Annotated in this window: 59 protein-coding genes, 1 tRNA gene and 1 pseudogene (2 of these 61 running past the window's edge); 24 read left to right on the top strand and 37 right to left on the bottom strand. The window is 67.2% G+C overall.

Annotation, left to right across the window (positions count from 1 at the left end; all coding sequences use genetic code 11):
- The 11 genes and pseudogenes from BMX37_RS04305 to BMX37_RS19420 all read right to left on the bottom strand — a co-directional run.
- A protein-coding gene (locus BMX37_RS04305; RefSeq protein WP_093664297.1) for a DUF2190 family protein crosses the window boundary here: on the bottom strand, nucleotides 1-176 show its 5' portion. The gene continues 163 nt to the left of window position 1, outside the view; only the first 176 of its 339 coding nucleotides appear in the window; its start codon is at nucleotides 174-176; the stop codon falls past the left edge of the window.
- 83 nt (nucleotides 177-259) lie between these two features.
- On the bottom strand, nucleotides 260-2554 hold the full coding sequence (locus BMX37_RS18675; protein WP_170841775.1) for a phage major capsid protein: 2295 nt from the start codon (nucleotides 2552-2554) through the stop codon (nucleotides 260-262).
- Between the two features lie 5 nt (nucleotides 2555-2559).
- Complete coding sequence (locus tag BMX37_RS04290; RefSeq protein ID WP_093664165.1) at nucleotides 2560-4071, bottom strand: phage portal protein; 1512 nt, start codon at nucleotides 4069-4071, stop codon at nucleotides 2560-2562.
- Complete coding sequence (locus tag BMX37_RS04285) at nucleotides 4071-4280, bottom strand: phage head-tail joining protein (protein ID WP_093664164.1); 210 nt, start codon at nucleotides 4278-4280, stop codon at nucleotides 4071-4073. Before BMX37_RS04285 ends, BMX37_RS04290 begins: the two co-directional genes overlap by 1 nt.
- Complete coding sequence (locus BMX37_RS04280; RefSeq protein WP_093664163.1) at nucleotides 4277-6391, bottom strand: phage terminase large subunit family protein; 2115 nt, start codon at nucleotides 6389-6391, stop codon at nucleotides 4277-4279. Before BMX37_RS04280 ends, BMX37_RS04285 begins: the two co-directional genes overlap by 4 nt.
- Nucleotides 6391-6978, bottom strand: coding sequence for a hypothetical protein (locus BMX37_RS04275; RefSeq protein ID WP_093664162.1), 588 nt, complete (start codon nucleotides 6976-6978; stop codon nucleotides 6391-6393). Before BMX37_RS04275 ends, BMX37_RS04280 begins: the two co-directional genes overlap by 1 nt.
- Before the next feature lie 312 nt (nucleotides 6979-7290).
- Nucleotides 7291-7731 carry a hypothetical protein gene (locus BMX37_RS04270; RefSeq protein WP_244501369.1) on the bottom strand — a complete coding sequence of 147 codons (441 nt, stop codon included), beginning with the start codon at nucleotides 7729-7731 and terminating at the stop codon, nucleotides 7291-7293.
- Between the two features lie 361 nt (nucleotides 7732-8092).
- Entirely contained in the window at nucleotides 8093-9679 is a 1587-nt protein-coding gene (locus BMX37_RS04265) for a DNA primase family protein (RefSeq protein WP_139197992.1), read from the bottom strand.
- Between the two features lie 9 nt (nucleotides 9680-9688).
- Nucleotides 9689-10390, bottom strand: a complete 702-nt coding sequence (locus BMX37_RS19080; protein ID WP_342027843.1) for a DUF2312 domain-containing protein — start codon at nucleotides 10388-10390, stop codon at nucleotides 9689-9691.
- Nucleotides 10370-10579, bottom strand: a pseudogene (locus BMX37_RS19075) (DNA translocase FtsK); the annotation flags it as partial. The gene BMX37_RS19080 and the pseudogene BMX37_RS19075, both read right to left, overlap by 21 nt.
- Nucleotides 10570-11316 carry a DUF7146 domain-containing protein gene (locus BMX37_RS19420; RefSeq protein ID WP_425288431.1) on the bottom strand — a complete coding sequence of 249 codons (747 nt, stop codon included), beginning with the start codon at nucleotides 11314-11316 and terminating at the stop codon, nucleotides 10570-10572. The gene BMX37_RS19420 and the pseudogene BMX37_RS19075, both read right to left, overlap by 10 nt.
- Between BMX37_RS19420 and BMX37_RS04250 the strand changes: the two genes are divergently transcribed.
- Nucleotides 11254-11709: a hypothetical protein gene (locus BMX37_RS04250; protein ID WP_139197991.1), complete on the top strand. Its 456-nt coding sequence runs from the start codon at nucleotides 11254-11256 to the stop codon at nucleotides 11707-11709. The two genes, BMX37_RS19420 and BMX37_RS04250, sit on opposite strands and share 63 nt — an antisense overlap.
- A 30-nt stretch (nucleotides 11710-11739) precedes the next feature.
- Here BMX37_RS04250 and BMX37_RS04245 read toward each other — a convergent pair whose 3' ends face one another.
- The 6 genes from BMX37_RS04245 to BMX37_RS04220 are packed head-to-tail and all read right to left on the bottom strand — an operon-like array spanning nucleotide 11740 to nucleotide 14476.
- Complete coding sequence (locus tag BMX37_RS04245; RefSeq protein ID WP_093664157.1) at nucleotides 11740-12339, bottom strand: hypothetical protein; 600 nt, start codon at nucleotides 12337-12339, stop codon at nucleotides 11740-11742.
- On the bottom strand, nucleotides 12339-12953 hold the full coding sequence (locus BMX37_RS04240) for a hypothetical protein (protein WP_093664156.1): 615 nt from the start codon (nucleotides 12951-12953) through the stop codon (nucleotides 12339-12341). Before BMX37_RS04240 ends, BMX37_RS04245 begins: the two co-directional genes overlap by 1 nt.
- Nucleotides 12950-13513: a hypothetical protein gene (locus BMX37_RS04235; RefSeq protein WP_139197989.1), complete on the bottom strand. Its 564-nt coding sequence runs from the start codon at nucleotides 13511-13513 to the stop codon at nucleotides 12950-12952. The genes BMX37_RS04240 and BMX37_RS04235 overlap by 4 nt, the downstream gene beginning before the upstream one ends.
- Nucleotides 13510-13707, bottom strand: a complete 198-nt coding sequence (locus tag BMX37_RS04230) for a hypothetical protein (RefSeq protein ID WP_093664154.1) — start codon at nucleotides 13705-13707, stop codon at nucleotides 13510-13512. Before BMX37_RS04230 ends, BMX37_RS04235 begins: the two co-directional genes overlap by 4 nt.
- On the bottom strand, nucleotides 13704-14000 hold the full coding sequence (locus BMX37_RS04225; protein WP_093664153.1) for a hypothetical protein: 297 nt from the start codon (nucleotides 13998-14000) through the stop codon (nucleotides 13704-13706). The genes BMX37_RS04230 and BMX37_RS04225 overlap by 4 nt, the downstream gene beginning before the upstream one ends.
- On the bottom strand, nucleotides 13997-14476 hold the full coding sequence (locus BMX37_RS04220; RefSeq protein ID WP_093664152.1) for a phage regulatory CII family protein: 480 nt from the start codon (nucleotides 14474-14476) through the stop codon (nucleotides 13997-13999). The genes BMX37_RS04225 and BMX37_RS04220 overlap by 4 nt, the downstream gene beginning before the upstream one ends.
- A gap of 83 nt (nucleotides 14477-14559) precedes the next feature.
- Between BMX37_RS04220 and BMX37_RS04215 the strand changes: the two genes are divergently transcribed.
- Nucleotides 14560-14865, top strand: a complete 306-nt coding sequence (locus tag BMX37_RS04215; protein WP_093664151.1) for a hypothetical protein — start codon at nucleotides 14560-14562, stop codon at nucleotides 14863-14865.
- Nucleotides 14866-14879: 14 nt separating this feature from the next.
- Here the strand turns inward: BMX37_RS04215 and BMX37_RS18430 are convergent, their stop codons facing one another.
- Nucleotides 14880-15224 carry a hypothetical protein gene (locus BMX37_RS18430; protein WP_139197987.1) on the bottom strand — a complete coding sequence of 115 codons (345 nt, stop codon included), beginning with the start codon at nucleotides 15222-15224 and terminating at the stop codon, nucleotides 14880-14882.
- 107 nt (nucleotides 15225-15331) lie between these two features.
- Between BMX37_RS18430 and BMX37_RS04210 the strand changes: the two genes are divergently transcribed.
- The 7 genes from BMX37_RS04210 (at nucleotide 15332) to BMX37_RS04175 (ending at nucleotide 22293) form a co-directional block, all read left to right on the top strand.
- A complete protein-coding gene (locus BMX37_RS04210; RefSeq protein ID WP_170841819.1) occupies nucleotides 15332-16048 on the top strand; it encodes a S24 family peptidase in 717 nt (238 codons plus the stop codon).
- An 89-nt stretch (nucleotides 16049-16137) separates the two neighbouring features.
- A complete protein-coding gene (locus BMX37_RS04205) occupies nucleotides 16138-16605 on the top strand; it encodes a hypothetical protein (RefSeq protein WP_093664149.1) in 468 nt (155 codons plus the stop codon).
- Entirely contained in the window at nucleotides 16605-17375 is a 771-nt protein-coding gene (locus BMX37_RS04200) for a hypothetical protein (protein ID WP_093664148.1), read from the top strand. Before BMX37_RS04205 ends, BMX37_RS04200 begins: the two co-directional genes overlap by 1 nt.
- On the top strand, nucleotides 17375-19348 hold the full coding sequence (locus BMX37_RS04195; RefSeq protein ID WP_244501368.1) for a DNA cytosine methyltransferase: 1974 nt from the start codon (nucleotides 17375-17377) through the stop codon (nucleotides 19346-19348). The genes BMX37_RS04200 and BMX37_RS04195 overlap by 1 nt, the downstream gene beginning before the upstream one ends.
- Entirely contained in the window at nucleotides 19345-20559 is a 1215-nt protein-coding gene (locus tag BMX37_RS04190; protein ID WP_244501367.1) for a phosphoadenosine phosphosulfate reductase domain-containing protein, read from the top strand. Before BMX37_RS04195 ends, BMX37_RS04190 begins: the two co-directional genes overlap by 4 nt.
- Nucleotides 20556-21032: a hypothetical protein gene (locus BMX37_RS04185; protein ID WP_093664146.1), complete on the top strand. Its 477-nt coding sequence runs from the start codon at nucleotides 20556-20558 to the stop codon at nucleotides 21030-21032. The genes BMX37_RS04190 and BMX37_RS04185 overlap by 4 nt, the downstream gene beginning before the upstream one ends.
- 187 nt (nucleotides 21033-21219) lie before the next feature.
- Nucleotides 21220-22293 carry a tyrosine-type recombinase/integrase gene (locus BMX37_RS04175; protein WP_093664144.1) on the top strand — a complete coding sequence of 358 codons (1074 nt, stop codon included), beginning with the start codon at nucleotides 21220-21222 and terminating at the stop codon, nucleotides 22291-22293.
- A gap of 76 nt (nucleotides 22294-22369) precedes the next feature.
- Here the strand turns inward: BMX37_RS04175 and BMX37_RS04170 are convergent.
- The 4 genes from BMX37_RS04170 to BMX37_RS04155 form a co-directional block, all read right to left on the bottom strand.
- Nucleotides 22370-22445: transfer RNA gene (locus tag BMX37_RS04170), tRNA-Ile, on the bottom strand.
- Nucleotides 22446-22554: 109 nt separating this feature from the next.
- Nucleotides 22555-22821 carry a hypothetical protein gene (locus tag BMX37_RS04165; protein WP_093664295.1) on the bottom strand — a complete coding sequence of 89 codons (267 nt, stop codon included), beginning with the start codon at nucleotides 22819-22821 and terminating at the stop codon, nucleotides 22555-22557.
- A gap of 47 nt (nucleotides 22822-22868) precedes the next feature.
- Nucleotides 22869-23114, bottom strand: coding sequence for a hypothetical protein (locus BMX37_RS04160; RefSeq protein WP_093664143.1), 246 nt, complete (start codon nucleotides 23112-23114; stop codon nucleotides 22869-22871).
- A 143-nt stretch (nucleotides 23115-23257) separates the two neighbouring features.
- Entirely contained in the window at nucleotides 23258-24640 is a 1383-nt protein-coding gene (locus BMX37_RS04155) for a M20/M25/M40 family metallo-hydrolase (RefSeq protein ID WP_093664294.1), read from the bottom strand.
- 199 nt (nucleotides 24641-24839) lie between these two features.
- Here BMX37_RS04155 and ettA point away from each other — a divergent pair, with 199 nt between their 5' ends.
- On the top strand, nucleotides 24840-26519 hold the full coding sequence (gene ettA, locus BMX37_RS04150) for an energy-dependent translational throttle protein EttA (protein ID WP_093664142.1): 1680 nt from the start codon (nucleotides 24840-24842) through the stop codon (nucleotides 26517-26519).
- A gap of 72 nt (nucleotides 26520-26591) precedes the next feature.
- Here the strand turns inward: ettA and BMX37_RS04145 are convergent, their stop codons facing one another.
- The 5 genes from BMX37_RS04145 to BMX37_RS04125 all read right to left on the bottom strand — a co-directional run bounded on the left by BMX37_RS04145 (nucleotide 26592) and on the right by BMX37_RS04125 (nucleotide 31455).
- Nucleotides 26592-27644: an NAD(P)-dependent alcohol dehydrogenase gene (locus BMX37_RS04145; protein ID WP_093664141.1), complete on the bottom strand. Its 1053-nt coding sequence runs from the start codon at nucleotides 27642-27644 to the stop codon at nucleotides 26592-26594.
- A 112-nt stretch (nucleotides 27645-27756) separates the two neighbouring features.
- Nucleotides 27757-28584 (bottom strand): NYN domain-containing protein, encoded by an 828-nt coding sequence (locus BMX37_RS04140; RefSeq protein ID WP_093664140.1) that lies wholly within the window; start codon nucleotides 28582-28584, stop codon nucleotides 27757-27759.
- A 62-nt stretch (nucleotides 28585-28646) separates the two neighbouring features.
- The gene (locus BMX37_RS04135) at nucleotides 28647-28898 is read right to left on the bottom strand and encodes a hypothetical protein (RefSeq protein ID WP_093664139.1); all 252 of its coding nucleotides are present in this window, start codon (nucleotides 28896-28898) and stop codon (nucleotides 28647-28649) included.
- A gap of 49 nt (nucleotides 28899-28947) precedes the next feature.
- Nucleotides 28948-29430, bottom strand: coding sequence for a transcription elongation factor GreB (gene greB, locus BMX37_RS04130; RefSeq protein WP_093664138.1), 483 nt, complete (start codon nucleotides 29428-29430; stop codon nucleotides 28948-28950).
- A gap of 33 nt (nucleotides 29431-29463) precedes the next feature.
- Nucleotides 29464-31455 (bottom strand): lytic transglycosylase domain-containing protein, encoded by a 1992-nt coding sequence (locus tag BMX37_RS04125; RefSeq protein ID WP_093664137.1) that lies wholly within the window; start codon nucleotides 31453-31455, stop codon nucleotides 29464-29466.
- A gap of 89 nt (nucleotides 31456-31544) precedes the next feature.
- Between BMX37_RS04125 and dapA the strand changes: the two genes are divergently transcribed.
- From dapA to BMX37_RS04080, 9 genes are all read left to right on the top strand, one after another.
- Complete coding sequence (gene dapA, locus BMX37_RS04120; RefSeq protein ID WP_093664136.1) at nucleotides 31545-32429, top strand: 4-hydroxy-tetrahydrodipicolinate synthase; 885 nt, start codon at nucleotides 31545-31547, stop codon at nucleotides 32427-32429.
- Between the two features lie 29 nt (nucleotides 32430-32458).
- Complete coding sequence (gene smpB / locus BMX37_RS04115; RefSeq protein ID WP_093664135.1) at nucleotides 32459-32938, top strand: SsrA-binding protein SmpB; 480 nt, start codon at nucleotides 32459-32461, stop codon at nucleotides 32936-32938.
- Nucleotides 32931-33503: a DUF2062 domain-containing protein gene (locus tag BMX37_RS04110; RefSeq protein ID WP_342027840.1), complete on the top strand. Its 573-nt coding sequence runs from the start codon at nucleotides 32931-32933 to the stop codon at nucleotides 33501-33503. The genes smpB and BMX37_RS04110 overlap by 8 nt, the downstream gene beginning before the upstream one ends.
- A gap of 177 nt (nucleotides 33504-33680) precedes the next feature.
- The gene (locus BMX37_RS04105; RefSeq protein WP_093664133.1) at nucleotides 33681-35738 is read left to right on the top strand and encodes a M13 family metallopeptidase; all 2058 of its coding nucleotides are present in this window, start codon (nucleotides 33681-33683) and stop codon (nucleotides 35736-35738) included.
- 106 nt (nucleotides 35739-35844) lie between these two features.
- The gene (locus BMX37_RS04100; RefSeq protein ID WP_093664132.1) at nucleotides 35845-38226 is read left to right on the top strand and encodes a hybrid sensor histidine kinase/response regulator; all 2382 of its coding nucleotides are present in this window, start codon (nucleotides 35845-35847) and stop codon (nucleotides 38224-38226) included.
- 75 nt (nucleotides 38227-38301) lie between these two features.
- On the top strand, nucleotides 38302-38652 hold the full coding sequence (locus BMX37_RS04095) for a response regulator (RefSeq protein ID WP_093664131.1): 351 nt from the start codon (nucleotides 38302-38304) through the stop codon (nucleotides 38650-38652).
- A gap of 51 nt (nucleotides 38653-38703) precedes the next feature.
- On the top strand, nucleotides 38704-40428 hold the full coding sequence (ilvD, locus tag BMX37_RS04090) for a dihydroxy-acid dehydratase (protein WP_093664130.1): 1725 nt from the start codon (nucleotides 38704-38706) through the stop codon (nucleotides 40426-40428).
- A gap of 30 nt (nucleotides 40429-40458) precedes the next feature.
- A complete protein-coding gene (locus BMX37_RS04085; protein ID WP_093664129.1) occupies nucleotides 40459-41838 on the top strand; it encodes an NAD(P)H-hydrate dehydratase in 1380 nt (459 codons plus the stop codon).
- Complete coding sequence (locus BMX37_RS04080) at nucleotides 41835-43022, top strand: class I SAM-dependent RNA methyltransferase (protein ID WP_093664128.1); 1188 nt, start codon at nucleotides 41835-41837, stop codon at nucleotides 43020-43022. The genes BMX37_RS04085 and BMX37_RS04080 overlap by 4 nt, the downstream gene beginning before the upstream one ends.
- Here the strand turns inward: BMX37_RS04080 and truA are convergent.
- Together truA and fmt are read right to left on the bottom strand one after the other, a co-directional pair.
- Nucleotides 43016-43753, bottom strand: coding sequence for a tRNA pseudouridine(38-40) synthase TruA (gene truA / locus BMX37_RS04075; RefSeq protein WP_093664127.1), 738 nt, complete (start codon nucleotides 43751-43753; stop codon nucleotides 43016-43018). The two genes, BMX37_RS04080 and truA, sit on opposite strands and share 7 nt — an antisense overlap.
- Nucleotides 43750-44658 (bottom strand): methionyl-tRNA formyltransferase, encoded by a 909-nt coding sequence (gene fmt / locus BMX37_RS04070; protein WP_093664126.1) that lies wholly within the window; start codon nucleotides 44656-44658, stop codon nucleotides 43750-43752. The genes truA and fmt overlap by 4 nt, the downstream gene beginning before the upstream one ends.
- Before the next feature lie 53 nt (nucleotides 44659-44711).
- Between fmt and recR the strand changes: the two genes are divergently transcribed.
- Nucleotides 44712-45308 carry a recombination mediator RecR gene (gene recR / locus BMX37_RS04065; RefSeq protein WP_093664125.1) on the top strand — a complete coding sequence of 199 codons (597 nt, stop codon included), beginning with the start codon at nucleotides 44712-44714 and terminating at the stop codon, nucleotides 45306-45308.
- 36 nt (nucleotides 45309-45344) lie between these two features.
- Here recR and BMX37_RS04060 read toward each other — a convergent pair whose 3' ends face one another.
- The gene (locus tag BMX37_RS04060; RefSeq protein WP_093664124.1) at nucleotides 45345-46139 is read right to left on the bottom strand and encodes a hypothetical protein; all 795 of its coding nucleotides are present in this window, start codon (nucleotides 46137-46139) and stop codon (nucleotides 45345-45347) included.
- Between the two features lie 97 nt (nucleotides 46140-46236).
- On the opposite strand from BMX37_RS04060, the gene def reads away from it, so the two are divergent.
- The 3 genes from def (at nucleotide 46237) to BMX37_RS04045 (ending at nucleotide 48630) form a co-directional block, all read left to right on the top strand.
- Nucleotides 46237-46761 (top strand): peptide deformylase, encoded by a 525-nt coding sequence (gene def, locus BMX37_RS04055; RefSeq protein WP_093664123.1) that lies wholly within the window; start codon nucleotides 46237-46239, stop codon nucleotides 46759-46761.
- Between the two features lie 151 nt (nucleotides 46762-46912).
- On the top strand, nucleotides 46913-48415 hold the full coding sequence (locus BMX37_RS04050) for a DNA recombination protein RmuC (protein ID WP_093664122.1): 1503 nt from the start codon (nucleotides 46913-46915) through the stop codon (nucleotides 48413-48415).
- Complete coding sequence (locus BMX37_RS04045; RefSeq protein ID WP_093664121.1) at nucleotides 48412-48630, top strand: hypothetical protein; 219 nt, start codon at nucleotides 48412-48414, stop codon at nucleotides 48628-48630. Before BMX37_RS04050 ends, BMX37_RS04045 begins: the two co-directional genes overlap by 4 nt.
- Before the next feature lie 129 nt (nucleotides 48631-48759).
- Here BMX37_RS04045 and BMX37_RS04040 read toward each other — a convergent pair whose 3' ends face one another.
- Genes BMX37_RS04040 through BMX37_RS04010 form a run of 7 tightly spaced genes read right to left on the bottom strand, consistent with a single transcriptional unit; the run spans nucleotide 48760 to nucleotide 53883 of the window.
- Complete coding sequence (locus BMX37_RS04040) at nucleotides 48760-49563, bottom strand: TrmH family RNA methyltransferase (protein WP_093664120.1); 804 nt, start codon at nucleotides 49561-49563, stop codon at nucleotides 48760-48762.
- A gap of 28 nt (nucleotides 49564-49591) precedes the next feature.
- Complete coding sequence (locus BMX37_RS04035; protein ID WP_093664119.1) at nucleotides 49592-49864, bottom strand: HPr family phosphocarrier protein; 273 nt, start codon at nucleotides 49862-49864, stop codon at nucleotides 49592-49594.
- Entirely contained in the window at nucleotides 49861-50268 is a 408-nt protein-coding gene (locus BMX37_RS04030) for a PTS sugar transporter subunit IIA (protein ID WP_093664118.1), read from the bottom strand. Before BMX37_RS04030 ends, BMX37_RS04035 begins: the two co-directional genes overlap by 4 nt.
- Nucleotides 50269-50284: 16 nt before the next feature.
- On the bottom strand, nucleotides 50285-51190 hold the full coding sequence (gene rapZ / locus BMX37_RS04025; protein ID WP_093664117.1) for an RNase adapter RapZ: 906 nt from the start codon (nucleotides 51188-51190) through the stop codon (nucleotides 50285-50287).
- A complete protein-coding gene (locus BMX37_RS04020; RefSeq protein WP_212611390.1) occupies nucleotides 51190-51624 on the bottom strand; it encodes an HPr kinase/phosphorylase in 435 nt (144 codons plus the stop codon). The genes rapZ and BMX37_RS04020 overlap by 1 nt, the downstream gene beginning before the upstream one ends.
- Nucleotides 51625-51626: 2 nt before the next feature.
- Nucleotides 51627-53213: a sensor histidine kinase gene (locus tag BMX37_RS04015; protein ID WP_093664115.1), complete on the bottom strand. Its 1587-nt coding sequence runs from the start codon at nucleotides 53211-53213 to the stop codon at nucleotides 51627-51629.
- The gene (locus BMX37_RS04010) at nucleotides 53182-53883 is read right to left on the bottom strand and encodes a response regulator transcription factor (protein WP_093664114.1); all 702 of its coding nucleotides are present in this window, start codon (nucleotides 53881-53883) and stop codon (nucleotides 53182-53184) included. The genes BMX37_RS04015 and BMX37_RS04010 overlap by 32 nt, the downstream gene beginning before the upstream one ends.
- A gap of 172 nt (nucleotides 53884-54055) precedes the next feature.
- On the opposite strand from BMX37_RS04010, the gene guaB reads away from it, so the two are divergent.
- Nucleotides 54056-54718, top strand: partial view of an IMP dehydrogenase gene (gene guaB, locus BMX37_RS04005; protein WP_093664113.1) — the start only. The gene runs 795 nt beyond the window's last position; the window shows 663 of its 1458 coding nt (coding positions 1-663); its start codon is at nucleotides 54056-54058; its stop codon lies off the right edge, out of view.

Raw genomic sequence — 54718 nt, 5'->3', positions numbered from 1 at the left:
CCGGTCGCCTTGGGCAGGTCGACCACGCCAATCTGAAGCCCTTCGACCTCACCGCCCTGCGCGGCGGGACCGGTCGCGACGGCAAAGTCGCTGCCGACGATGAAGCCGTCGCCGGAGGCGAGGGCGCGGGGGGCAACAAAGGTATTGACGTTGCCCGGATGGATGAAACCACGCATGTGCATGCTCCTCTTCGCCGGCATGGGCCGACGCGTTCGATGTTCTCGGGGGCGGGGGCGGCGCAGGACCGCCCCCAACCGGCTCACTTGCCGGCGTCGGTGACGGTCGGGCGCCAGTCAATCGCGCCGACGCCATAGTCGAACATGACGCGCCACTCGGTGCCGTCCGTCCGCCAGCCATCGCGGGTCTCGACCTTGGGCTCCTGATTGCCGTTCAGGAACACCACCTTCAGCGCGGGCGCGATCGTCGGGTCGGCGAAGCCGTACCGGCGGGTGCCCTTCAGACGCTTGCCGCCAACGATCTTGTCGAACGTGCCCTTGACCCGGTTCGGGATGAGCAGCTTGCCGGTGGGGTCGAGCGCCTGATCCACGGTGTTCAGCGCGGTCACGATGCCCTTGAAGGCATATGGCACCAACTCGACCGCCAGCTTCAGGTCGAGAACCTCGTTGCCCGACAGGTCGGTCTGCTGGGCAAACAGCACGTCCATGGCTTCGACCTGGTCGATCGACGGCGCGCCGCCCACGTCGACGATGTTCGCGTGGTCAGGGTGGAACAGCGTCTTGCCGTCGCCCATCACGGGACCGAGGCCGTTGTTCAGCGCCAGCAGCTTGTACACGTCGAGTTCGATCGAGAGCTTGCCGGCACGGCCGAGTGCAACCGCCAGATCGTTGAACGCGCCCAGATCGTCGTTGACGATCGCCTGTCGGGTCAGGGCGATGATGTTGGCGCGGGTCGATGCCTGGATGGTGGCCTTCGCGCCATCGGGGATCGGCTTGTTCTTGACCTCGCCATTCTCGTTCAGCCGGTCGAGCGCGCCGAAGGTGCCCAGCAGCAGCTGCGCCGTCGGCTTGAAGTCGCTGACCGAACCGACACCGCAGAACTCGCGCCACGTGTCGGGCGTGGTCGCATAAGCCGCCTGAAGGACGCGGTTGACGACGTTCTCCAGGATGTTCGGGAAGTCGCCCGTGCCCTGATACGGCCCCATGCGGATCGCCAGCGCCTGACCGACGACGAAGTCGCGATCGTAGCTGTCGACCCGCTGACCGGCCCGCTCCAGCGACATGCGCGCCAGTTCGGCGTTGCGGATGCCGCGATACTGACCGGGATCGAGGTCCGGCGCCTGCTGGCCGCGCGCTCGCGCGCCGTCGGTGATCAGCTGGCCCAGTCCTGCGCGCTGGATGATCGAGTTTTCCGCGCCCCGGCGAAATCGGTCGCGCTCGTCGTCGGTCACCTCGATCGCGCGGCCGCCCGTGGTGATGTTGCCGGTCTGACCGCGCTGTGCATCGGCTGCGGCGGTCAGCAGCGCGGCGCGGGCGCCCTCGATGCTCATCCGGCCGGCTTCGTTTTCGGCGATCAGCTCCTGCGCACGGGTCACGACGGCGTCCCCGAAGCTGCGGGCCTGCTCGACCAGCGCAAGCGCGGACGAGGCGGTGAACCGGACCATGCCGTTCGACGCGGGATCCGCCGCTCGCGTGCCTTCGACGACCGGAGCCGGGGCGGGTGCCGGTGCAGGCGCGGGAGCCGCAACGGGAGCCGCGGCCGGGGCCGGAGCGGGAGCCGGGGCCGGAGCGGGCGTCGGGGCCGGTGCGCCGGTGGGCGCGGGCTGCTGCGGCGCCGGGCCGCGCGTTCCGATCACCTCGGGAAAGCTGCGCGCGCCTGTGGCGACGGCAACGGCGGGAGCGAGGCCGGCCGCAATCGGCAGGCCGGACGATGGCAACGTCATACGGGTTTCCTCTTGAAGAGCAGGGGACGAAACAGGCTGCGCCGATCGGACCCCCGCATTGGGATCGGCAGCAATCGAGACCAGCGACACTTCGGTCAGAGTCCAGCTGGTGACACGGTAGATCGGGATCTCTTCGTGCATCCCGGCCAAAAGCATCTGGTTGCGACGGTAGCCGACGCTCACCTTGGGCGGCGTGCCGCCGGCGAACTCGGCTTCCGCCGCGCGCGCCTCGGCCGACTGGCCGAACGCGCAGACGGTGACCACGTCGGCCGCGTCACCGAAGCGGGCCTGCCGGATCACGCCGAGACGGCTGGCAAGCTCCCAGCGGTCATGCGTGTCGAGCAATGGCGCATTGCCTGCCTCGACCTGGCTGAGGTCGACCGCTGCCGGCGAACAATCCAGCACCTCGTAATAATAGTCGACATCGTACAGGCCGACCATGAAGCCGGGCATCAGGACGGGCGTTTCGGTAGCGGCGGTCAACTCGACGGTGCGGGCGGTCGCGTCGTAGCCGCTGGTGCTGGCAAGACGCGTACCGGACACCGCCGGCTCCATGATCGGCAGGATCAGCGGCGGGGTTCGGACACCCTCGCCGAACGCGCGCAGGTCCAGGCTCCCCACCGCCACCGGCAGGGCACCAGCCAACTTCACCATGTCTGCTACTCCTTGGGTGCCAGGAAGCCGGTGGCCATCTGCAACACGCCCGAATCCGTCACACGGCGCGGATCGGTGTCGAGGGCGAGGCCCAGCTTGTCGATCACGTCGTTCATGGCCTTGATGCCGGCCATATGCTCTTCGGTGTTGGCGCCCCGCTCGGCGAGGCTGGTGCCGAGCAGCTTCAGGCCCGCACGGATCTCCATGATCTCGCCCATCAGATCCTTGACGGGATCGACCAATCGGCGAACCGGAAGGGCGAAGGTCATGCCGACCTGAAGGAACCGGGGATCGCCCGTTTCCAAAACCAGCCGCTGCATGCGCCGTTGCACCGCCGGCTTGACCAGCAGCGGAATGACCTCGTTCTGCTGCCAGTCGTCGACCAGCGCATAGGAGCCGTTCATGGCCGCACGCAGGCCCGAATAGTTGGCTTGGCTCACGTCACCCGTCATCAGGTGATACGGGATCATGTTCGCCGACACCGCGGCGATCTGCTGACGGATGAACTCCACCGTGCTCGACGAAGGGGTGGGGTTCACCACCGTGGCGGTTTCGCCCGCTTTCAGGCGGGCGATCATGCCCGGCCGCAGCGTCTCTTCCAGCGGCTTGCCGCCAGTGTCACCCTGCGGGGCGGCCTGCGCTCCTAGCGGGGAGGTGGCCTGACCTTCACCCGGCTGTACGACCAGCGCGAGACAGGCCTGCACCTTCTCCTGTAACCGCTTGGCGTCCTCGATGTCGCCGACATCGCGCAGCGTCATGGCGACGGCGCCGAGCCACGATACGCCCCGTGTCTGGCGATGCCGCAGCCGCTCGAACAGATGGTCAACCTGATCGACAGAGATGAACGACGAGACGACACTCGCCGAGCCGCGCACCGGGTCGTTCGGATGCTCAGGATAGAGCCAGTAACCGGTGCGGATGCCCACACGGTTGAACTGGACGCCCTGAACCACCCGCCCGCCATCGTTCAGCAGGTAGTTGCGGCTCATGTCCAGCTGCGGGCCTTCCAGGCCGACGACGATCCCGTTCGGGCCGCTATCGTCCGGGTGCCAGACAGTCAGGCTTTCCCCGCCCACGATCATTTCGCGGACCGACAGCTTGCCGTGGCCGTACCAGTCGCCCAGGCCGTCCACCCGGCCATGCGACCAGCGATCCCACTCCGCCTGCGCGCGCTCCCGCACGCGCTTGACCGGGTGGGTCAGCTGGACGCCGATGCCGTCGCCCCAGATCGTGGCGACCAGCTGGCGCACCGCCGCAGCGGCGTATTTGTTGTTGCGTACGAGATCGTGACCGGCCCAGCCAAGCATGTGCCGGGCGGACGCATTCTCGCCGTCGGCGGAACTGGCGGCGCGGTTCCACCCGTTTGTCCGCCGGTCACGCGCAGCCGCGTCATATTGCCGAATGCCATCGCGCGCCGACACGGCCGCGTCCAGCCGCGCCCGCGCTGATACCCGCCGTGCCGCCCATTCCGGCGCGATCGGCGCGATGGCGCCGTCGATCCAGTCCGAGAAGGCCATCAGCGTGGATCGAACACGGCGACGGTCGACGCGGGGCGGCTGATCGTCGGGGTGCCGCTTGCCTGCTGGTTGCGGAAATACGCCAGCGCGGCGAGCAGGTCCGACATGCTCCGGTAGGTCTGACGATCGCCTTCCGACTCGATCGTCAGCAGGCCGGAGGCGGCAGCCGCCTCAAGCGCCGCGATCTTGTCCGAATGGTCGATCGTCATAGGTAGCTGTCTCCGACATCGAAATAGGTGTCAGCCTGGGGCGCCGGGTCGGGCGCGACGGGCACGGGTGCCGGAGTGACCGGCGATATGGTCAGGGCGGGCGCGAGCAGATCGCCCTGCCGCGCGTCACGCGGGGCGTACCGGTCGACGCGGAGCGCCGCCCAATCCATCTCCGTCAACGTGTCCAGCATCAGCTTTTCGGCTGCCGCTTCATTATAGACGCGGCAGTCGAGGTAGTGGTTCTGCCGGCCGGGCATCATGATCCACCGCCGGTCCGGAAACCCGTGGATCATGCGAACTTCGATCGTCTCGGCCGTCGCCTGCTCGAACCAGTCGTTCGGCGTGTCCCGCGACAGGTGGACGCGCCCGACCGGGACCACCTCCGGAGTGGCGCTCTCGATCGCCGCGGCTACCGCCTTCATGGTTTCGCGCAGGAAGCCGTACCAACTCAGCTTCGCGTTGTTGACGCCGACGATGTACGCCTTGTCGTCTTGTCCTGCCCTTGCCCGACCCGCACGTCGGCCCTGCTGCTCGTAGGCGATAGCTTCGCCGCGACCGAGCAGCGGAAGCGCCCAGCCAGCCCGCCCGTACACCGCCAGACGGCGCGGCCGGCGCGCGCAATACGCATGGGCGGCCGGGGTATGGTAGCCAGCGTCAACGCATTCCCAGTCGATCGGCAGCACCTTGCCACCGGGGAACGCGGTCCCGCGCTGGCTGTACTCGTCGAGGGCCTTCCACGCCCCTTCGCCGGGGACATCCGTCGCGCCGGGGATGAAGCGGGCATCCAGCTGCCAGCTTTCCTTGCGGGGACCCCAACCGACCTTCTCGACGTAGATCCCGTCGCCCTGCACGTCGCAGCCAAGCGTCACGACCAGCGGGCCGATCGGCATGCGGCCGACGCCCCAATCCTGTTCGCGCAGCGTCATCAGCTGCTCGTAATCCGGCGTGTTGCTGGCGACCTCGAACACAATGCCGCGCTTAAGGTTCGTCCAGGTCTTCAACTTGGCGACATCGCCCTGCGCATCGCGGAAGCCGACTGCCATCTCGCCCCATGACTGGAACGTCGAGATCTCGCCCAACAGCGCAAAGCCGCGCTTCCGACTGGCTGGCATCTTGGCCCGGAACGCCTGGAACGTCTCCTCGTCCAGCACGCGTGAGACCGGCTGCCCATCGATCTGGTCCGACAACCAGCCGTCGGCCAGCTTCATCTCACCCTTGCGCCAATGCTCTACCGGCACACCGCAGCAGGGTGGCACGAGATAGGCATTCTCGTGATCGTCGTCGGCCCACTGGATGTCGCTCCAGTCGGGCACGAACCGGCTGCCGCACTCAGGACACTTGAAGTGATAGCGACGGCGATCCGACTTCTGGTACGCCGCCTCGATCTTGCTCGACCCCTTGATCGTCGGGGTCGAGATCTTGAGCCGCTTCGACAAGCCGCGTGAGCGCCAGACCTTCAGGCGCTCGTCCACCATGCCTTCCGGCGAACCCTGCCCGTCCAGATCGGAGGGGAACTGGTCCAGATCGTCTTCGATCGCATAGCGCACAGTGCGCTGCCGCAGATCGGCCGCGGAGTTGGCACCCGTCAGCAGGATGTACCCGCTCGACCGGCTGAACAGCACCTTCTGCGTCGTCGAGCCGTCGCCGTTCGCCAGACCCTGCGCGCGGATCGTGCCACGCCGGTCGGGGTTCAGCTTGGGCGATGCGCCGACCATGGGCCAGAACTTCTCCGCCGCCCATGCCGTCGCGGCCTTGAAGGTCGCCTGGATGAACAGGACCGGGCCCGGCGCCAGGTCGGATATGAAGCCGAGCCAGTTTTCCGCCGAAGCCGAGCCGCCCGACTGGGCGCATTTGATCAGCGACACCTCTTCGCACGGATCATGCGGGGAGAGTGCGTCCATGATCTCGACCAGTTCGGGCGCGGTCTCATGGTTCCAGTCACCGGGGATGGGGGCATCCTCCGGAAACTTCCGGTTGATCGCCGCCCATTCCGAGACGGTGAGCCGGGGCGGAGGCCTGAGACCGTCCGCCAGCGCCTTGTCTAGCCGCTTCGCATTACGTGTCAGCACGCCACCCGCGACGCTGCCGAACCGGTCATACTCGAACCGCATCAGGCAGCCTCCGCAATCACCTCCTCATCTTCGCTCACATCCGCCGCCCCGTTCAGGATCGCCGCTGCCAGGGCGTGGAACGCCTTGTCGGTCGCCTCGTCCAGCAATGCCATGATCGCGCGGGGTTCGCGCTCGGCCGCAAGCCGTTCCGCTCTGGCGCGCAGTTCCGACTGAACCCGCTCCCGCGCCATCCGGCCCAGCTGGCCGAGGCGGCGTTCCGCATCCATAGCCGGGACCAGTTCGCGGGCGAGCTCCGCGTTCTTCATCCGTTTGCCGACCAGGTCTTCCTCGGCGACGTCGGCACGGACCCGTGCAAGGTTGCGCTGCTGGAGCGCCGATCCTTCGTCCGCCTCGCCGTCGATCGGCAGTTCCGGCACGGAGCCATCCTGCATGCCGGCGGTCGGCCGGCCCCGCGTGGGATCAAGGCGGGCGTTGAGCTTCGCCTCGGTCCGCGTCACGTCAACGAGCAGGGCGCCGGTGCCATCATCGGCGAATACGAGCAGGCCAGCTTTTTTCCAGTTGCTGACCGCCGACTTACCTACGCCGCGATGCTTGGCGAAGGCGGTCTGTGTCAGCAGCGTGGCCACATGCTCCTCGCGTTCACGCCCAATGAACAGTTCAGTTCACCGGGTTCAAAATCCTAAACCGCCTCTGAACCCCAAATCCCCGCACTCAGCCCCACCGCATCGGGCGGCGCCCCCCGGAAAGGACCCGAAGGGGGTGGGGGAGCCTCAAACGGCGACGGGCGGCGAGACCGAAGTCGCGCCGCCCGTCGAGGCTTAGGGGTTGCACCGTGGCGTACCCGAAGGCCCGTCCAAGTGTGGCAAGCTATAGCCTGTTTTCAGGCGATAGGCGGACATGGAAAATGTTCGCCGCTGCACTTTCAGGCCATTGACACGTCAGTTGGCAGGATTTCTGCGACTGTTCGCGGCAGCGATGGCCGTGATCGCACGGCTGTACCGCTTACGCAGCCCCTCTGCGCCATGGCTCAGCCCCATCCGGGCGAGCAGCCCCACCCAGGAGACCTCGCGCTTGCCCCTCGCCAGTTCGGCGACGGCGAGCCCGATGAGCTTGCGATCGGCAGGGTCGATGGCGTCCAGCCAACCAAAGGCCTCCTCCATCTCGGCGATGTCGGCACGGGTCTGCGATGCCAGCCGCAGAACCGCATCGATCCGCTGCTCGCCGGCATCCTTTCCGCCATCGTAATCGCTGGCCCGAGCCTCTGCCGCGACTTCCGGCCACGCCGACCGCAGCTGCTGCCAGCCCCGCTCGCGATCTGGACAGCGCCAGCACGTCAGCAGCGCTTCCACCAGGCGGTCCTCCACATCGGTGAAGGTCATAGCGAAGGACGCCGCTCCCTCTTTCCCAATCATCAATCTGGTCTCTCTTCTAAGAACGGACAGTCGGATAGTTGATGCATTGTCGCGCATGGGCGCACACAGGCATGGAAAGGTCTTGCGAAAGCTGTCCGTACTGTCCGGACTGTCCGTTAGCCGCGCGTTTCTGCGGGTTTCGAGGACGGACGGTTAACGGACAGACGGACAGTCCGATGTGCGCCCGCTGACTACATACCATTGCATTTTCGTCGCCTTCCGCCGCTCGCCGGACGCCGCGCCCCAAAAGCACGGACAGTCCGCCCAAACTGTCCGTCCACTGTCCGTCCGACACAGCAAGAGTGCGGAACCTGGGATGCGTGCCCGATCACAGCGTCATGCCATCATCGAAGTCCGCCCAGTCAGCCCCGCCGCTCGCTTCCTGCTCCGCCACAGGCGGGTTCGTGAAGCCGCTGCGCAGCCTTGCACCCCGACGTCGCTTCAGGCCGCGCCTATCCTTGGGCCCGAGCATGATTTGCCTGTCGCCCAGCGCGCGACCGAAGGCGGTGCTGTTCAGCAGGTCGCGGTCGCCGACGCCCTCCGCTTCGCACCATTCCTTGTAATCAGCGTAGAGCTCGCTCGATAAGGTCAGGGCAACCGGATCGGACGTGTCGACACGCGCCGCCATCCATTCGCCAAAAGGGTTTGCCGAACGGCGGTACTCCTCGACGGCTTCCGAGACAGCGGTAGGCTGCACCAGGCGCCCGGCCTCCAGCCACTGGCGCAGGCCCTCAAGCATCCAGTTGAGGATGCCGGGCCCCTCGGCCATCAATCGCGCTTCCGCGCCCTTGTCGATCGCCGTTCCTTTAAACTGATGCGGGAAGAGGATGATCACGATGCGTCGCCATATGCCATCGTCATCACCGGAAATGCGCGGACGGCTGTTGCACTCCATGAACAGCTTGCCTCGCGCCTTGAACTCGAAGGGATCGCCATAGTTGGCGCGCGCCTGGATCGGAGAACCACCTGTGAATTGCTTGATCCGCTGCTCGTCGATGGCTGAGCCCCGCTTCGGCTCCTGCGTACAGACCAGCCTCGTGTCTCCCGCGAGACGCACCAGGTCGGGCGTCGCGTCCGCGCCGGATCGCTGGCCGGCTGCCATGAAGGTCTGCACGTCGGCCGCGACGCCGTAGCCGCCCATCAGCTCGCGAAGCACGTTCATCGTCGTCGACTTGCCGTCACCGCCCTTGCCCTGGAGCATGAACATGCACTGTTCGACGGTGAGGCCAGACAGTGCGTAGCCGATCACCTGCTGGAAGTAGGCGCGCACCGCAGGGTCGGGAAGCACGGTAGCGAGGTGCTGATCCCATGCCGGTGCGGTCGCCCTGGGATCCCAGTCGCACGTCATGGCGCGCGTCAGATGATCGGCCGGATCGTGCGGCGCCTCTGTCAATCGCCAACGCTTCCCCGCCTCAGCCGCCGGGTCTTTGACGAACCGCAGCGTCCGGTTCGCTGCGTTGACGACCAGCAGGTTGGTGTCGAACTCCTCCATGCGCCTGTTCAGGTCATCGAGCGTCGCCGCCTGAGCCAGCATCGCCGTGGCCTTGCTCGCATTGCCGGTCTGCACCGCATGTTTGTGGAGGTTGATCACCCGATCCTGACGACGCTCCGTCGTGCACCACTCCCCGAAGCGCTTCTTCAGTTCGTCATCCGCGATCTCCGCCAGAGCGGCGATCTCGTCACGAATGCCCCGCGCGACCTCATGCGTCTTCAGCATGGCAAGGCGCTGGCCATCCTCGGCCGACCACCGCCGCCCATCATAGGCGACCCAGCCCCATTCGCGAACATGCACCAGCTTGCCACCGGCATGTGCGACCAGCCGCTCCGCATTGCCGAGATCGGACAGTTCGCGCCAGCACAGGGCCAGCGGGTCGACCGTCACCATCATCACCGCACGTTGAACCACGTCCCCCACGCTATTTCCTCACTGAAGCAGGATGACACGGCTCGCGGCGACCGACGCGAGTGTCTCCTGATAGGCTTTTTCCTTGGCGGTCAGCTTGCGTGCCTTCACGGGTGGCGGGATCGACGGCGCGGGTAGCTCCAGCGCGAAATCGGGATCCTCGATGCCGAGGGCGTGCCGATAGACGGTGTAGATGGCCTCGGCGGTGAACCGCTTGTCCCGGTCCATTTCACGATCCTTCACGACGCGACGGATCGCGGGCGGATCGAACCCTATGTCCTTTGCGAATTTGAGGACCTCGTTGATCTCTGCCGTGATCGCATCGCGCTCGCCGACCAGGTGCTCGACCCGTTCCACGATCGCCCGCAGATGATCGCTCTTTCCCTTCGGCCGACGAAAAGCCTCCGTCTCGCCGGACGCTTCCGCAGCCGCACGAACGGCGCGCCGCGCGCCTTCCAGCCCGAGAAGCTGGACGAGGTCGACGGCGACCTGCACCAGTGGCGGTGCCTCCGCCATGGGCGTGTCAGGTTCGCTCTCCGGCTTCTCAGGGCTCGACACAGCTGCAAATTCGAGCGGAACGGCGGTTGGCGCGGACGCATCGTCCGGTGCGGGCGTGCCACTGGTCGCCTGATCGAATTTGCCGGCGTTGCGCTCCCAAGGGTTCGGCTCCGCATCGACCGCAGCCTCGTAGAACGGCAGCGTGCCCGACGGCGGGCGAAGCACCTCGCGCCGCCCGACATGATCGGGCTGGCCGACATAGCCCTCCCTCTCCATGCGCTCGATCATCCTGGCCGCGCTGTTATACCCGACGCGCAGCTGCCGTTGCAGCCACGATGTGGACGCTTTCTGATGCTCCAGCACAAGTGCGGCAGCGCGGCAGTACAGGGCCTCCTCGTCGGCGCTCACCGCGCCCTCCCAAGATCGTTGAAGTCCATCCCGGCCGGCGCGCGAAAGGCTTTGACCGGGCCAGCACCGGCGCGTCGCCATGCCTGGGTCGCTAGCGCGGCACAGATCTCCGACCTCTTCAGCCCATCGATCCGCACCCGCTCGCGCCGGCCCCGCCGCACAAGCTGGCAACGGATCTCGATCGGTCGCATGTCGGCATCGACGAGGATGTGCACTTCGCCGGCTTCGCTAACGGTGATGGGCGGCGAGTCCGGATCAGCCCGCAGCCGCCAGAGTGGCACCACGCCCTCTTCGTCGCGCAGTGCGCGACCCTGAAGATTGTCGAGGCTGAGCGCGGCCACAGGCCGGCTCGGACCATCGAGCGCCGCAACGTAGCTCAGCACCGTCTCGACCCCTTCGCCGACAGCCATCGGTCCCGGTCCGGCAACATCGCCCAGGAAACAGGCAGCACCGCGTGCCCGACCCCACATCTTGCGGGCAGGTCGGGGCCTGCCGTCCGGCAGGCATCCTAGATCGGCCTTCCGCCTGCCATCGCTGGTCAGGTAAGTGGCATGGACGCCTACTATCGCCCCGTTTGACGCTTCACGGAGAGGTGCAATCATCGCCGGGCAATGCATGATGCTGGGCGGCCCGCGATCTTCCCGCCATGGGGCGATCGGACACCGGGCGGCAAAGGCGAGGTGGCGAAGAGCAGCGCTGACGCGATCGACCGGAATACCCCGCGCGGCCAGCCACGCTTCCACGATCGTACCGGTCGCCGGAACGACCCTTTCGACGATATAGGCGGCAACGGTCGCACTATCGACGATCGGCCGTTCATGCACTGTGCGGACACGGCGCTCGCGCTGGAGAACGACCCGCTCGGCATCACCAGCGAGCACGCGGGCGGCTGCGGTACGGTCTGGATGCCCGCCGAGCTCCTTTTCGAGCGCGACCGCGTCGCCGGTCTCACCACAGGAGAAGCAATGCCAGATCGGGCCCTGTTCGTCCGCCAGGAACGCGTCGGCAGACTCGCACAGCGGGCAACCTCCGCGCGACCGCTTCGTCCCGGCCCGACGCAGCCGCGCGCCATGTGCTCGCGCTACATCTGCCGGTGCGACCTTGCGCGCGCGATCGAACAGGCTTTCGCCCGTTGAAATGCCTACTGCCATGATCCTGCCGTCAGGTCAGGCCAGAACCGCGGCGATGCGCGCCGTCAGGTCTACCAGCTTCGCCTCGGCCTCCTCGGCACGCTGCCGCTCGGTCGCGACCTCTGCCGACCGATCCGGCCTGTCGAGGATCTCCGACACCAGCCCGGCCATGCCGTCCAGCAACTGCACCATGCGCTGGCGGGGTGTCTGGACCGCCTCGAATTCCGGCTCGGCTGTGGAAGCCTGATCCGGGGCTGGCGTCGATGCCAGCACCAGCCCGGCTTCGATCATGTCGATTGCGGCGCGATTGTACGTTGCGCCATCTGCGACCCGCCGCTTGAGCTCGTCGAGAATGGCACCCGATGCCACGAAGGTGACCGACTTGCTTGCTGGTGTATTGCCCACAGGATCTTCCTTTTCGACATCGAGAGAGGGACGGGGATGCGGTTCCCAGTCGGCTGGCGGTTGCCGGCCGTCTCGGCAGAACCCGCACAGCCCATCGACGAGGCGGGGGAACCACCATTCGCACCCGTCGCAATCGCCCGCAGTCCCGCTCTCGATCGGAGCGCGGGACGCTATCGCCAGCGCGACGGTCTCGGCCTCGATCTGGCTGGCCATGTCGACGGCATCGACCATCAGCAACCCTTCCAATCGAGCCAGCCGATCTGCGGCGCTCCAACGTGGCCGTGCTCCCACACGAACCAGGCGAAGGCGATCACGCCCGCGCCTTCGCCGCTGACCGAGTCGACCAGTCGGCCACGCTGGATGGGCACGCGACGCGACATGACCCAAACGCGGGCCAGGGGTGTCGTGGCGAACCAGCGCTGTCGCTCGATCCCCTCAAGGAAGGCGAGGCGGAGAAACAGGCAGACCTTCCCGCCCGGCGCCCGGCTCAACAGCAGCGCGCGATCGGCAAACTCCCTCGCCCAGCGGAACGGTGGATTGGTGACGACGTGCGGTGCGCGAGGCGCCCACTCCATCAGGAAGTCGCGCCCTCCTTCACCATAGCCGCGATCGATCAGGTCCGTGCTGACGACATCATGACCGGCCGCCTGCATGACCCTCGACATGGCACCATCGCCACAAGCCGGTTCCCATATCGGCCCGTCAAAAGCCTCCACCGAAAGCAGCGCGCGCGTTGCACCCGGATGCGTGGGGTAGAAGTCGTGCGTTTCGCGATTGACCGGGTCATCGGTCTGTGCCCGCGAAAACGCGCTGCCGGCTGCGGCGGAGAGCGGCGTCAGGCTCATCGGACGAGGCCGGTGATGGCGCCGGTCGACAAGATCAGGATCCGGCGCCCCGTCGGGCCTGGCGCGGGAAGCACGCGGATCATGTGTGCGGCCTCGGCAGCCTTCAGGATAGGCTTGATCAGGTCCACCGACAGATCGGCACGTTGTGCGAGTTGATGATCGGTGGGGCACGGCCGACCGGCACGCGCGAACCGTTCCAGCACCGGCAGGAGGCTGTTGACCGCTTCGACTTCGTCGATGTCGATCGGCAGCGTCACGACCTTCAGCTTTTCCCGATCCGGCTTGGTCAGCGGACTGGGCTTGCTCGACCGAGTCGCCGTGTAGTTGAACACCGTCGGATCGATCGTGGAGCGGGGCCGGGTGAGCAGAACCAGCTCGCGCTTCGCCAGATCGCGCATCCGCTTGGCGCCGGCGCTGGCGACCGGCAACGTCAGTCGGCTGGCATAGACAAAGCGGTCGCCGGCCTTGGCGAGCTCCATCCATGCGTCGATCCGCGCGACGCTGGCCACGACGCCGCAGGCCTCGTCGCCGATCTGTTCCAGCGGCAGCGCCGCCATCATCGGCCCAGCCCGATAGCTCCCGGCGAGGGGACGGCCGTCGCCACCCCCTCGCCGGCACGCGCGTGGCGACAGGGGGGCACCCCGCGCGTGATCTCGTTGGTCTGCGACGCCAGTGCCGGCGTATGCGCGATCGCCGTTGCCCAGGCGCCGGGCGCACTGCCGCCAGCGGCGGGATCGTCGATCGTGACCGTCATGCGGCCCGCCGCTGTGGCTGCGCAGCCGCAGGCGCGTCGAACCAACCGCCACGTGGTGCACGCTGCCAGTCCAGGCGCGCGACACGGCCGTGCGTGCGCTCCGCAATCGGGCCGACCAGCGACGCGCCCGGCGTGATCTCGCCGTCCAGCAGCCGCTGCAACGTCGGCATGCCGACGCACAGCTTCAGGTTCGCCACGCCCAGCGCGCCATGGCACTCGCGCGCGATCCATTGCGCCAGCAGGCGCGCGCCTTCGTTCGGCACGCGCGCGGGCAGGTGCATCTTGTTCTTCATTGCCCCTCCAGGATGGATGTCACCGCGGCGCGCATCGTCGCCAGCACGCGGAAATTATCGTCGATCTCGGCCAGCACGCGCTCCGCCTCGACCGTGTCGAGGTGGCCGTCGGCCAGGCTGGCGCAGAGCTTCTGCGTCAGGTCGCTATGTTCCTTGGCGGCATCGGCCAGCATCGACAGCAGGTCGCCGCGCCGCGCCGGGGCGGTCGGCTGGGGCAGGAAGATGCCCTCGGCCATGGCGACCAGCACCCGCGTGACCATCGGCTCGCCAACCAACGCCTCCAGATCGCGCACCACGTCGACGGGGGCGAAGCACTCCTCGTCCGTTGGCCCGAGCGCGTAGTAGCGGGCCAGCGTGCTCTTGCCGACGCGGCAGAAACCGGCGGCTGCCTCTACGCCGCCCGCGCGTGCAACCAGTTCGCCGAACGCGATCTTGAGCATGCGGCCCTTCACGGCCGTGGCGATCAGCGCGTTCACGACAGCTTGCCTTCGCAAGCCGGGGTTGCGGCCCCGCCCGGCGCGGATACGGTGGTGATCACATCGGCGAGAGGAGAGGGCGAATGGAAGCTGGACGACGCGTGGATGCCCTCGGCATTGCGTGGTACAAGCGCGCGGATTACTCCCGTATTCTCGAAGTCATGGAGGACAGTGACAAGCTGCCCATCACATTCGACCGCTGGCAAAGTCAGGCCGAGGGCTTGGAAACCGGCTTCAAGAAGCGCGGCGTTCCCACTTTCCGCGCTCACATTGATCCTGAGCACTTCGTCGCCTGGTGCGCCGACCGTGGCCTGAACGTCGATGCTGAGGCAAGACAGCGCTGGGGCAGCGAATTGGCCCACCAACGGCTTACAGGTGGCCAGCACTGACAGGGCAGTCCGCGTCATGCCGTCACCGCCTGCCGGGAAATGTCGGCGCACTCTCCCGATGCCGCGAGGGGATGATCTACGTTATCGGAAGACGAATGAAGCATCACCCCAGCAACGCCGAGGTTCACACCATCCAACAAGTCGCTCACGATTGTCGGTACACCGGCCGGCCAGTTACCTTCGGTACGGAAAAACGCGAAAAATCGCTCAGCCTTATCGGCAGTGCATTGTCCGCCAGCCGAAAGTCGCTCCAGAAACTTGCCGTCACGAGCCACACGGGAAGCGAGCGTCGCGGTACTGCGGTTGTTAGCCGCCGCCCAGGTTTCTGCCAGTGCGAGAAGGCGTTCAATCAGCGTCACCAGGCACTCCAATGCTAGCCGAGGCGCTAAATGCGGGCAACTGCCCGCCTTTGTCAACGGGCAAGTGCCCGAATGACCAAAAACCATTAATGCGGGATAATGCCCGTATGACGGACCTGATCGAACGCCTTGAAGAACGCCTCACCGCGCTGGGCAAATCTGACCGGGAAGTCTCACTGCTGGCGACAGAAGGGCGATCGTCTGACCTCATCCGTGACCTGCGTCGAGGACGGGGGAAACGTATGGGCATCGAGGCATATCAGCGGCTCGCCGAAGCGCTTGAAACCACGGTGTCTTATTTACGCGATGGAGTTCACGCTGCCGAGGCGTCCCCCAATCGCCGAACTGGATACGAGTCTCACGCAGCAGATCGCTCCTTCGACGAAGCGCTGCCACGCACTATCCCCGTCTATGGAACTGCTTTAGGAGCCGAACTGGATTTGAACGGCGATGAACTCGTTGAAAGCCACATCGTCGAGTTGACCGAAGCGATAGATTGGGTCCGCCGGCCCCCGCTACTTGCACGTAGGTCTGACGTTTACGCGGTCTACATTACCGGCTCATCCATGGAGCCTCGGTTCGAGCCAGGAGACCCGGTTATTGTTGACCCAAAGCGGCCGCCGCGCCCCGGTGACGACGTGATCGTGCAGCTGGCGGATCGACACACTGAGGGGGCCAAGGCTGCGTTGATCAAACGTCTGGTCCGTCGATCCGCCAAGGCGCTGACGCTCCGTCAGTACAATCCGCCAATGGATTTTGAGGTGGCGGCCGACGAGGTCTTAGCCGTGCATCGCGTCGTCATGATGAGAGACCTGCTGGGCTAGACGGGCAGTTGCCCGCATAATTGCTTGACGCGGGCAACTGCCCGTAGTTATGGAGCGCTTCACGGGCATGCTGCCCGCTGGAGCGCATCATGCCCGCACCATCCTTTGATCTGTCCGCGCCGGCCGCGATCATCCCACAGCCCGCGCTAAGCCTCCTTCCTGCGTCATACGATCCGCTAGACCTCGTCACCTATCCTGAGGTTCTGCCGATCAGCATGCCTTGCGCGGCTCACGCTCGCACCGCGCCTCGTTTCAAACAGCGCTCCTTCCTGCCGTCGCGACCGCATCGGCTCAGCTTTCTGCCGTTACTTCCCGGACACGGTGGAACCCGCCTCGGCGAGCTCTCCGCCACCGTCGCCCGCCTCCGCGCCCGCGACGCACAGGTGCTGGCGTTCAGCCAGCCGACGGGCGGGGAGGGCGGTCCCGACCCGCTGGAACCCGATCACGAGCGCCCGATCGGCTACTACGCCCGCCGGATCGAGGTCGCGTTCCTCGGCCTCGCCGCCCTCGGCATCGCTGCACAGTTCCTGCGCGCCTACATCGCGGGGGTGCTGTGATGAGCAGGGCTGATCCAAGCGGCCCCGAGCCGGTGACACAAGACGATGTGACCGAAGCCGATAAGGCCGCTGTCACCCGCTTTCATGCCATCCAGATCAAGCGCATCATGGCGGGTGACAGCACGCTCGGCGAGGACGGCCGACAGACAATAGAGCAGGCGTTTGCGGAACGTCGCTTGGCTGGCATCGCAGAAGGTCGCCGCCTCTCGGCAGGCAGCGATGTCGTTACCGCCCCATCATGTGCGCCGGTGGAAGTGGAGCCGTACTTTACACTGCCGTTTGCGCTGCATGAGGCAGAAGGCAACGGAGCCGCGTATATCCGCGACGCAAAGGGGCAGTCCGTCGCCATGCTGATGTGGCCCGCGCACGCGCCGAATGACGAAGATGCTGCTGTCGCCACGCTCTATGCGATCGGCCGTGCTTTTGCCGCCGCGTTCGCCGCGTCAGGCAGCGATGTCGTTACCGTGCCGAGCGAGCGTGAAATCGACATGATGATCGTGCTGGAGCGCATTGCAGAATTGCTCGGTTCGGCTTGGCTAAACTGGGATCGTACAAAAATAATTGAAGAGTTGGGTGACGAGATCACCCCCTTCTTTGAAGGCCTCGGAATGAGCGAGGGCGAGGGGCCAGATGGGCAGGATTGCTATGGCTTTGACTGGACGGCGGAACAGGAAAGGGTCGTGCGCGACCTAGGCGGTCGAAAGGCAATTATCCATCGGCTGGCCCTCGCCACCGCCCCTACACCCACGGGAGAGGGGGAAGGCGACTGATGCGCCCGCTCGTCATCGACAACTTCGCCGGGGGCGGCGGGGCTTCGACAGGCATCGCACGCGCGATCGGCCGCGAACCGGACGTGGCGATCAACCATGATCCGGAGGCGGTGGCGATGCACGTCGCCAACCATCCGACCACGCGCCACTATTGCCAGTCGATCCTTGCCGTCGATCCGCTCGACGCCACGGGCGGCGCGCCGGTCGCGCTCGCCTGGTTCTCCCCCGACTGCAAGCATCACAGCAAGGCGAAGGGCGGGAAGCCGCGTGAGAAAAACATCCGCGACCTCGCCTGGGTGGTGGTCCACTGGGCCGAGCGCCTGCTGAAGGCGACGCCCGACGGTCGCGGCGCGCCGCAGGTCATTATGCTGGAGAACGTCGAGGAGTTCCGTCGTTGGGGTCCGCTCGATGCCGAGGGCATGCCGATCAAGGAACGCCAGGGCGAGGAGTTCGACTTGTGGGTGCGGCGCCTGCGCCGGCTGGGCTACAAGGTCCAGTACCGCGAACTGCGCGCCTGCGACTATGGCGCGCCGACCAGCCGCAAGCGCCTCTACCTGATCGCCCGTCGCGATGGCCTGCCGATCGTCTGGCCGACGCCGACTCACGGCAAGCCGGACAGCGTCGAGGTGCGGAAGGGCAAGCTGCTCTCGTACCGCACCGCGGCCGAATGCATCGACTGGTCGATCCCGTGCCCGTCGATCTTCGACCGCACCCGGCCACTGAAGCCGGCGACCAATCGCCGCATCGCGCACGGCGTCATGCGCTACGTCGTCAACGCGGCGAAGCCGTTCATCGTCGGCACGGCGTTCACGAACACCCGCGCCGCGCGCGTGTTCGATCCGCAGGATCCGCTACGCACTGCGACCAGCCAGCCGGAGCATGGCGTGGTCGATGCCGCGATCGTGCCGATCACGCATACGCAGAACAGCGCCCGGTCGCATGACCCGGCAGAGCCGCTGCGCACGATCACGACCGCCAATGGCGGCGAATTCGCCCGCGCCACGGCCACGATCGCGCCCATCGACGCGGCCTTCATCGGCCAGCAAAACTTCGACCGCGTCGGCCGGCCGGCGGACGAACCGCTGACCACCGCCACCGTGCGCGGCACGCAGCAGCGTTTGACCATTGCGGCCATGGCACCTCTTCAGAACGGGGAGCGTCGGCCAGGCGAAAAGCCGCGCGAGCAGGACATAAATGCACCTGTGTCGACGATCGCGACAGGCGGCAAGCATTCGGTCGTCGTTGCGCATCTGGAGAAGTTCAGCGAGAACAGCCGGGGTCGGCCGGCGAGCGAACCGATGGACACTGTCATGGCTGGCGCCCCGCGTCACGCGGCTGTGACGGCGTTCCTGTCACACTTCTACACGTCGAACACGAACGGCGGGCAGGGCGATCCGACCCACCCGGCGAAGACGATCACCGCCGGTGGCCAGCACCATGGCGTCGTCTGCGCCCATATGGAGCAGGCGAACACCGGCGGAATGCTGGGACGTGTGGCGGACAAGCCCCTGACCACCGTCACCACTACAGGCGCGCAACAGCGCCTGGTCGAAACGGTCATGGTGGACGCCGACGCGCTGCCGCCCGAACAGCTGGCCCGCGCCGTCCAGGTCGCCGCGTTCCTGGTGAAATATTACGGATCGGATCGGCACGGGCAGGCGGTCGACGTTCCGCTCCACACCATCCCGACGCGCGAGCGCTTCGCAGTCGTCACCGTCACGATCGACGCCACGACCTACGTCATCGTCGACATCGGCATGCGGATGCTCACCCCGCGTGAACTGGCCAACGCGCAGGGGTTCCCCGCCGACTACATCCTCGCCGCGATCGGCCCCAACGACAAACCGCTGACCAAGAGCAGCCAGATCGCGAAGATCGGCAACAGCGTCTGCCCCGACGTGGCCGAGGCTCTGGTCAGGGCCAACCTGCCGGCGCTGTGCGCCAACGATACGGCGGAAGAGGTGGCGGCGTGACGGCCATCGACAACCTGTTCGCAAACGGCGCGAACGGCGACTTCATGGTGCTGGATGAGGCGATCGATCTCACCTGCCAGTCGCTACACGCCTACTGGTCGCGGCATAGCCGTCACGCGATCGCTTGGTCCGGAGGGAAGGACAGCACGGCGCTGCTGACCGTGGTTATCCATCTGATTGACACCGGCCGCCTGCCACAGCCGGAACGATTGCACGTCTTCTACGCCGACACGCGACAGGAACTGCCGCCAATCCAGCAGGCCGCCGAGGCGGTGATCGCAAGGCTGCGTCAACGCAATTGGATCGAGGTGCACGTCGTGCGAGCGCCGCTTGATAAGCGCTTCATGGTTTATATCCTCGGCAGAGGCGTGCCTCCGCCGAACAACAACACCCTTCGTTGGTGCACCCGCCAGATCAAGGTCGAACCGATGGCTGAGGCGCTGATCTCCGCACTCGCCGACCTCGACGAGACTGCGCTGATGCTCACCGGCGTTCGTCAGGGCGAGAGCGCAATCCGAGACGACCGGATCGTCATGTCCTGCTCAAAGGACGGCGCCGAATGCGGGCAGGGCTGGTATCAGCAGGTCCTGCCGGACGCGAAAGGCATCCGTGGCCGCATCGCGACCCTCGCTCCGATCCTGCACTGGCGCGTCTGCCACGTATGGGACTGGATCGGACGCGTCTCCTACGCGCCCGGCTACGGCGAGTGGCCGGTGTCGATCATGGCCGACGCCTACGGCGGTGACGACGCGGCAGACATCGCAGCCCGGACCGGCTGCATCGGCTGCCCACTCACCGAAAAGGACACGGCGCTGGAGATCGTGTCGGCCATGCAGCACTGGTCGCACCTGTCCGCACTGTTGGAACTGAAGCCGCTCTATCGCTGGATGCGAATGCCAAAACAGCGTCACCGGAAGCGCGGTGTGGAGAGGCTGAAGGACGGTTCCATCGCGAAGAACCCACAGCGCATGGGGCCTTTGACCTTGGAGGCGCGTGCCGAGGCGCTGGAGCGGGTGTTGGACATCCAACATCGCGCGCGGGTCGACCTGATCAATGAGGAAGAAGAAGCCCGGATCCGCGAACTGATCGCCGCTCGGACCTTCCCTGACAAATGGGACGGAGACGAACCCAGGGCCGACGCGTGGCTCGATAGCGTGCTCCCCAGCGGCGCAGTTCAGCCAATCCTATTTCGCGACTTGGTGGGCCAATGACCATGCCCCGCCTCGCCGACTATCGCTTCCGCGACTACTGCGCCGACGCAGCAGCGCACCTGCTGCGCGGACGCGAGGCCAACTTTCCCGCTCACGTCAAGGCCGGCAGGCTGACGGCCGAGGCTGCGGAAGAAGGGCTGGCGCTCTCGCGCGCGGTGGCGGCGCAGTGGCGTTGGATCATCGACCCGGCCGCGCCGGCCTGTCCCGAATGGGATGACCGCACCGGTTACTTCGGCCGCTACAATCACCTGATGGTCGCGGAGCTCGCCACGATCGCGGCCAAGGCGCGTGCCCAGGCCGATCGCGATCCGACCAGCGATGAACGTCGCATCATGGCGGACCTTTGCGATGCGCTGGCCTGGCACCAGCGCCCCTACCGCGGGCGATCAGGCGAGGCAGCGATCGTCGTCATGGTCAGCGCCGAGCGCACTGTGAAGGCCCGGATGGTAGGACATAGGAGGCTGGCGGCATGACTGTCGCGGCACGCTTCAAGCAAGAGGACATCGCGCGAGCGATGAAGGGCGCTCGCAAGGCAGGGTATACCCGCGTGCGGGTCGGGATTGACGTAGCGGGCAACATTGTCGTGGAAGCTAGCGACGACCCTGCGCCCGCAGCCGAATCGGTCGCGGCCAACCCGCTGGACAGGATCCTGCCGAGGCGATGAAGACCCGCTACGCCAACGTCACCGTCGACCCCGATCGCCATGGCAAGCTCCGCGCGCGGTTCCGTAAGGCGGGGTGTGCCCCCAAGTACATGGCGACATTGCCGGATCAGCCGGGCTTCGAGGCTGAGTACAAGGCCCTGATCGCCGGTTCTCGGATCATTGAGAGCCGCGCCATCCCGCGCAGCGTCAGCGATCTAGCTACCCGCTACTACCAGTGTGGGGACTTCGCAGGGAAGGGAAGCGACAACGATCGCGCGAGGCGTCGCGGTTTGGTCGAGAGCTTCCGCTCCGAGTTCGAGAACGACCTGGTTGCCAATTTCGGCTTCGAACATATCGAGGCGATCCTGCTGGCGCGCACTGAGAAGCGCACCAACGAAAAGGGTCGGCCGGTGGGTGGACAGGTGGCAGCGCGCAACCTTCGCAAGGAACTGCGCCGCATGTTCGCCTATGCCAAGCGGCTCAAATGGATTGCCGCCAACCCCGTGGATGACGCCGACAAGATCGGAAAGGCGCGACTCACCGGCTTCTACAGCTGGACCGAGGAAGACATCGCGAAGTACCAGGCGCGACACGCTGTCGGTACGAAAGCGCGGCTCGCGCTGGAGATCATCCTCTGGACTGGCCAACGGCGTGGCGATGCACGGGCGTTCGGCCCCAAGCACATCGTCCGGGGCAAGATCAACTTCACGGCTGCGAAGAACGGAGCCGACCTATGGTTGCCGATCGCCCCTGACCTTCGTCGGGCACTGGCGGCGATGCCCAGCGTCGGCCTGCAATCCTTCCTTGTGACCGAATATGGGAAGCCGTTCACAAAAGAGGGTTTCGGCAACAAGATGCGGGAGTGGTGCGACCAGGCCGATCTGCCCCAGTGCACCGCGCACGGGCTTAGAAAGGCAATCGCGCGGCGGATGGCGGAGAGCTCGGCCACGCAGTTGGGTATCAAGGCGGTGGCCGGCTGGCGCGGTGACAGCGAGGTCACCCTCTACACCGCAGCGGCAGAGCAGGAGCAGCTTGCGGAGGTAGCGCTTGGCGCCACCATCACACGATTCTCGAACGAGAATGACGCGTAGTTTGCCTAACCGCTCTAGCGCAAGTTTGTCTAACCGGTAGAGAAGTCTGGCGTTTGCAGGCGCTTAGCGCATCCGTTGGTGGGCCCGGCAGGACTCGAACCCGCAACCTAGCCGTTATGAGCGGCCAGCTCTAACCATTGAGCTACAGGCCCCGCCAACAGGTGCGCGGTAGCGCAGCGCGCGGCAAAGAAAAAGGGGCGCCTCCGGTCCGGAAAGCGCCCCTTTGCAATTCGTCGGTCGGACACGTGGGTCCGACGCGGCTTACTGCATGTTGTCGGCCTTGTCCTCGGCGGCGTCACGCACGTTGTCGGCGGTCGCGTTGAGGTTGTCGGCAGCGTTCTCGATCGCGTCGGCGGTCGCGGCGTTGGACGTGTTGTCCGCCATCGCGTCCATGTTGTCGGCCTGCGCCTCGAGGTTGTCGGCCAGCATGTCGGCGTTGTTCTCGACGGCAGCGGCCTCAGGCGACTTGCTGCAAGCGCCCAGCGACATCAGGCCGGCGGCAACAGCGACGAAAGCGATCTTCTTCATGATGATTTTCCCCATTTCCTTGTTGTGGTGACGACGTTCGCGTCAGATCACATGGAGGTGTTTTCGACGTGATCCTCGACCGCGTCGGCCTGGTTCTCGACGTTCTCCGACGCGTTGGTCAGCGCGGCGGCCTCGTTCGCGGTCGTGGCGTTGTCGGCCTGCGCCTGGAGGTTGTCGGCCTGCGCCTCGAGGTTGTCGGACACGTTGTCGGCTGCGGCCTCGGTCGGGGTGCGGTTGCACGCGGCGACGGCAAACAGGCCGGTGGCCGCGAGAACCAAAGCGATCTTCTTCATTCGAATGCTCCCAAGCATAGCAAAACTCGCGCCCGAACGACCGCCGTCGCGACGCTTCTGATTACCCTACCAGCTTAGTAGGTCAATCCGCCTTTTGCGAGGGGAAAGAAGATCGAGCCCCTCGGGCAACAGCTTTGTGCCCGCTACCGCTTCTGCACCGGGCCGATGGTTTCCGGCGCGTCGGCCACCACCGCCAGCATGGTCGCCCATGCCGCGACGTTCTGGCGAAGCTGTTCCGGATCGACCTTGTCCAGCGTGTCCTCCGGCGTGTGGTGCCAGTCGAAATAGCGCAGGCCGGACTGGTTCAGGTCGATGGCCGCGACACCCAGGTCGAATACGGGTTCGACATCCGTGCCGTCGCCGCCGACACCCTTGCCGCGCCCGATGCCGAGCGGTTGCAGCGCCACCGCCAGGCGATCCCCCACCGCCTTCGCGCTGTCGGGCAGGTTCGTCTCGAACCGCCAGACCCGGTCGGCGCCGAAATCGGACTCTCCCGCAATCGCGTGCCGCTCCGCCTTGTGCGCCTCCGCATAGGCGCGTCCACCCCAGCCGCCGGTTTCCTCGTCACCGAACCAGACCACGCGGATCGTGCGACGCGGGGCGCGGCCGCGATCCAGGATCAGCTTGGCGGCGGCGGTGGTGATGGCGACCCCGCTGGCATCGTCGATCGCGCCGGTACCCAGATCCCAGCTGTCCAGGTGGCCGCCGATCAGCACGATGCCGGCGTCCTTGTCGCGGCCCGGCACCTCCGCCACCACGTTCCCCGACATGCGCGTGCCGACGAAACGGGGCGTCAAGGTCAGGTGCAGCGACACGGGGCGACCCGTTTTCGCCAGCCGCTCCAGCGTTTCCGCGTCGGCGACCGACAGGGCGGCCGCGGGGATCGGCGCCACGCCGGACTCGAAATCCGTCACGCCGGCATGGGGTCCGCGGCCATGATCGGTGCCGATGGAGCGGATCACGATCGCGGCGGCGCCCTTTCGCGCGGCGATGTCGGGCCCGACGAAGCGCGCCGCGCCCTCGCTGCCATAGCTGGACCCGTCCTGCGTCGCATGCATGGCGTTGGATACGAAGACGATCCGGCCGCGCACCATGGCGTCCGGCGCGAGCAGCAGGTCGTTCAGCGAAGGAAAGAAGACGACCGGCGCGGTCATGCCGGCCGCCGGAGTCGCGCCGGAATTGCCGAGCGCGGTGACGCGGAGCGACTGGGCGTTGGCCCCGACCAGCTCGGCCCGTTCCTCACCGCGTTCCCAGACATTGTGCAGCTCGTACGGCTCGATCCGGACGTTGCGGAACCCCAGGGCGTTCAGCCGTGTCACCGCCCATTGCCGCGAGCGCGCCTGCGCATCCGACCCATCCGGGCGCGGCCCGATCTCCGTCGTCAGGGCTTCCACGATGGAATAGGCGACCGTGTCGGTCAGCGCCTTGTCGCGCACGGCGGCGATGGCGGGATCAATCGCGACGCCCAGCGGGATGGCACGGCCGTGGCCGATCACGGGCACCACCGGCGGCGCGGTCTGCGCCATCAGCGGGGCGGTGGCGCCCAACGCCGCGCCGGCGAGAAGCGCCCCGGAGGATCGGATCAGGAGGGTGCGGGCGGCGGCGGATCGTGCGCTGGTCATGACACGGGCGTACCGACCGCCCGCCGGTTTGCCAATCCGCCCGCGAAGCCTTATCTGACCCTCAGTTTCCCGCTTCTGCCGCATCAAACCGAGAAGGCGACCCATGGCCGTCCAGTACACCTACGTCATGAAGGGTCTGACCAAGACCTTTCCGGGCGCGAACAAGCCCGTTCTGAACAACATCCACCTGCAATTCATCCACGGCGCGAAGATCGCGATCATCGGGCCGAACGGCGCCGGCAAGTCGACGCTGATGAAGGTCATGGCCGGCATGGACCCGGACTTCACCGGAGAGGCCTGGGCGGCGGAAGGCATCCGCGTCGGCTATCTGGCGCAGGAGCCGCAGCTCGATCCGGACAAGGACGTGATGGGCAACGTCAAGGACGGCGTGCGTCCGGTGGCTGACCTGGTCGACCGGTTCAACGCCATCTCCGCCGAAATGGGTGATCCGCAGGACGACACCGACTTCGACGCGCTGATGGAGGAGATGGGCGAGCTTCAGGCGAAGATCGATGCGGTCGACGGCTGGAGCCTGGATTCCCAACTGGAACAGGCGATGGAGGCCCTGCGCTGCCCGCCGGGCGACGCCGACGTGTCGAAGCTGTCGGGCGGTGAAAAGCGCCGCGTGGCGCTGTGCAAGCTGCTGCTCGAAAAGCCCGACATCCTGCTGCTCGACGAGCCGACCAACCACCTCGACGCCGAAAGCGTGTCGTGGCTGGAGAATTACCTGAAGGAATATACCGGCAACGTCATCCTGGTGACGCACGACCGCTACTTCCTCGACAATGTCGTCAACTGGGTGCTCGAACTCGATCGCGGCCGCTACTACACCTACGAATCCAACTATTCCGGCTATCTGGAAAAGAAGGCCAAGCGGCTGGAGCAGGAGGAGCGCGAGGAGGCAGGCAAGCAACGCGCGATCGCGGACGAGCTCGCCTGGATGCGCCAGACGCCAAAGGCGCGGCAGACCAAGTCCAAGGCGCGTATCCGCAATTTCGAACAGCTGATGGAAAGCCAGGAGAGCCGCGTTGCGGGCAAGGCGCAGATCCTGATCCAGATCCCGGAACGCCTGGGCGGCAAGGTGATCGAGGCGAAGGGCCTGTCCAAGTCCTATGGCGACAAGCTGTTGTTCGAAGGCCTCGACTTCATGCTACCGCCGGGCGGCATCGTCGGCGTGATCGGCCCGAACGGCGCCGGCAAGTCGACGCTGTTCAAGCTCATCACCGGTCAGGAACAGCCCGATGCCGGATCGATCGAGGTCGGGCAGACGGTGAAGCTCGGCTATGTCGACCAGAGCCGCGACCATCTCGATCCCAACAAGAACGTCTGGGAAGAGATCAGCGACAAACTTGAGGTGTTCCGCTTCGGCAAGCAGGAGCTTGGCACGCGCGCCTATGTCGGCGCGTTCAACTTTCGCGGGCCCGACCAGCAGAAAAAGGTCGGCCAGCTGTCCGGCGGTGAGCGCAACCGCGTCCACATGGCGAAGATGCTGAAGGAGGGCGGCAACGTCCTGCTGCTCGACGAGCCCACCAACGACCTGGACGTGGAAACGCTGCGGGCGCTGGAGGAGGCGCTGGAGACGTTCGCTGGCTGCGCCGTGGTCATCAGCCACGACCGCTTCTTCCTCGATCGCCTCTGCACCCACATCCTGGCGTTCGAGGGCGACAGCCATGTCGAGTGGTTCGAGGGCAATTACGAAAGCTATGAAGAGGACAAGCGCCGCCGTCTGGGCGATGCCGCCGATCGTCCGACGCGTCTGGCCTACAAGAAACTGACGCGCTGATCGGACCGGAAAGGCCGCCGATCATGGCGTGAAAAGGGGGCGGCTCCGCGAGGAACCGCCCCTTTTTTTGTGTCAGGCTGCCAAGCTCTTCGTATCGATCACGAAGCGGTACTTCACGTCGCTGCGCTGCATGCGATCATAAGCGGCCTCGATATCCTGGATCGCGATCATCTCGATCGATGCGGTAATGCCGTGCTCCGCACAGAAGTCGAGCATCTCCTGCGTTTCCGGCAGGCCGCCGATCAGTGATCCGGCGATCTGCCTGCGGCCCAAGATCATGTTCATGACGTTGGGCGAGGGATGCGGCTGGTCGGGCGCGCCCACCAGCACCAGCGTGCCGTCCCGCTTCAGCAGGGTCACATAATCGTCCAGCTGATGACTGGCCGCAACGGTGTCGAGGATCATGTCGAAGCTGCCGGCATGCTCGCCCATCTCGGCCGCGTTGCGTGACACGACCACCTCGTCCGCACCGAGGTCGAGTGCATCCTGCCGCTTGCTCTCGGACGTCGTGAACGCGACGACATGGGCGCCGAGCGCATGGGCGATCTTCACGCCCATATGGCCCAGGCCGCCGATCCCGACGATGCCGACCTTCTTGCCCGGCCCGGCGCCCCAATGCTTCAAGGGCGAATAGGTCGTAATGCCCGCGCACAGCAAGGGCGCCACGGCGGCGAGTTGATCGTCCGCATGCGTGATCTTCAGCACGAACTTTTCGTCCACCACGATGTCCTCGGCATAGCCGCCGAGTGTGTGGCCGGGCGCATCCGGCGTGGCCGAGTTGTAGGTGAGGGTGAAGCCGTTCTCGCAATACTGCTCCAGCCCCTCCGCGCAGGACCCGCAATGCTGACAGCTGTCGACCAGACAGCCGACGCCGACGGTATCGCCGACCTTGTGCCGCGACACCGCGTCACCGACCGCGGTGACGTGCCCGACGATTTCATGGCCCGGAACACAGGGGTACAGGGTGCCTTCCCACTCCGCGCGGACCTGATGCAGGTCGGAATGACAGACGCCGCAATAGGCTATGGCGATCTGAACGTCGGTCGGTCCGGGCTGGCGACGTTCGATGGACAAGGGTTCAAGGGGCTGATCGACGCCGGTCGCGCCGAAGGCTTTCGTGGCCATGCCAATTCCTGATGATGAGGATGATCTGGCGGACCGAGTGGCCCGCGACGCATAGATCGGACCTCGCCGCCTATGCTTCAACCGATCGATACAGAATTAGTCCGGGCGGCGCTCAGCGCACCCGCTTGACATACAGGCGGCCGCCTTCGCGCAGTTCGGTCTGGAAGTTCGGCACCGCCTCGATCAAGTCGGCCAGACGCCGATAGCCATAGTTGCGCGCGTCGAAGCTGGATCGATTGCCGGCCAGCTGGCCCATGGCGGACAGGCTGACGAAGCCGCGCTCGTCCCGCTTGACCGAGTCATAGGCGTCGACCAGCAGCTGCAGGAGTTCTGGGTCGACATCCGCCTTTTTGCGACGCGGCGCGGAGGAGATGGCCGGCGGCAGGGATTGCTCGATTGACACATCCGATGCGGGTCGCGCCGCGGGCGTGGCAGTGCTGGCCGCCGGCGCGGTCGCCGTCGCCGCAGCAGGCGAGGGGGCAGGGGGTGCTTCCACTGCCGTCAGCGCCGCGACATCGATGAATCGCGTGCACGCCCGCTTGAACGCCTCCGGCGTGCGGCTTTCGCCAAAACCATAGACGGGCAGGCCGTCCTGCCGGATTCGCATCGCCAGCGGCATGAAGTCGCTGTCCGACGACATGATCCCGAATCCCTCGACACGGCCCCTGAACAACAGGTCCATCGCGTCGATCGTCATCTTCATGTCGGTGGCGTTCTTGCCCTTGGTCAGGTCGAACTGCTGCTGGGGCTCGATGCCGTGCTTCACGGTCATGTCGCGCCAGCCCTTCAGCGATTGTTTCGACCAGTTCCCGTAAACCCGGCGCACATTAACCGTGCCTAACTCGGCCAGCACCGTCAGGACAGGGTCGATGGCGTGCCAGGATGCATTGTCCGCATCGATCAGCAGGGCGATGTTGCGGGTTGGGGTGTCGTCGGCCATTCAGCGACCCTCGACACCTTCCGCACCCGCGTCAACCGGCGGCGTTCGCCGCTACGATGATGTCAGCCGTTCTGGCGGTTGTTCCCGCGATCGGCCGGATAGGCCTGGCCGTTGTCGATGTCATCCTGCTTCTCGGGCCGGGTGTCCGCCTCGGGATCGTCGATCGCGCGGGTCAGGTCGGCTTGGCTTCCGACATCAGTCTGCAATCGGCCGCCAGCGCTGCTCGGCACGGCGTCGCCGGCCGGCTCCATGCCCTCGATCAGGTCGCGGTCGTCGGTTTCGCGCGCGGTGGTGGTGCGGGGGTTCTCTGCCATGGATCGTCCCCTTCACCGTCCTCAACGGACAAGCGGAAGGAGGCGTTCCTCACGATTGCGGATAGGTGATGGCGACGATCTCATACTCGCGTTCGCCGGCGGGCAGGGCGACGCGGCGCAGATCGCCCACGGCTGCGCCGCGCAGCGCGCGTGCCATTGGCGCGTTCCAGCCGATCCTGCCGCCTGCCGCATCCGCCTCGTCGTCGCCGACCAGCGTCAGCACACGCTCCCGATCATCCTCGTCGACGATTGTCACGGTGGCGCCGAAGAACACCCGCGCACGGTCGGGCGCCAGCGCGGGATCGACCACCTTCGCCGCCTTCATCCGCCTGGACAGCCAGCCCAGACGCCGGTCGATCTCCCGCAAGCGCTTCTTGCCGTACAGGTAATCGCCATTTTCCGACCTGTCGCCATTGCCCGCAGCCCAGGACACCGTCTCGACGATCTGCGGCCGTTCGCCCGCGAACAGCTGGTCATACTCCCGCCGCAGCGTCGCGAAGCCTGCCGGGGTGATGTAGTTGGGGCGATCCATCGCACCGCCCTAGCGACCCGCCGCGCCGCCGGTCTAGCCCGGCCGGTTCTTGCCCAGATACCAGGACAGCGGCGCCGGCCGGCCGGTGGACAGGCTGCGGGTCGGGTTGATGAGGTCGTACACCACCGCATTCTCCAGCACGCGCTGCACATAGTTGCGCGTTTCGGACAGCGGGATCGCCTCGACCCAGTCCACCACGTCGGTGCCGGGCATGCGCGGGTCGCCGTTCGCCGCCAGCCATTTGCGGACATTGCCCGGCCCGGCATTATAAGCCGCGATCGCGAGCGGATAGCTGCCGAACCCGGCATAGACCCGCTGGAAATAGCTGGACCCCAGCATCATCGACAATGACGGGTCGGTGGTTAGCGCGGCCGGATCATAGCTCAGCCCCAACTTGCCCGCCTGTTCGCGCGCGGTGCCGGGCATCAGCTGCATCAATCCCCGCGCGCCGGCATGGCTGATCGCGGCCCGGTCGAACTGGCTTTCCTGCCGTGCGATGGCGTGGATCAGGGTCCAGCTACCCTCGTAACCGACCGGCACGGGGACGGTGGGGAAACCGGCGGCGGAATAGTCAGACAATCCATTCTGCAACGCGCTGCGCCCGATCATGACGGCCAGGTCGGGCCGGTTCAGGCTGCGCGACAGTTCCGCGCCCAACAGATGATCGTTGTCGGTGGTGGCGTCCGCCGCGATCTGGCGAATGAGCGCGGTCTGGTCCTGCCACTGCCCGATCTGGCCAAGGAACCGCGCGGCGCGGACGACCTCCCTGCCGTCATACGCGGCGCGCACGGCCGGCGCGATCGTCGGGTTGACGATCGGAGGAGGGGCAGCCAGCGTCCGCCCACTGCGTTCCGCGGCCAACTGCCCATAGAACTGATCCCGATAGCCGGCGGCGGTCGCGAAAAACGCGGTCGCCTCCACCGAACGACCCGCCGCCTCCGCCGCGCGGCCGGCCCAGTAAAAACCCTTGGCGCGGGTTTGCGGTGCGCGCGACCCGCGGGCGTAGCGGTCGAACAGCGTCATCGCATCCGCCGGCCGGTTCAGCTTCTTCAACGCGGTCTGGCCGCCCAGCCATGCTAGACTGGTGTAGTCGTCACGCTCTCCATAAGGCTTCACCGACACGTCGGTCGCGGGGGAATAGGCGTCATCGATCTGCCGCGCGATGTCATAGGCGAGCTGGTACTGACCGTCATTGGCGGCACCCCGCGCGGCGGTCAGCAGCGTCTCGAACCATTTCTCCGGATTGCCGGGCAGGCCGGTCAGCCGACGCGGTTGCGACAGGAAACTGCGCGAGGTGGGGGAGGCGCCGTTGTTGCGCAGCCAGTTGGCTCGATCGGCGATATAGCCCGGATCGCCCGCAAGCGCGCCCGGCTCCGCCGTGGCCAGGCTTGCCGCATCCGGCGCGTTGCTGCGGAACGACAGCCTGGCGGCAAAGCCCGCTCGCCGGGCGGGGCTGACATAGGCCAGCTGCCGCGCCGCGCCGCTGGTGTTCCCCGCCCACAGCAGCGCATCCATTCGCGCGTCGTGATCCGCAGGCGTGATCTGCCCGGCGAACATGCCCAACACATAGCTTTCGTCCGTGGGTGACAGCGACGCCCTGCGCCACGCGTCTCGCGCTGCGTCCGCCGCCTGGACCGGCTGACCCATCGCAAGCAGCGCGCGCGCCCTGGCGGCCGCCCCGGCGCCGCTCAGCGGAGGAAAGCGGTTGAAGAAACGAACGACGTTGGCGGGCTGCGCCGTTGCCGCCTGCCGCTCCGCCGCGCTGCGGTTCGCCGTCTCCCCCGGCCAACCCGGATGGGCGAGCAGGAAATTGGCATAGCTGTCGAAGGGCAGGGCGTCGGTCTGGCGCAGCGCCTGCCATTGCGCGATCGTCGCGGTGATCGCCCCGTCCGTGGTGGCGGACTGAACGCCACCATTGGCGAGCCGCGTCTGCCACGCGTCCGATTGAAGCGCGGTTCCATCGGGGGTTGCGACCCCGGCGGCAGTGGCAAGAAGAAGGGCGGCACGAATTCCGATGGCAACCATGTGGACAGGATAGCGAGCGTACCCGTATCTGTCCTGAACGACTTTGACCCCGCGCCCCGCCGCGCGGACGGCAGCAGGAAATTTCCGCGATGTTCCACGGATCGATACCGGCGCTCGTGACGCCCTTCGCCAGCGACGGCACCTTTGACGAGGCGGCGTTCCGCGATCTGGTCGACTGGCAGATCGACGAAGGCTCTGCCGCGCTGGTGGCGTGCGGCACGACGGGAGAGGCCGCGACGCTGACGTTCGAGGAGCATTTCCATGTGGTTCGCGTCTGCGTCGATCAGGCGCGCGGGCGCGTACCGGTGATCGCCGGGGCCGGGTCGAACGACACGCGTGTCGCCGCCTCCAACCTGCAAGCCGCGCGCGCGGCGGGCGCGGACGCCGCGTTGATGGTGCCGCCTTATTACAACCGTCCGGGGCAGGAGGGGATCTTCCGCCACTTCGCCGCGCTCGCCGCCGACGCGCCGCTGCCGATCGTGCTGTACAACGTGCCTGCGCGCACCGTGACCGACATCCAGCCGGCGACCGTGGCCCGCATCGTTCAGGCGTTCCCGAAAGTCTTTGTCGGGATCAAGGACGCCAGCGGCGCGCTTGCCCGCGTGTCGCAGCACCGCGCCGCGTGCGGCACGGACTTCGTGCAGCTGTCCGGAAACGACGATCTCGCGCTGGCCTTCAACGCCATGGGTGGCGTCGGCTGCATCTCCGTGTCCGCGAACGTCGCGCCCCGCTTGTGCGCGGAGTTCCAGGCGGCGTGCCAGTCTGGCGACGGCGTCGCCGCCTTGCGGCTGCACGATCGGCTGTTTCCGCTGCACGACGCGATGTTCACGGATGCGTCGCCGGGGCCGGTCAAATACGCGATGACGCGGGTGCTTCCGGGCTTTCCCGGCGACCTTCGCCTACCGATGACTCCGGCCGGGGAGGCAGCGCGCGCCGCGGTGGACGCCGCGCTTGCGCATGCCGGGCTGGCCTGACGCCATCCTGCCGCCTACATAGCCCCGCGATGCGTCCAAAACCTGCCACCTTCGACAAGAAGAAGATCGTCGCCGAGAACCGGCGCGCCCGGTTCGACTACGCCATCGAACAGACGTTCGAGGCCGGCATCGCGCTGACCGGCACGGAGGTGAAGTCGCTCCGCTTCGGCGAAGGGTCGATCGCCGAGTCCTATGCCGAGGTGACGCACGAGGAGGTCTGGCTGGTCAACTCCAACATACCGGAGTTCAGCCACGGCAACCGGTTCAACCATGAGCCGAAACGCCCGCGCAAGCTGCTGCTCCATGAGCGGGAGATCAACAAGCTGCACGGCGCGGTCGCGCGGGAGGGCATGACCCTCGTCCCGCTGATGGTGTATTTCAACACCCGCGGCCGAGCCAAGGTCGAAATCGCCCTCGCCAAGGGTCGCAAGGCGCATGACAAGCGCGAGGCGATCAAGGAACGCGAGTGGAAGAAGGAAGCGGGAAGGTTGCTGCGTGACCGTGGCTGACACACCCCTCCGGCCCGGTTCGATGGGTCGGATCGGGCTGTGGGTGCGCGGGCACGTGCCGACACGCGAATCGATGGAGCGCAGCCGCCTGTTGCGGCCGATCGCCCACCGCGTGCTTCAGCCCAGCCTGTGGCGCTTCACCCGCCGATCGGTGCCGCGCGGCGTGGCGTTGGGCGTGGTCATGGGCGTGCTGTTTCCCTTCGCCCATATGCCGCTCGCCGCCGCGCTTGCGCTACCTGTCCGCGCCAACGTGCCGACGGCGGTGGGCAGCACGTTGGTCAACAATCCGCTGACCATCGGTCCGCTGCTCTGGACGGCCTATCGGATCGGACGCTGGGTGCTCCGGCTCGACAGCAGCGTTCCGGGCCATCCCGTCGCCGCCAATGTGCAGGCGCATGCCGGATGGCTCCACTGGCTGGTGGCTCAGGGCGGCCCCGCGACGGTGGTCGGGCTGATCATCCTGGCGGCGGCCATGGCGACGCTGGGGTACGGCATCGCGGCGCTGGCGTGGCGCATTCGCGTGGCGCGGAAATGGCGCAATCGCGGACACTTCCGGTCTGTTTGACGTCATCGCGGATCGGCGTAGAACAGCCCGGTCGGTATAGCATTGACGCGTCCTCGCGTGCGAACTGACGAACCGTTTTCCCCTTACCACTCGGCCGGCCCCGGTCGCGGTGGGTGTCTGCCCATTTCCTTCAACGTTCCCGCCCGATGCCGGCGGTCTTCATCGTGGAGCGATTGCATGAACAAGATGTTTGTTGGCGCCCTGTTGGCCATGTCCTCGCTGGGCGGAGTGGCGGCGCTGCACGCCCAGACCGCCGCCCCCGCGAAGAGGGCGCCTACCGCCTCGGCGGCCGGCGCGCAGGGGCCGCAGATCGGCACCTTCGGCTTCGACACGGCGGGCATGGATCGCTCGGTTGCTCCGGGCGACGACTTCTACGACTTCGCCGGCGGTACCTGGGCCAAGAACACGGCGATCCCGGCCGACAAGTCGAGCTATGGCGCGTTCGACACGCTGGCCGACCTGTCGCGCGACCGTACCCGCGTCATCCTTGAGGAGGAAAAGGCCAAAGGGTCCAAGATCGGCACCGCCTACGCCACCTACAACGACACTGCCGCGATCGAGGCGAAGGGGCTGGCCCCCATCCAGCCATGGCTGAACAAGGTGAAGGCGCTGTCCGACAAGGCCGGCTATGCCGCGCTGGTGGCGGAGGCGGACCGCAACGGCATCTCGATTCCGTTCGGCGCAGGCGTCGGCCAGGATGACAAGGCGCCCGAAACCTACATCGTCGGCATCAGCCAAGCGGGGCTGGGGCTGCCCGACCGTGATTATTACCTGAAGAACGATCCCAAGCTGGCCGAGACGAAGGCAGCGTACCAGGCGCACATCGCCAAGGTCTTCACCCTGGCCGGCGAGCCGAACGCCGAGGCGCGGGCCAAGGCGATCGTCGATTTCGAGACGCAGATCGCGCAGGTCAGCTGGACGCGCATCGACAGCCGCGATTCGGACAAGACCTATAACAAGATGGCGGTGGCGGACCTGATCCGCTCCGCCCCCGGCTTCGACTTCTCCGCCTATTTCCGCGGCATCGGCACGCCCGTCGACACCCTGATCGTCGCACAGCCGAGCGCGGTGACCGGGATCGCGAAGCTGATCGCCGCCGCGCCGCTGGGCGTCTTGAAGGATCAGATGCTGCTCCGTTCGATCGACGGCTATGCCGACGTCCTGCCCCAGAAGTTCGACCAGGAGCGCTTCGCCTTCTACGGGACCACGCTATCCGGCACCCCGCAGCAGGAGGATCGGTGGAAGCGCGCGGTGTCCTTCACCAGCGGCGCCGTGTCGGACGAGGTGTCGAAGGTCTATGTCGCCCGCTATTTCCCGCCGGAGACGAAGGCGGCGGCCGACCAGCTGGTGCGCAACGTCATCGCCGCGATGAACGTGCGCATCGACAAGCTGACGTGGATGTCGCCGGCGACCAAGGTGAAGGCGCATGCGAAGCTCCAGGCCTTCACGCCCAAGATCGGCTACCCGACCCGGTGGCGCGACTATTCCGACCTGACGATCACGGCGGGCGATGCCTATGGCAACAAGGTGCGCGCCGCGAACTGGCAGCATCAGGAGAATATCTCCCACCTGGGCAAGCCGTTGCAGCGTTGGGAGTGGGGCATGACCCCGATGACCGTCAACGCTTATGCCAATTTCGGCATGGTCGAGATCGTGTTCCCTGCCGCCATCCTCCAGCCGCCGTTCTTCGATCCCAAGGCCGACCCGGCGGTCAATTATGGCGGCATCGGCGCGGTGATCGGGCATGAGATGAGCCACCATTTCGACGATCAGGGCGCGAAGTACGATGCGCAGGGGCGCCTGGCGCAGTGGTGGACCGATGCCGACGTGAAGAACTTCAACGCGCTGGAGGACAAGCTGGTCGCCCAGTACGATGCCTATGAGCCGTTGCCCGGCATGCACGTGCAGGGCCGCCTGACGCTGGGTGAGAACTCCGCCGATCTGGCCGGCCTGTCGGCGGCATACGATGCGTATCACGCCTCGCTTGGCGGCAAGAAGGCGCCGGTGATCGACGGGATGACCGGCGATCAGCGTTTCTACCTCGGCTGGTCGCAGGTCTGGCGCCGTAACTACCGGGAGGCGAACCTGCGTCAGCGGCTGCTCACCGATCCCCACTCCCCGTCGCAGCAGCGCGCCGACATCGTGCGCAACATGGACCCCTGGTACGGCGCTTTCCAGCCGAAGCCGGGGCAGAAGCTGTATCTGACGCCCGACCAGCGCGTCCGCGTCTGGTAAGCTGGCGGCACTTTGCTGCGCCGGACCGGATGATTTCCGTGTCCGGCGCAGGAGAAAGGCCATTAACCAGCCTTGACGTGCGGCAGCCGATCCGAACACTGCCGCCATGGCTTCCCATCCCCTCGACACCGGTCTGACCCCGAACCGCGCGGCGGCGCTTGTCGCGGGAACGTGTGGACTGGCCGCGGCCCTGCTGGTCTTGTGGATCGCGGGCAGCCTGGTCGCGGCGATCGGGTTCCTGGCCGCGTCGATCATCCTGGGCGGCGGCGTGATCGCCTGGCGGATGCTGGCCCGCCCGGCGCCCGATCCAGAACGATTGATCGACTGGAGCCTGGCGCGTGCGGTCGCGGAGGCGAGCCGGGACGCGGTGGCGGTCACCGACCGGGCCGGGCGGCTGGTCTGCGCGAACGACCGTTACGAGGCGCTGTTCGGCGGTTTCCCCACGCCCCCCAGCCTGCCGCTCGACAGCGGCACGGCGGAGCTGGGTGCCGCCGGTCGCGCCGCGTGGCGTGATGGGACGGGCGCGGTCGCGCGGCTCGCGATCGGCACGAACCGGCTGACGGCCGAGGTCGTGCGGGCGGGCGAGGAGGGCGACATGCTCGTGTGGCGGTTCCCGACGCTCGCCGAGTATGACGCCGTGGAGACCGTGACCGGCAGCATGGCTACCACCATGGGCGATCGCCTGGGCTCGGCGGGCATCATGATGGCGCTGATCGCGCCCGATGGCCGGGTGCTCGCGGCCAATCGCGTCCTGTCGGCGCGCGCGCTGGGCCGCTCCGACGATCATCTCGACGGGCGCGACTTCGCGCGCTTCCTGATCACCGACGATCGTGGGCTGGTGCGGTTCGAGCGGGAGGGGCTGGAGGGAAATCCGCTGCGCCTGATCCAGGTTCCCTTTGTCGATGCGGACGATGCCCCCGTGCTGATCGCCCTGCTGGACGAAGAGCGGGAGGTCGCGCCCGCGCTCGGTGCAGGGGCAGGGGCCCTGCTGCGGCATCTGGTGGGATTGATGCCGCTCGGCGTCGCGCTGGTCGATCGCGACGGCCGCTTTGTGCAGATGAACGACGCCTTTGTCCGCGCGGCCGGTGCGTCGAGCGGCACGCCGCCGCTCTATCCGGGCGATCTCGTCGTGCGCGAGGACAAGGCAGCGGTAGCGGACGCCATCCGCCGCTTCGCCAGCGGGGCGAGCCATTCCGCCGACATGGCGATCCGCCTCAAGACCAACCCGGAGGAGCCGGTCGCGCTGACCATCGCGGGCGCACGCGGCCTGGGTGACGCGGCGGTGCTGCTCAGCCTGAAGGACAATAGCGAGGAATCGCGGCTGAAGCGCGAAGTGGCGCAGGCGACGAAGATGCAGGCGGTCGGACAGTTGGCCGGCGGCGTCGCGCACGATTTCAACAACATCCTGACCGCGATTATCGGTCACTGCGACCTGATGCTGATGCGGCACTCGCCCGGCGACAGCGATTATGACGACATCCAGCAGATCCGCACAAACTCCAACCGCGCGGCGGGCCTGACCCGGCAGCTGCTCGCCTTTTCCCGCCAACAGACGCTGCGCCCGCAAATCCTGCAATTGCCCGATGTCGTGTCGGAGGTGTCCAACCTGCTCAAGCGCCTGTTGGGCGAAACGGTGAAGCTGGACGTGACTCACGGCCGTAACCTGGGCCCGGTCCGCGCCGATCCGGGCCAGCTGGAACAGGTGGTGGTGAACCTGGCGGTGAACGCGCGCGACGCGATGTTGGGCGGCAGCGCTCGGGGCGGGGGGACGCTGACCATCCAGACCAGGTCGGTCAGCGCCGCGGAGGTACGTCGCATGGGCACCGACATCATGCCGCCCGCGGATTACACCGCGCTGATCGTGACCGACACCGGCACGGGCATCCCGGCCGAGGTGCTGCCCAAGATCTTCGAGCCTTTCTTCACCACCAAGGAGGTGGGCAAGGGGACGGGGTTGGGCCTGTCGACCGTGTACGGCATCGTGAAACAGTCCGGCGGCTACATCTTCGCGGACTCACGGCCGAACGAGGGTGCGACCTTCTCCATCTATCTGCCGGTCCACGCCGCCGCCGCCGCCGCGCGGACCAAGGCGCCGAAGACACTGAAGCCCGCCGAAACCTGGGGTTCGGGCACCGTGCTGCTCGTGGAGGACGAGGACATGGTCCGCACGGTCGCCGAGCGCGCGCTGGCGCGTCAGGGCTACAGCGTGCTGACGGCCGAGAACGGAGAGGCCGCGCTGGAGCTGCTGTCGACCAGCGGACGCCCGGACCTGCTGATCTCGGACGTGGTGATGCCGGCGATGGACGGGCCGACCATGGTGCGAAAGGTCCGCGCCCAATATCCCGACCTGCCGATCCTGTTCATGTCCGGCTATGCCGAGGAGCAATTGCGCAAGTCGATCGATCTGGACAACGTCTCCTTTCTGCCGAAGCCGTTTTCGGTTCAGCAACTGGCCGAAGCGACGCGCGACGCGCTTTCCGGGCGTTGAAGGGCGGCGTGGACATGTCACGGCGCTGGAACAACATGCTGGAACTCTTGCGAAACGATCTTTAAGGCGGGCGTCATGACCGCTCCAACGCGCATCCTCATCGTCGAGGACGAACCGCTTATCTCGATGATGCTGGAGGATTTTCTCGACGTCCTGGACAAGCAGGTCGCCGGCACGGCGGACACTGTCGATGCGGCGCTGGCGCTGATCGATGCGGGGCAGGTCGAGGCCGCGATCCTGGATCTCAACCTGCGCGCCGGCGAAAAGAGCACTCCGGTGGCGGAGGCACTGGCCGGGAAAGGCATTCCGTTCGTGTTCGCGACCGGCGGCGGCGACGAAGGGCTGGATGAGCGGTTCCGCGATCGCCCTCGCTTGCAGAAGCCGTTCACGATGGATGGGGTCGCAAAGGCGCTTGAAGGACTTTGACGGCGTAACAAGCTTGCGTCGGCAGCCATTACGACGCAATGGACTGTCGTCATGACTCAGAACACTTTCGACAAGTCCCGACTGCCCAGCAGGCATGTATCGGTCGGCCCGGAACGCGCGCCGCATCGCAGCTATTACTACGCAATGGGGATCGCGGAGGAGGACATCGCGCGCCCGTTCGTCGCGCTCGCCTCCGCCGGCAATAATTCCGCGCCTTGCAACACGACGCTGGATGCGCAGGCGGACGCCGCGCAGACCGGGGTGATTCAGGGCGGCGGCCTGCCTCGTCGCTTCAACACCATCACCGTGACCGACGGTATCGCAATGGGCCATCAGGGCATGAAGGCGTCCCTGGTAAGCCGCGAAGTCATCGCCGATTCGGTCGAGCTGTCGGTGCGCGGCCATTGCTATGACGCTCTGGTCGGATTCGCCGGATGCGACAAATCCCTGCCGGGCATGATGATGGCGATGTTGCGCCTGAATATCCCGTCGATCTTCGTCTATGGCGGCTCCATCCTGCCCGGCCGGTTCCACGACCGCGACGTGACTGTGGTCGACGTGTTCGAGGTGGTCGGCAAGTACGCCGCCGGCGCATGCCCCTTGTCGGAGGTGCACGCGCTGGAAAAGGTGGCGTGTCCCGGCCACGGCGCATGCGGTGGACAGTTCACGGCCAACACCATGGCGTGCGTGGGCGAGGCCATCGGATTGTCGCTGCCCAACAGCAACATGGTGCCAGCCCCCTATACCAGCCGCGAACAGATCGCCGTGGCGGCGGGGGCGCAGGTGATGGAGCTGGTCGGGCGGCAGCTGCGTCCGCGCGACATCTGCACCCGGTCGGCGTTCGAGAATGCGGCACGGGTCGTGGCCGCCACCGGTGGTTCGACCAACGCGGCGCTTCACCTGCCGGCAATGGCGAACGAAGCGGGAATTGACTTCGACCTCCACGACGTCGCGCGCGTGTTCAAGGAAACGCCGTACCTCGCTGACCTGAAGCCGGGTGGTCGCTATGTCGCAAAGGACATGCATGAGGCGGGCGGCGTCTACATGCTGATGAAGACGATGCTGTCCGGTGGCCTGCTGGACGGGGACTGCATCACGGTGACCGGCCGGACGCTGGCGGAGAACATCGACCGGGTGACCTGGAACCCGGATCAGAAGGTGATCTACGACGTGTCGACGCCGATTACGCCCACGGGCGGTGTCGTCGGCCTCGTCGGCAGCCTGGCGCCCGAGGGTGCGATCGTGAAGGTCGCAGGGATGCACCGCCTGCAATTCGAGGGGCCGGCGCGCTGCTTCGATTGCGAGGAGGACGCCTTCGCCGCCGTGGAGGCACGCGCGATCCGCGAGGGTGAGGTCATCATCATCCGCTACGAAGGGCCAAAGGGTGGCCCCGGCATGCGCGAGATGCTGTCGACCACGGCGGCCCTTTACGGGCTGGGCATGGGCGAAAAGGTTGCGTTGATCACTGACGGGCGCTTTTCCGGCGGCACGCGCGGATTTTGTATCGGGCATGTCGGTCCCGAGGCGGCAGAGGGCGGCCCGATCGCGCTGGTCGAGGACGGCGACGCGATCCGCATCGACGCGGAGGCGGGCACGATCGACCTGCTGGTCGCGGAGGATGTGCTGGCGGAGCGACGGTCGCGCTGGACGCCCCGAACGAACGCCTATGGCTCCGGCACGCTTTGGCGCTATGCGCAGAATGTCGGACCGGCCGCTCAGGGTGCGGTCACGCATCCCGGAGCAAGGGCCGAACGTCATGTCTATGCCGATATCTGATCCCTCCGTGCGGCAGGCCCGTCCGTTCGCATGAGCCCCTTGGATGGCCGGCCGGTGGTCACGGCCGCGCAGATGCGCGCGGCCGAGCAGCTGGCGATCGAGCGGGGCAGCAGCGTTGCGGCTCTGATGGACCATGTGGGTCGCGCCGTGGCGGAGGTGGTGCGCCGGATCGGCGGCGGCGGGGACGTCCTGGTGCTTTGCGGGTCCGGCAACAATGGCGGCGACGGCTATGTGGCCGCAGCCGCCTTGAAGGCAGCCGGCATCGCCGTGCGTGTCGCCGCGTCTTCACCGCCCCGCGGCGAGGCGGCGATCGCCGCCCGCGCGGGCTGGGATGGCGCGGTCGAGACGCTTGCCGACGCCGCGCCTGCATCCGTTCTGGTCGATGCCCTGTTCGGCACCGGGTTGAACCGGGCGCTGGACGATGCGGTCGCGGCGCCTTTGCGGCGGTTGGTCGAGGGCGCCCGGCTGTCGGTCGCGGTCGACGTGCCCAGCGGGGTGCAGGCGGACACCGGTGAGGTACTGGGTCCGGTTCCTGCCATGGCCGTGACGCTGGCGCTGGGAGCGGCAAAGCCCGCGCATCTGCTGCAACCCGCGGCCCGGCTTTGCGGCACCGTCCGCGTGCTCGACATCGGCGTGACGGTGGACAGCGATGCTCGCGTGATCGCCCGCCCGACCTGGACGCGACCAGGGCCGGACAGCCACAAGTTCAACCGTGGCATGGTCGCGGTGGTCCGGGGCCGCATGGCCGGGGCGGCGCATCTGGCGGCCACTGCGGCGATGCATGCCGGGGCGGGCTATGTCGTGTTGCTCGGCGCGTCGATGCCGGAGGCGCCCTACGCTCTGGTCCGCAAGCCCCTGACCGACGACGCCTTGGACGACCCGCGTATCGGCGCGGTGGTGATCGGCCCCGGATTGGGGCGGGATGAAGGGATGCGGGAGCCGCTCGATCAGGCGCTGGCCAGCGACCGGCCGTTGGTGATCGATGGCGACGCCCTGCGCCTGCTGACGCCGGAGCGGATCGCGGCGCGCGGCGGGACCACCATCCTGACGCCGCATGCCGGCGAGTTCGACGCCCTGTTCGGCGCGGGCGACGGGTCGAAGCTGGATCGGGCACGCGACGCTGCGACACGGTCGGGTGCCGTGGTCGTGTTCAAGGGGCCGGATACGGTGATCGCCGCGCCGGACGGTCGTGCGATCCTGGCGGGCGACGCCAACGACTGGCTGTCGACGGCCGGAACCGGGGACGTACTCACCGGTGCAATCGGTGCGGCGCTGTCCAGCGGCATGCCGGCGCTGGATGCGGCGGCGGCCGGCGTTTGGTTGCATGGCGAGGCCGCGCGGCGGCTGGGCGCGGCGTTCATAGCCGACGAGCTTGCCGTGGCGCTGAAGCACGCGCGAGGAATGCTGTGAGCAGGATCGTGCGCGTCGCCGCACGGGGCGAGGGTGTGTCCCAGGACGGCCGGCACGTCGCCTTCGCCGCGCCCGGCGACACGCTGACCGATGCGGGCGAGGTCGTGCCCGGTCCGCATCGCCGGGTGCCGCCATGCCGTCACTTTCCGACATGCGGTGGGTGCCAGCTTCAGCATCTGGACGACGACGCCTATCGCGCCTTCGTCACGGACCGCATCACCTCCGCGCTGGCGGCACAGAACCTCAGCGCGCCCGTCCGCGAGGTGGCGCTGTCGCCCGAGCGCACGCGGCGGCGTGCCACGCTGCATGCGGAGGCGAAGGGTGGCCGCGTGCTGCTGGGCTTTGCCGCGCAGAAGAGCCACGCGATCGTCGACATGGCCGAGTGCCACGTCCTGCTGCCGGACATCTTCGCGCTGGTCGCGCCGCTGCGCGGGCTGCTGCAACGCCTCGGCCTGAAACGGCGCGCGGATGTGCAGGTGACGATGACCGATCGCGGTGCGGACGTGCTGATCGCCGGCGTCGCGCCCGAGGGGCTGGCCGCAGCCGAGGCGGTCACTGCCTTCGCGGAGCGGCACGGCGTCGCGCGGCTGTCGTTCGATGACGGTTTCGGTCCCGAGACCCGGTGGGAGCCGCAGCCGGTGACGATCACGCTCGGCGGCACGCCCGTACCGTTTCCGCCGGGTGGCTTCCTCCAGGCGACGGCAGAGGGAGAGGGCGCGCTGGTCGCCGCCGTCCGCGAAGCCGTGGGAACCCCCGCGACGACCGCCGACCTGTTCGCGGGTCTTGGCACGTTCACGCTGGCCCTGCCGGGGAAGGTTTACGCGGCGGAGGGCGCGCGCGACGCGGTGATCTCGTTGAAGGCGGCAGCGAATACGGGCCAGCGGCCGATCTTCACCGAGCACCGGGACCTGTACCGCCGTCCGCTGACCGTGACCGAACTGGACCGCTTCGGCGCAATCGTGCTCGATCCGCCGCGGGCCGGTGCGCGCGACCAGGCGGAGGCGCTGGCGAACAGCCGCGCGCCCGTCATCGCCTATGTGTCCTGCAACCCGTCCAGCTTCGCGCGCGACGCGGCACTGCTGGTGGCGGGCGGCTGGTCGCTGGACTGGGTAAGGCCGGTCGGCCAGTTCCGCTGGTCAACGCATGTGGAGCTGGCGGCGCGGTTCACCCGTCCCGATCAGTAGACGGCACCGACGAAGAACAGGCCGTCGGGCGGGGCGTTCAGCCCCAGCCGCTGCCTGTCCCGCGCCGCAAGCGCATCGGCTAGGTCGTCGGGCGTCCACCGGCCCAGCCCGACCTGCGCCAGGCTGCCGACCATCGAGCGGACCTGATGATGCAGGAACGATCGGCCGGCTGCGCGGACGAAGACCCGGTCACCCTCGCGCCCCACATCCAGCCGGTCCAGCGTCTTCACCGGGCTGGCGGCCTGACAATGCGCGGACCGGAAGGTGGTGAAGTCGTGGCGGCCGACCAGATGCTGCGCCGCCCGGTGCATCGCGTCCGTGTCGAGCGGCTGCGCGACCTGCCACGCCAGCCCCTTGTCGACGGTCAGCGGCGCACGGCGATTGACGATGCGATATTCGTAGGACCGGCCGAGACAGGAAAACCGGGCGTGCCAGTCGTCCGCCACCGCACGGCAATCCAGCACCGCGATCGGGTGGGGGCGACAGCGCGCGTTCAGCGCCTCGCCAAGCCGAAATGGCGCGATGTCCTTCGCCACGTCGACATGCGCGTGCATCGCCAGCGCGTGCACGCCCGCATCGGTGCGTCCCGCCGCGTGGACCACGGTTTCCTCTCCGGTGACGGCCTGCACCGCCTCTTCCAGCACCTGCTGCACGCTTGGCCCATGCGCCTGACGCTGCCACCCCATGAACGGGCGGCCGTCAAATTCCACCACCAGTGCGAACCGGGTCACGCCAGCATCGTGCCCGCCGGGATGGCGAATCCGCGCAGCAGCTCCTCCGCAGAGCCCGCGCCACGCCCCGCCCGCTGCACGAACGTGGCGCGGACAGCACCTTCACCACACGCGACCGTCAGCCTGTCGTCCAGCACCGTGCCGGCTGGTTCGGCACCGTCCACCACCTCTGCCGCGAGCAGCTTGATCCGCTCGTCGCCGAGCGCGAACCATGCGCCGGGCGCCGGGTTCATCGCGCGCACCAGCCGCTCGACCGCGTCCGCCGGTTGCGTCCAGTCGACCCGCGCCTCCGCCTTGTCGATCTTGGCGGCATAGGTCACGCCCTCTTCAGGCTGAGGGGACGGCGTCAGCGTGTCGAGTGACGACAGGGCCTCCACCATCAACGCGGCCCCCAGCGTCGACAGCTCATCGGTCAGGGTTCCCGCATTGTGACCCGCGACCGGCACCCGCCCTTCAAGCAGCACCGGGCCGGTATCCAGCCCGGCCTCCATCCGCATGATGCACACGCCGGTTTCCTCGTCGCCGGCCAGGATCGCCCGTTGGATCGGCGCCGCACCCCGCCAGCGGGGTAGCAGGGAGGCATGGACGTTGATGCAGCCATGCAGCGGCGCGGCCAGCACGGGTCTCGGCAGGATCAGGCCATAGGCGGCAACCACCGCGACGTCGCAGGCCAGCGCCCCGAACGCCTCCTGCTCGGCCGCGTCCTTCAGCGAAACGGGTGAGCGTACCGGAATGCCCAGCATCTCAGCCCGCTGCTGAACGGGAGAGGAAACCAGTTCGCGCCCGCGTCGGCCGCCGGGGCGGGGTGGCTGGGTATAGCCGGCGACCACCTCGTGCCCATCCTCGACCAGTGCTGACAGGACCGGAACCGCGAACTGGGGCGTGCCCATGAAGACGATACGCATGGCATCGGCTCTCCACGCTGGCGGAGGAGCGCGCAACCCCCTATCTGTTCCCCATGGCTTCCCCAGAGATCGAGGCGTTGACTCAGGCCCTGTCGCGCCTGCCGGGGTTGGGTCCCCGATCGGCCAGGCGCGCGGTGCTGCACCTGCTGAAGAAACGGGAGGCGGCGCTGGGCCCGCTCCGCGCCGCGCTGGAGGCGGTGGACGAGCGGCTGGCGACATGCCGGACGTGCGGCAACGTCGACACCGCCGATCCCTGCTCGATCTGTGCCGACCCGCGCCGTGACGCGCGGTCGTTGTGCGTGGTGGAGGAGGTCGCGGACCTGTGGGCGCTCGACCGCTCGCGGTTGTTTCCGGGGCGATTCCATGTGCTGGGCGGTCGCCTGTCCGCGCTGGAGGGCGTGCGTCCGGAGGACCTGTCGATCGACCGCCTCGTTGCCCGGCTGGAGGATGGCGGGGTGGACGAGGTGGTGCTGGCGATGAACGCCACGCTGGAGGGGCAGACGACCGCGCACTACTTGGCGGAACGGATCGAGCGTTTTCCCGTTCGCATCACTCAATTGGCGCATGGCCTGCCGGTCGGTGGAGAGCTTGACTATCTCGACGAGGGCACGCTGGCGCAGGCTCTGCGAGCGCGGCGGCCGGTCGGTTGATCCGGGCCTGCCTCCACGCACCGAAAGCGACGGGCGCTAGCGTCGCGCCGACGCGCCGTCCTCGGTGAAATCGATGCGGATCCGGACCCAGCTTCCCACCAGGCGGCGCGTGCCGACGCGGGGCGGTATCACCAGGAACTGCCACGCCGCCTGAGTCATCGCGTTGGCCAGCCCAAGGCCGACAGGCGATTCGCCGATCGCGCGACAATCCTGGACATGGTAATTCTCGACCGTGCGGCACGCGATGGTCGCCCAGCCGCCGGGGGGCGGACGCCGCCGCAGGTAGAAGGACAGCTGCGCATCTGTCGGCTCGCGGTACCAGTCGGCATCGTACAGCCGCTGTCCGCCCGCGGAGGCACCCGGGCCGGCCACCGCCACGGCGCCCTCGCCGTCCCCGGCGCTGGCGGAGGTATCGGCGCTTCCGGTTGGTCCATCCTCGGCCGATCGGCTCCGTTTGGGAACGGTTCCCAGATCGAAATTCTCGCGCATATACGCCCACTCCGTCGGCTGGGTGGCGGGCGCGGGCGTGGGAACCGGTGGCGGGGGCGGCGCCGGGCTGCGTGGTGCGGCGGCCTGGGCGGGGCGCTCCGCCGATCGCGCCTTGCGTCGCTGTTCGGCGTGGCGGGTCGTGTCGGGCGCCTCGGCGCGATCGGGCAGGATCTCGAAACTGGTCTGTTCGCGCGCCTGTGGCGGCGTGTCGAGCGATGGCGCCATGCGCAGCAGCAGCCACACCAGCAACAGGTGCGCGGCCACGGTCAGGCCGAGGGACACCGCGCGCCGGCTGGATGGGGATCGGTCGCCCGGCGAGGGCAGAAGATACGCCGAACGCATGGTTCGCGCCTATATCCACGCACGGCGGACGGCAACATGACAGGTGGGTGACGTTGCCTCGCTTGACGCTCGCGCGCCCGCGACCTAGCGCGCCGCCATGGCCGTTCTTCCCATCGTCGAGATCCCCGATCCCCGCCTCCGCCTGATCTCCAGCCCCGTGGAACAGGTCGATTACGAGGTCCGCACCCTCGTCTCCGACATGATGGAGACGATGTACGCCGCGCACGGCATCGGCCTGGCCGCGATCCAGGTCGGCGTGGCGCGCCGGGTCGTGGTCATCGACCTGCAGGAGCAGCAGGACGAGGAGGGCAAGCCGATCCGCGATCCGCGCGCCTACATCAATCCCGAGGTGCTCGACGCATCGGAGGACGTGTCCGTGTACAACGAGGGCTGCCTGTCGATCCCGGACCAATATGCGGAGGTGGCGCGTCCCGTCAGCTGTCGCGTCCGCTGGCTGGACGAACAGGGCGCGACGCATGAGGAGGACATGGACGGCCTGCTCGCGACCTGCATGCAGCATGAGATCGATCACCTGAACGGCGTGCTGTTCATCGACCATATCTCTCGCCTGAAGCGGTCGATGCTGCTCAAGAAGCTGGACAAGCAGCGCAAGGTCGCCTGACCCCGCACCACGCTCGGGCGTTCACGAAGGGGCTGTCCTACGCCGTGCGTTCGGTCTATGTTCCGGATGCAGGGTGACGTTTCGCCCATGTGATGAAGCGGCGTAAGATTTTTGCGCGTTGCCGTGAACTTCGTAAACTTCGGGAGCGGGCGTGGTCGAACTTCTTCTGGTGGCGGTGCTGGCGCTGGCCGCCGGATTGCTGGTCGGCTGGCTGGTCGCCGGCAGGCGTCAGGGTGCCCTGGCCAGTGAACTTGCGGTCGCGCGCACCCGTGCCGCCGATGCGGAGTTGGTCCGCCAGGCGCGCGATGCGGTGGAGCGGGAGCGCAACGACGCGTTGCAGGAACTCGCCGGCCTTCGCGCACAGGCAGCTCAGCTCGGCGAGGCGCATGTTGGTTTGTCGGAGCAACTCGGTGTGGCTCAGGCCGAACTGCGCGACCTGGCCGCGCTGAAGGCGCAATCGGCCGCGCGCGAGGAGGCGCATCAGGCGACGCTGCGCCAGTTGCACGACGCGCGCGAGGCGATGAACGCACATTTCGGTGCGGCCGCGGCCAAGGCGCTGGAGGGTGCGCAGGCGCAGTTCCTGGAGCGTGCGCAGGCCCGGTTCACCGAGTCGGAAAAGCTTCAGGGGCAGCGTTTGTCCGCGTTGTTGCAGCCCGTGAACGAGCGCCTGCAACGCTATGAGGATGGCGTGCGCAAGGTCGAGGACGAACGCCGCTCCGCCTTTGGCGAGTTGAAGGGCCAGATCGAGGCGATGCGCGTCGGGCAGGAGCGGGTGTCCGGCGAGGCGGCGAAGCTGGTCAACGCGCTACGCAACGCGCCCAAGGCCCGCGGGCGCTGGGGCGAGCAGCAGTTGCGCAACGTGCTGGAAAGCTGTGGCCTGTCCGAACACGCTGATTTCCAGACCGAGGTGAGCGTGTCGGGCGAGGGCGGCGAACGGCTGCGTCCCGACGCGATCATCCGGGTGCCCGGCGGCAAGTCGCTGGTGATCGATGCCAAGGTGTCGCTGAATGCCTATCAGGATGCGTTCGGTGCGGTCGATGAGGCGGAGCGCCAGGCGGGGCTGAACGCCCACGCCGCTTCCATGCGGGCGCACGTCAACGGGCTGGGCGCCAAGGCGTATTGGAACCAGTTCGCCGATGCGCCGGATTACGTCATCATGTTCGTGCCGGGAGAGCATTTCCTGTCGGCGGCGCTGGAGCATGACGCGGGGCTGTGGGATTATGCCTTTGAGCGGAAGGTGCTGCTGGCGACACCTACCAACCTGATCGCAATCGCGCGCACGGTGGCGGCGGTCTGGCGGCAGGAACTGCTCGCCAGCCAGGCGCGCGAGATCGGCACGCTGGGCAAGGAATTATACCAGCGCCTGTGCGTCATGGGCGGACATGTCGCCAAACTGGGCAAGAACCTGGACACCGCGATGGGTGCCTACAACGCGTTCGTCGGCAGCCTGGAAAGCCAGGTGCTGACCAGCGCCCGCCGCTTCGAGGGACTGAACATCGACACCGGCGGCAAGTCGCTGGACGCCCTGCCGGTCGGCGAACAGGCACCGCGTCCGCTGACGAAGCTGACCGTCGAGGCGCGGGATGTCGCGGGTATTCCGATGCCGGCGATTGCGGGTGGGGACGTAGCGCGAAGCGAGGAGAGCGATGGATGAAGCGCATGCACGCAGGGGATCTGATCGTGGATCGTGACGGACAGGTCGGCGGCATGATCGGCGGCGACGTCATCATACGTGGCGGCGCGAACGTCGTTCTGGACGCGATGGTGGGCGGTGACGTGATCGTGGAGGACGGCCACGCCCGGGTGCGCGGCATGGTCGCGGGGCGGGTGATCGGGTCGGCCGATATCGATGCGATGGTCGGCGGCTGACCTGCTCCTACGCCAAGCTCCCCAAGGCGCCGTTCGGCATCATCAGGGTTGGGAGCAGCCCTTCAACTTCGGGCGTTAGCTCAGCAACCCATCGGCCATGACAGTCTTCGCCATGACTGCCGCTGGTCATCACCCCTGGCGCTGCTGCCCCAGTACCTCATAGGCCATGACGGCCGTCGCCACCGCCGCGTTCAGGCTGTCCGCCTTTCCGAGCATGGGAATTTTGACCAGCAAGTCGCAAGCCGCGGCGTATTCATCGGGCATGCCCTGCGCCTCGTTGCCAGTCAGCAGGAACGTGGGCGCGGCGTACCGCGCGGATCGATAGTCATGAGCCGTATCCAGGCTCAGCCCGACAAGCTGCCCCGGCCCTGCGCGCAGCCAGTCCAGGAAAGGCGCCCATTCGCTCCGCACCACGGGCACTGTGAACAACGCGCCCATGCTCGCGCGGACGGCCTCCACCGAAAACGGATCGACGCATTCGCCGATCAGGATCAACCCGCCGGCCCCGACCGCGTCGCCCGTACGCAGGATCGTGCCCAGATTGCCCGGATCGCGCAGCCGCTCCGCCACCAGCCATATGCCGGATGCGCCACGATCCAAATCGGCCAAAATGCCGCCGAACTCGTCGAACACCCCGACTACGGCCTGCGGATTGTCCTTGCCCGACAGCTTGGACAGGATGTCGGGCGTGGTCTGGATCGCCTCACCGCCGCTATCCTCGACTGTGACGACCAGTTCTCGGACTAACGGATGTCCGGCACTGGCCGCGGCGAAGAACAACAGGCGTGGCAAGCGGCCGGTGTCGCGTGCCTCGGTCAGGATGCGCAGCCCCTCGGCCAGGAACTGACCCGCCGCGCGGCGATGGCGCTTGTCGCGCAGGTCGCGCACCTGCTTGATGAGCGGGTTGGAAAAGGCTGTGATCTCGCGGGGCATGATTAGGCTCAGGCGCAAATCGGACCGATCAGTCCTCGCCGAATTTCGCTTCCACCAAATCGACCAAGGCGCCCACCGCGCCTTCCGCGCCGGTTCCGGTCGCACTGATCGTAATGCTGTCACCCATCGCGGCACCCAGCATCATCAGGCCCATGATGGAGGTGCCGGTGACCGAGCTGCCGTCCTTTTCCACGCGCACCTCGACCGGCTGGGTGGAGGCCAACGTCACGAATTTCGCGGACGCACGGGCGTGGAGGCCACGCCGGTTGGTGACCAGCACGGTGCGCTGGATCTCGCTCATGCCGCGGCCTCACCCAATACTTCGGACGCGACCGAGATGTACTTGCGGCCAGCCTCCCGTGCGGCGGCCACCGCCTCGACGACCTTCATCGACTTGCGCGCTGAGCCCAGGCGAATCAGCATGGGAAGGTTCATGCCCGCGATCACCTCCACCCGGCCGCGCTCCATCAGGGAAATGGCAAGATTGGAGGGCGTACCCCCGAACAGGTCGGTGAGGACGATCACGCCGCGCCCCGCATCGACGCGCGCGATCGCCGCCGCGATGTCGGCGCGGCGCTCCTCCATGTCGTCCTCTGGCCCAATGGCGATCGTGGCGACACCTTCCTGAGGGCCCACCACATGCACCATCGCGGTCACGAACTCGTCGGCGAGATGACCGTGAGTCACCAGAACAAGGCCGATCATCAGGCAAGCAATCCAGTCATCTGCCCGCAGGCGTCCCTTCCAGCGATGGGGCCTGGGCCACCAGATCGCGATGGGTCATCGTGGGCGAAAAACCCTTGCGACGCAACCATGCCGCGATGCGATCGGCCACATGGACGGACCGGTGTTTCCCTCCGGTACAACCGATCGCGACGGTAACATACGCCTTGCCCTCCGCCTGGTAGCGGGGAAGCAGCAGCGCGAGCAGATCCTCGATCCGCGAGATCGCCGGTTCGTAGGCCGGATCCTCGATGATATAGGCGGCAACGCTGGGGTCGAGCCCGGTACGGGGCCGCAGCTCCGCAACCCAATGCGGATTGCGCAGGAAGCGCATGTCGAACACCAGGTCGGCGTTGCGCGGCAATCCGCGCGAGAAGCCGAAGCTCATTACCGACAGGGTGGAGGCGCGGCCTCCACCGAAGCCGTCGCGGACCAGCTGGGCCAGCTGATTCGCTTTCAGGTCCGTGGTGTCGATCAGCCGGTCGGCCCAGTCTCGCAGCGGTTGCAGCATCTCCCGTTCCCGCGCGATGCCGTCCGCAACGGGCCGGTCGGGGGCGAGGGGATGGCGGCGGCGCGTCTCGCTATAGCGGCGTTCGATTTCCTCCGTGGCGCAGTCGAGGAACAGGGTGCCGATGTCGAGGCCGGTGGACCGCTCCAATTCCCGCACGTGCGCGATGATGGAGGTGGTGTCGAAATCGCGGGTCCGGGACCCGAGACCGATCGCGATCCGCTTGCTCGCCGTGCCACTGCCCGCGTCCGGCGGCGTGGCGCGCAGCAACTGGTCGATCAGGCCGAGCGGCAGGTTGTCGACCACTTCCCAGCCCTGATCCTCCAACGTTTTCAGCACGGTCACACGCCCGGCGCCGGAAAGGCCGGTCACCAGCAGGATATCGGGCGGTTGCATCAGCCGGCGCGTCCCAGTTCGATCGAAAGGGTCCTCATCGCCAGCTCGACCTTCAGCGCAGCGGAGGCGGGCCTCGCATCCAGCATCATCGTCGGACAGGCAAGGTCGAAAAGCGCTCGACTGGCGGGTTCGGGCATGCGCTCCACGGTGTCGCAAAGCGTGACCAGCAGGGCGACCGGGGCGGCCGGGACATGCGGCATCTCGACGATCCCGAGCCCGCGCACCTCGATCCGTCCGGCGACGTTGGGCGGGACACTGGCGATCAGCCGGTCTCCATCGCGGTGCAGTCGTGTGTAATCGTCGCTGACGAGCGTCGCGCCCCTGTCGATCAGCCTCAGCGCCAAGTCGGATTTGCCGATACCGGACGGCCCCTCAAACAGTACCGCAACCCCACCGATCGTGACGCTGGTGGCGTGAAGGGTCAGCTGCGTCACAGTCACCGGCCGCCACGTGGTCCGGCGCGCGGCAGGCGAACCACGAAGCGTGCGCCGCTGATACGATCTTCGCGGGATTCGACCATGATGGTGCCGCCATGCCCCTCCACGATCGCCCGCGCAATGGCGAGGCCTAGGCCGGAATGCTGACCGAACGTCTCGGTCGCCGGGCGGACGGAATGGAAGCGTCCGAACACCGCCTCCCGCGCATCCTCCGGAACGCCCGGACCCTCGTCCTCTACCCGTACCTCCACATCGTCCGCCCGGGCGACGGCGGTGATCGCGACCAGGCCGCCATCGGGGGAGAAGGATTGCGCGTTGTCGATCAGGTTCTCAAACACCCGCTCCAGCCTTGTGCCTTCGCCGTTGACGACCAGAGGCGTCTGTCCAGGCGCGTCGAAGCGCAGGCGGGTGTCGCGTTCCAGTCCACGGGTGACGCGCTGGGTCACGAGGCCATCGAGCAGCGCCGACAGGTCGATCGGCTCGAACTTGGCCCGGCTGAGCTGCGCGTCGAGGCGAGATGCTTCCGAAATGTCGGTGATCAGACGATCGAGTCGTCGGACATCGTCATGGACGATGGTGAGCAAGCGTGCGCGCAACTCCGGGTCCTGCACCCTGCCCAAGCCATCCACCGCGGAGCGAAGGGAGGCGAGGGGGTTCTTCAGCTCATGGGTGACGTCGGCCGCGAATGCCTCCGTCGCATCGATGCGTGCTCTGAGCGCCAGGCTCATGTCGGACAAAGCGCGCGCCAGCATGCCGATCTCGTCGCGCCGGTCGGGCAGGCGGGGAACCACCACCTCGCGCGCGCGGCCCAGGCGGACCCTGACCGCGGCACGGGCGAGGCGCCGGATCGGGCGGACGATGGTGCGCGCCAGGAAGAGCGAGAGGAGGACCGACACCAGCGTGGTGACCAGCAGCACGACGCTCAGACGGAACCGCTCCACCCTCACCGTCTGCGTCACGTCGCGGGCATTGACCGTGGTCATCAACGCTCCGCCGGTTGTCAGCGGAGCCGCGGCGGTGACGACGGGTGTACGGTCGGGTGCGCGCCAGACGGTCGCAGAGGTGGCGCCTTTCAGCGAGGCCGCGACATCCGGCCACGCGGCGCCATCGCGGCGTTCGCGATACAGCGGCGCCCGCACCGCGCCGACCACCGTGTCGATGCCCGCGTCGAGCAACCGTGCGATGCGCTGGCCATTGTCGTCCTTGTCCGGATCGATCAGCACCATGTTGCGGATGCCGAGCTGGCGGCTGTCGGCCAGCAGCCGCGCCTGTCGATCGTACAGGCGCACGCGCGTGCCGCTGTCCCGCGCCAGCCGCTGGATCAGGGCGTCGCGGCCGTCGCCGTTTGTCGCGTCTAGCGCCTCGGCCAACAATCGCGCCTCCCGCATCGCCTGATCGGCGCGGCTGTCGAGGATGCGCGTCCGGTAGGAATCGAGGTAGAAGAACCCGCCGGCGAGCAGCAGAAGCGCGATGATGTTGATCGCCAGGATGCGCTGGGTCAGCGAAACCTGTCCGGACCACCGCACCGCCAGATCGCGGCCGACATCCTTCAGCTCATTCCTCAGAGAATCGGTAGCCGGCGCCATACAATGTCTCGATGGCGTCGAATTCCGGATCGATGCCCCGGAATTTGCGCCGCAGTCGCTTGATGTGACTGTCGACGGTGCGATCGTCGACATAGATGTCCTCTGAATAGGCCGCGTCCATCAGCTGGTTACGCGTCTTCACGATGCCGGGCCGCTGGGCCAGCGCCTCCAGGATCAGGAACTCCGTCACGGTCAGCGTCACGGGCTCGTCCTTCCAGGTCGTGCGGTGCCGGGCAGGATCCATGATCAGCGCCCCACGCACCAGCGTTCCCGCCGGCTGGCCGCCCGGCTCGGTCGCAGGGGTCGGCTCCGCCCGCCGGAGGATGGCGCGGACGCGGGCGATGAGCAGCCGCTGGCTGAACGGTTTGGCGATATAGTCGTCGGCGCCCATGGCGAGGCCCAGCGCCTCGTCCAACTCGTCATCCTTGCTGGTCAGGAAGATGACGGGCATCTGGCTCTTCTCGCGCAGGCGGCGGAGCAGTTCCAGCCCGTCCATGTGCGGCATCTTGATGTCGAAGATGCCGAGGTCGGGGGGATTGTCGACAATCGCCTTCAACGCGGTTTCCGCGTCGGAATAGACGCGCGTTGTGAACCCCTCCGTCTGCAGGGCGATCGACACGGAGGTCAGGATGTTGCGGTCGTCGTCGACCAGCGCGATGGTGGCGGGCATACCGCATGTTCCTATGCTGCTGACCGGCGGGGTAAGGCAAGGGCGCGCCCGGCTCAACCGTCCGCAGGTCACAACGCAACACCGGCGCACCCCTAGCGCTCAGGCAGGGTGTTGGTTACATGGCCCGCCACTTGCTCCACACCATTGCTCCCTTGCAGGATTCGGCACCCCCATGGACATCCGCCTCGGCCTGACCTTCGACGACGTGCTCCTCGTTCCGGGCGCGAGCGACGTGCTGCCCAGCACAGCCGACACGCGCACGCGCGTGACGCGGGGCATATCGCTCAACATCCCGGTGCTTTCGGCCGCCATGGACACGGTGACGGAAGCCGACATGGCGATCGTGATGGCGCAGCTGGGCGGCATCGGTGTGTTGCACCGGAACCTGACCGTGGAGGAACAGGCGGACGCGGTTCGCGCGGTCAAGCGGTTCGAGAGCGGCATGGTCGTGAACCCGATCACCATCGCGCCGCATGCTTCGCTGGCCGATGCCCAGGCGCTGATGGCCCGGCATCGCATCAGCGGCATTCCGGTGGTGGAGGCGGATGGCCGGCTCGTCGGCATCCTGACGCACCGCGACGTGCGGTTCGCGGAGAACCCGGGCCAGCCGGTGTCCGAGCTGATGACCCACGACAATCTCGCCACCGTGTCGACGGGTGTCGGTCAGGAAGAGGCGCGGCGGCTGCTTCACCAGCGGCGAATCGAAAAGTTGCTGGTGGTCGACGACGCGTATCGCTGCGTCGGCCTGATCACGGTCAAGGACATCGAAAAGGCGGTCACCTATCCCGACGCGACCAAGGATGCGGCCGGTCGTCTTCGCGTCGCGGCGGCGACG

The organism is Sphingomonas gellani, from assembly GCF_900110035.1.
GTDB classification, from domain to species: Bacteria; Pseudomonadota; Alphaproteobacteria; order Sphingomonadales; family Sphingomonadaceae; genus Sphingomonas; species Sphingomonas gellani.
This window is presented reverse-complemented; position numbering and strand designations above follow the sequence as displayed.

Bases quoted from the DNA above. Each gene is read 5' to 3' on its own strand.
- dapA (WP_093664136.1), top strand. From the start codon at position 31,545: ATGTTCCACGGATCGATACCGGCGCTCGTGACGCCCTTCGCCAGCGAC.
- BMX37_RS04085 (WP_093664129.1), top strand. From the start codon at position 40,459: ATGAGCCCCTTGGATGGCCGGCCGGTGGTCACGGCCGCGCAGATGCGC.
- BMX37_RS04040 (WP_093664120.1), bottom strand. From the start codon at position 49,563: ATGCCCCGCGAGATCACAGCCTTTTCCAACCCGCTCATCAAGCAGGTG.
- smpB (WP_093664135.1), top strand. From the start codon at position 32,459: ATGCGTCCAAAACCTGCCACCTTCGACAAGAAGAAGATCGTCGCCGAG.
- BMX37_RS04060 (WP_093664124.1), bottom strand. From the start codon at position 46,139: ATGCGTTCGGCGTATCTTCTGCCCTCGCCGGGCGACCGATCCCCATCC.
- BMX37_RS04280 (WP_093664163.1), bottom strand. From the start codon at position 6,391: ATGCGGTTCGAGTATGACCGGTTCGGCAGCGTCGCGGGTGGCGTGCTG.
- BMX37_RS18675 (WP_170841775.1), bottom strand. From the start codon at position 2,554: ATGGTGAAGTTGGCTGGTGCCCTGCCGGTGGCGGTGGGGAGCCTGGAC.
- BMX37_RS04270 (WP_244501369.1), bottom strand. From the start codon at position 7,731: ATGACCTTCACCGATGTGGAGGACCGCCTGGTGGAAGCGCTGCTGACG.
- BMX37_RS04200 (WP_093664148.1), top strand. From the start codon at position 16,605: ATGAGCAGGGCTGATCCAAGCGGCCCCGAGCCGGTGACACAAGACGAT.
- fmt (WP_093664126.1), bottom strand. From the start codon at position 44,658: ATGCGTATCGTCTTCATGGGCACGCCCCAGTTCGCGGTTCCGGTCCTG.
- rapZ (WP_093664117.1), bottom strand. From the start codon at position 51,190: ATGCAACCGCCCGATATCCTGCTGGTGACCGGCCTTTCCGGCGCCGGG.
- BMX37_RS04210 (WP_170841819.1), top strand. From the start codon at position 15,332: ATGACGGACCTGATCGAACGCCTTGAAGAACGCCTCACCGCGCTGGGC.
- BMX37_RS04105 (WP_093664133.1), top strand. From the start codon at position 33,681: ATGAACAAGATGTTTGTTGGCGCCCTGTTGGCCATGTCCTCGCTGGGC.
- BMX37_RS04165 (WP_093664295.1), bottom strand. From the start codon at position 22,821: ATGAAGAAGATCGCTTTCGTCGCTGTTGCCGCCGGCCTGATGTCGCTG.
- BMX37_RS04230 (WP_093664154.1), bottom strand. From the start codon at position 13,707: ATGACGGTCACGATCGACGATCCCGCCGCTGGCGGCAGTGCGCCCGGC.
- BMX37_RS04125 (WP_093664137.1), bottom strand. From the start codon at position 31,455: ATGGTTGCCATCGGAATTCGTGCCGCCCTTCTTCTTGCCACTGCCGCC.
- BMX37_RS04160 (WP_093664143.1), bottom strand. From the start codon at position 23,114: ATGAAGAAGATCGCTTTGGTTCTCGCGGCCACCGGCCTGTTTGCCGTC.
- ettA (WP_093664142.1), top strand. From the start codon at position 24,840: ATGGCCGTCCAGTACACCTACGTCATGAAGGGTCTGACCAAGACCTTT.
- BMX37_RS04175 (WP_093664144.1), top strand. From the start codon at position 21,220: ATGAAGACCCGCTACGCCAACGTCACCGTCGACCCCGATCGCCATGGC.
- greB (WP_093664138.1), bottom strand. From the start codon at position 29,430: ATGGATCGCCCCAACTACATCACCCCGGCAGGCTTCGCGACGCTGCGG.
- BMX37_RS04290 (WP_093664165.1), bottom strand. From the start codon at position 4,071: ATGGCCTTCTCGGACTGGATCGACGGCGCCATCGCGCCGATCGCGCCG.
- ilvD (WP_093664130.1), top strand. From the start codon at position 38,704: ATGACTCAGAACACTTTCGACAAGTCCCGACTGCCCAGCAGGCATGTA.
- BMX37_RS04035 (WP_093664119.1), bottom strand. From the start codon at position 49,864: ATGAGCGAGATCCAGCGCACCGTGCTGGTCACCAACCGGCGTGGCCTC.
- BMX37_RS04095 (WP_093664131.1), top strand. From the start codon at position 38,302: ATGACCGCTCCAACGCGCATCCTCATCGTCGAGGACGAACCGCTTATC.
- BMX37_RS04245 (WP_093664157.1), bottom strand. From the start codon at position 12,339: ATGGTCGATGCCGTCGACATGGCCAGCCAGATCGAGGCCGAGACCGTC.
- BMX37_RS04205 (WP_093664149.1), top strand. From the start codon at position 16,138: ATGCCCGCACCATCCTTTGATCTGTCCGCGCCGGCCGCGATCATCCCA.
- BMX37_RS04030 (WP_093664118.1), bottom strand. From the start codon at position 50,268: ATGATCGGCCTTGTTCTGGTGACTCACGGTCATCTCGCCGACGAGTTC.
- BMX37_RS04015 (WP_093664115.1), bottom strand. From the start codon at position 53,213: ATGGCGCCGGCTACCGATTCTCTGAGGAATGAGCTGAAGGATGTCGGC.
- def (WP_093664123.1), top strand. From the start codon at position 46,237: ATGGCCGTTCTTCCCATCGTCGAGATCCCCGATCCCCGCCTCCGCCTG.
- BMX37_RS04185 (WP_093664146.1), top strand. From the start codon at position 20,556: ATGACCATGCCCCGCCTCGCCGACTATCGCTTCCGCGACTACTGCGCC.
- BMX37_RS04010 (WP_093664114.1), bottom strand. From the start codon at position 53,883: ATGCCCGCCACCATCGCGCTGGTCGACGACGACCGCAACATCCTGACC.
- BMX37_RS04285 (WP_093664164.1), bottom strand. From the start codon at position 4,280: ATGACGATCGACCATTCGGACAAGATCGCGGCGCTTGAGGCGGCTGCC.
- BMX37_RS04155 (WP_093664294.1), bottom strand. From the start codon at position 24,640: ATGGCGCAGACCGCGCCGCCGGTGGTGCCCGTGATCGGCCACGGCCGT.
- BMX37_RS04195 (WP_244501368.1), top strand. From the start codon at position 17,375: ATGCGCCCGCTCGTCATCGACAACTTCGCCGGGGGCGGCGGGGCTTCG.
- BMX37_RS04215 (WP_093664151.1), top strand. From the start codon at position 14,560: ATGGAAGCTGGACGACGCGTGGATGCCCTCGGCATTGCGTGGTACAAG.
- BMX37_RS04045 (WP_093664121.1), top strand. From the start codon at position 48,412: ATGAAGCGCATGCACGCAGGGGATCTGATCGTGGATCGTGACGGACAG.
- BMX37_RS04240 (WP_093664156.1), bottom strand. From the start codon at position 12,953: ATGAGCCTGACGCCGCTCTCCGCCGCAGCCGGCAGCGCGTTTTCGCGG.
- BMX37_RS04135 (WP_093664139.1), bottom strand. From the start codon at position 28,898: ATGGCAGAGAACCCCCGCACCACCACCGCGCGCGAAACCGACGACCGC.
- BMX37_RS04235 (WP_139197989.1), bottom strand. From the start codon at position 13,513: ATGATGGCGGCGCTGCCGCTGGAACAGATCGGCGACGAGGCCTGCGGC.
- BMX37_RS04145 (WP_093664141.1), bottom strand. From the start codon at position 27,644: ATGGCCACGAAAGCCTTCGGCGCGACCGGCGTCGATCAGCCCCTTGAA.
- BMX37_RS04225 (WP_093664153.1), bottom strand. From the start codon at position 14,000: ATGAAGAACAAGATGCACCTGCCCGCGCGCGTGCCGAACGAAGGCGCG.
- BMX37_RS04100 (WP_093664132.1), top strand. From the start codon at position 35,845: ATGGCTTCCCATCCCCTCGACACCGGTCTGACCCCGAACCGCGCGGCG.
- recR (WP_093664125.1), top strand. From the start codon at position 44,712: ATGGCTTCCCCAGAGATCGAGGCGTTGACTCAGGCCCTGTCGCGCCTG.
- BMX37_RS04140 (WP_093664140.1), bottom strand. From the start codon at position 28,584: ATGGCCGACGACACCCCAACCCGCAACATCGCCCTGCTGATCGATGCG.